Here is a 57,671-nt window from a genome sequence, read left to right as displayed (position 1 = left end):
GATTACGAACATCAGGGAGAAAAACTGGAAAAAAGAACAGGCTATGGAGGAACTGGAAAAGCAGGTTTATCTTTACCGTGCCGCCGAGCGGGGAGGCGTCTTTACCGTTCGCGTTGATTCCGGCTTCACGCTGGTCTACGGAAATGATATTTTTTATCAGATTATAGAAGAGACAAAAGAAAACATAAACCGTATCGCACACAATAAAATGTCATTCTATGTACATCCGGAAGATTTCAATGTACCGGAAAACACGGTGAATGCAAGCCTGAAGGCGGGAGATATGAGGACAGAATGGCAGATGAGGCTCGTGACAGGCAAACGAAATGTCAGATATGTGCTTATCACGGGAATCTTTGCAGAGAGGGACGGAGAGTTGCAGCTGGATGGATTTGTTCTCGATATTACCAGAAACAGGGCCAGAGAGAAGCAGATCGAGGAGGTAAACCGAAAACTGAAATATTCTCTGCACCATGATCCGCTCACTGCAATTTATAATCAGGAAGGATTCTATCAGAAGGTCAGGCAGCGATTATCGAAATTGCCGGACAGAAGGTACATGATTGCCAGATGGAATGTGGAAAAATTCAAAGCGATCAATGAACTTCTGGGAAGACAGGAGGGGGATCATATTCTGAAGTTTATTGCAGAATATCTGGAAACTCATATGGGATCAGAGGGAATCTGCGCAAGGTTGTCAGGTGATAACTTTGCTGTATTCTATGAGGAAGACGCATGGGACTTGGAACAGGCACTGCTGGATATCCAAAAGCTGATCGCAAGGAAACACCCGCAGTATAAATTTGCAATCTACGCGGGGGTATATATAATAACTGACATAACGGTGCCTATCGATCAAATGTGTGACCGCGCCTTTCTTGCACTTCAGACTGTCAAAGGTAATTATCTGCAGCATGTTGCATATTATGATGAACATCTGCGGGTGCAGATGCTTGGAGAACAGCAGCTTTTAAACGGTATGGACAGGGCACTTGCTGCCGGAGAATTTGAAATCTATATTCAGCCTGTAATAGAAGCGTTTTCAGAGAGATGTATTGGCGGCGAGGTACTGGTGCGGTGGAACCATCCGGCTTTAGGGCTGCTGTCACCGGACCGCTTTATCTCTCTGTTTGAGAAAAATGGATTTATTGTCAGGATGGATGCATATATCTGGGACAGAGCCTGCCGCTGTTTAAAAGAATGGAAGGAGCAAGGCTGGAGGATCGTTCCATTGAGTGTCAACATGTCGCGACTTAACTTTTATCAGCCGGATATCGCTTCAGTGGTTTTAGAGATCGTGGATAAATATGGGCTGGATACGGAATTGCTGAAGCTTGAAATCACAGAAAGCGCCTACACTGAAAATCCCAGAGAACTGATTCAGAGTGTGGAAAGATTTAAAGCTTATGGTTTTGAGATTATGATGGATGATTTCGGAAGCGGTTATTCATCCCTGAATTTTCTTCAGGAAGTACCGATTGATATCCTGAAAATAGATAAAAGCTTTGTTCATCACTCTATGGATTCCGTGATGGCGCGGCATGTATTAACCAGCGTCGTGAACATGGTCAGAGATATGGACATGCGGGTAGTCGCGGAGGGTGTAGAGACAAAGGAGCAGCTTACTTTTCTAAAAGATATGCAGTGTGATTACATGCAGGGGTACTATTTCTCCAAACCGATACCGGCTGAATCGTTTAAACAGGGGTATCTGGTACACGAGAACTAAAGGAGCGTGTAGTTACTGACGGTAAGCTGATAACTGTCTTGCCAGCAGGCTGGTTTTCTTACATTTATTTTTGTTTCGAGACATTCAGTATGCCGCTGACTGTCTCGAAACTGATTTGACTGATTGTTTTACCAATATAATTAAAAACTACGAAAGCTGCGGCTAAGGTTGCGTGTCCGCAAAGATTGATCTCAAAGGCTGGCGTAAACCATCTGACGTTCCAATATGCAAACTCCCGCTGGGTTTCCGCCAAAAGCGATATGATATCCTCAGCCTCTCGTTGTGGTTTTTCTAAACAATTCGATACCCGGCAGTCTTCAGCACATTCAAGGCTTTTTCAAAATCCACTGTCTTTGTCAGGATATAATCAGTATTGAAGGTGGATACGGCAAAAATACCGATATGGTTATCGGCAAGCAGTGTCGTGATGCGGGACAGTATTCCGACAAGTGAAAAATCGAGAACTCCCTGGATTCTGAAAGCTTTCCAACCGTCCTCTCTCTTTAACACATGTTCTGGAACATCAGATGTGATGCAAACCAGAGATATTTCCTCATCTGTTTTACCGATAAAACAGAATTCCTTCGTTAAATCGATTGTGGACGTATCGCTGAGCCGGCAGACTGAAAAGTCCCATTTTATTTTCTTAAGTTCCATAATGATCATCCCCAGGTTATTTATTTGATTAGTATTATTATATAACAAAAAAACACCGTGTAAATATGAAAATCACGGATAAAAATTCTTATCTCTGATTTTCCGGTATGTACTTCGGTAATGTGTGATCAGCAGGATGAGCATCAGCAACAGGCTGACATTATAACTTTGATAGATTACACGCATATCCCACCAGATTGAAAGAAGAGACTGACACCAGATAATCCTGAACAGACAGTAGCAGATCAGAGAACAGATCATCGGGTAGCCGGTTTTCCCAAGCCCTTTCAGTCCTCCGATACAGACCTGGACAACTGCGTACAGGAAATACCAGGGAAGGATATAAAAGATCGCTTCACTGCCATAAAACAGGATATCAGGGTCAGAGGTAAAGCACAGCAGCAGATGTCCGGAGCCGGCGGTCAAAAGAAGGCTTGCCGGAATTGTGAAACCTGCTGCGATCAGCACACTTTTTTTCATGGCTTCCTGAATGCGGTCCAGACGCCCTGCTCCCAGGTTTTGCCCGATAAAGCCGGTGAGTGCCATCCCATAGGCAAATGCCGGATAATAAAGAAAACCTTCCACTCTGGCGTATAGTACCATACCTGCCACGGCGGCAGAACCAAACTGGTTGATGAAGGTCTGTAAAACCAGGGAAGAGAGACTCATGAACACCGCCTGCATGCCGGAAGGGAATCCGGCGGAGCAGATTTTTTTGCAGTCTGAAAATGTGGTAAGTTTCCATTCCGGTTCCACGCAGTATGCGGCATTCAAATGCAGCAGTTTCCATACGATCAGCCCGGCAAGGAGCCACTGGGAAATAACCGTTGCAGCGGCGGCTCCGCAGAGCCCTGCTGAGGCGCCGGCCACCAGTGCGATATCCAGCACCAGATTGAGAAAAGAAGAAATGAGCAGATATACCAGCGGTTCTTTGGTGTTTCCAAGCGAACGGAGTACTGCATTTCCGGTATTATATAACAGCTGTGGGACAATGCCCAGAAAGCATATCTTAAGATACTGTTTTGCGGGCAACAGCACATCTGCCGGGCAATTGAGCCAGAGAAGAAAAGTTTCCGTTCCGAGAATCCCTGAAATAGTCAGCAAAGTCCCCATCATGCTTCCCAGGAGCAGTGAGGTGCTGATCAGGCGTTTCAGTGCCTTATATTGATATGAACCAAAGAGATGAGCGGTAATGGTGCTGATTCCTGTTGAAAACCCAATAAAAAAATTGATGACAACAGAAAGCACCAGTGCAGCCTCGCCGACGGCAGCCAGTCCGTGGTCTCCAGCGAAATGCCCGATGACCATACTGTCTGCCATACTGTAAAACTGCTGAAAAATCTGTGAAAGTAGGAGGGGAAGTGTAAATATGATCAGTGTCCTTCCAACGGGACCGTGTTCCATATGAACTTCCCCACTTTTACAGAGATCTGCAGACATGATAATTCCTCCTTGAATAACTGTTGTTGCATTCAAGTAAATGATATCATCTGCAAATTTATCTGAATATATCCAGAATTTTATCTCTGTCTATAAGGTTTTCTTATATCATGAATTATCTGCATCTATTTGGATCGCATGGATAAGAAAGTCAATAAATTGTTCTGCTTCACTGTCCGGGGCACTGCCAGAATGCTTCAGGTAACCGAAGGAGATCTTCTGCTCAAAATTCTTAATCGGTATCCGGCCGAAATCATATTGCCGGTACATATCGCGAAGCCAGTAGCTTCCTATATTGCAGAGGTCTGTATGCTGCAGCATCTGGATCATCATATGATTGCTGTTTGTTCGGACAGTCTGGTGAAGCGTATCTTTAAGCGTATGGAACTGCGGTAGCTTTTTCAGGATATCCTCAACTGAGAAAAAGTCATCGTCCAGCTGAATAAACTGAAGTTCTGTCAACTGCTGCGGGGTTATAAATTCTGCATTGTACAGAGGATGATTTTTTCCCGCGTATAGCACGAGATCGGTAGTTAAAAGAGGGGTAAACTTCAGATGTCTCCGCTCCAGCATATATGACAATGCTGAGTTCCTGTCTTCGGGGACCATTAAAAAACCGATATCACTGGTACCCTGTGAGACCAGCGTGATCATTTCCTCGATCCCACATTCAGTATACTGTAACAGAAGGTTTTGCTCCTTTTTTAGCTGATAATAATGAGTCAGAAGAACGGCCATATGGCTGCTTGGGTTGGAGGCGACCCGAAGTAACGGATATATTTTTTCTTGGCTGATTGCTGTGATCAGTTCCGTGTTCTTAATCGCATTTGCAGCATAAGAGTAAATGCGTTCCCCCTCACTGGTCAGTTCCACACCTTTAGATTTACGAAAAAAAAGACTGACGCCAAGCTCTTTCTCCAGTGATTTAATAACCATACTGACATGCGGCTGTGTCGTATACAGCTCCTCTGCCGCCAGGGTAAGAGAACCCCGACGCGCACATGCCAGGAAATATTTTAACTGTCTGACATCCATAGTCTGCTCCATTTCTCTGTAATATAAAACGACGGTACGATCTGTTCTGGGGTGATTGTATCATATTGAACAACAAAAACCAATAAATTAAGAGCTGATCTTATTTAAAAAATTACATACTATCACAGATGTCGGAAAAGATAGTATATAACGTTATTTTCTGGAGGAATTTATATGCAACGTATAACAAATCACGAGTTAACTGAGTTTAAAAAATGTCTGAAGCAGGAGGAAAAAAGTCAGGCTACTCTTGAAAAGTATCTGCGGGATATCCGACATTTTCTCGCATTTTTAGGAGATCGTACGATAAGCAAAGAAGAAACCATTGCCTACAAAGAACATCTGGCTGAAAAATACGCCCCTGCCAGTGTGAATTCCATGCTGGTAGCATTGAACGGATTTCTCAGATTCTCTGGTCTGCAGAAATGCTGCGTCAGGCTTATGAAAGTTCAGCGGCAGATCTTTTGCCAGGAGGAAAAGGAACTGACCAGACAGGAATATATGCGATTGGTAGATGCAGCATCCAAAACCCAGATTTCTTATGTACTGCAGGCAATCTGTGGTACGGGGATACGTGTCTCAGAGCTGCAATACATTACGGTAGAAGCAGTGCACAATGGAAAAGCGGTGGTAAACTGCAAAAATAAGACGCGGGTAATTTTTATCCCTGTGCCGCTGCAAAGACTGTTAAAGGAATATATAAAAACATCCAGTCTCCAGGGCGGACCGGTGTTTCTGGGAAAAAATAAAAAACCCCTGGACAGGAGTTATATCTGGAGGAAGATGAAAGAATTGTGCAGAACAGCAGAAGTTCCACCGGAAAAAGTGTTCCCACATAATCTCAGACACTTATTTGCAAGAACTTTCTATAAGACTGAAAAAGATATCGTTCGACTGGCTGATTTACTCGGGCACAGCAGTATCAATACGACGAGAATCTATACCATGGAAACTGGTGATCAGCATATCAGCTGCATGGAACGGGTACAGAAGATGCTGATCGTCACATAATATTTATTATGTGATATTTTTTCCGGCCTGTACATAAAAATCACGGCATATATTTAATATACCTATCAAATCATAACACTGATCGCCCTTTTTCTCAAGAAAAAATAAACAATTATGAGAGTTTTTTAAAAAAAGATATAAAAAATAAGCCGGTAATGAAGCCTGCTTCTCCCGGCTTTGTTTTTCTGTTTTTTTATTTATTCTGACATGAATAATAAAAGTATTCAGGGCCTTCAATGTTTCAGAGAACACTTTTCTGATCACATAATAAATATTATGTGGTTTCTTTTAGCACCGGCCGTTGATCGTATACTGAAATTGAATGGTTTTGTGGTATCAGACATGGGAAAAAGAACATATCGAACGCAAACATGGGAGGAGTGGTATCAAAATGCCCGGGCTTATTCAGACACTTTTGGAAATCTGCTGGTTCCGCATGATTATGTGACAGCAGAGGGCTATCGTCTGGGCCGCTGGATTGAACGTCAGCGTGCCATGTATAATGGGATCCTGCCATCTTCCCTGGATTCAGAACGCTGTCTTCTGCTTGAGAAAATTGGTATGGTCTGGAAGTTGGAAGACCGCTTTAAATGGGAAGAATGGCTTTCAAGGGTTCAGGAATATCGTCAGGAGTATGGAAATCTGGATGTTCCGACGGACTATACAACAAAGAGCGGATGTCAGTTGGGATTTTGGATAAAAGAACAGAGAAAAAAGTACAAGACGGGTCATTTGACAATGAAACAGGTACAGGAGTTAGAGCACTATGGTATGATATGGAGATTCTATGAACGGAAAGACTGGGGATATTGGTTCCAGCTTGCACAGGCGTATTATAAAAAAAACGGCAACTTATTAGTCCCTGCCGACTATAGAACGGCATCCGGAGAAAAATTAGGGAGCTGGATTTTTGTCCAGCGTGAACGGTACTGTAAAAAACACGGCCGTAAGCCGCTCTCCGGGGAGCAAATAGAAGCGCTTGACAGACTTTCCATGGTATGGACGCTTGATGTGGTACGGGATGAGAAGTGGCATGAAATGCTTCACTGGATAGAAGCTTATAAAAATCATTACGGCCGGCTGCCGCTGAAACCTGCGATCAAGGCGCCTGACGGACGCAGCATGGGAAACTGGATTTCTGTTCAGAGGACGGCTCTAAGCAAAGGAAAAGTATCAGAAGACAGAACGAAGCGTTTAGAGAGTCTGGGGATTTTTCCATAACCTGATAGGCGTTGCGGCAGTGTTTTAATTAAAAAATTGATGTGGTCTGTTTTTCTGTGTTATAATATCCAAAACCTGAATTATATGAAAACACGGAGGATAAGGCGTGTCAGATTCTTTAGCATCACTCTTAATGATTTATGTGCTGGACTCATTGACATCCTTTACCGTTCTGGCAGTATACATTTTTGCGGTATTGGATGAGAAAATCAAATGGAAAAGCATGGGGAAGTTTATGCTCATGGCAGCCGTGCCGTCAACAGTTTTTTACAATACGCTATTGCTGGCCAGCAACTTTAGCCCGCTTGCGATATACGCAGCCAGTTCTGTGTTCACATTGATACTGGCCACACTTTCGATGGCATATCTGTGGAAGCGGGATGTGTGGTGGTCTTTCTGCGTGGTGGGGGTTGCAGCGGTCATGCAGGTGTCCACCGGGGCAGTTATCGGCTCTGTACTCCAGAATATAACGTTAAAAGAGGTGTCGGATTTTCTGCTTTTTGTACAGCAGATCTTTTTGCTGTATCCGCTGACAGCCATCGGTATTTCCATACTGCTGAAAAAAATACATTTTGGGCGGCCAATCTGCCATCTGCTGGAACAAAGCCGGAATATCCGCATAACGGCACTGGAGATACTGGGCATGGAAGTATTGGTTGAAATATTCTTTACGATGCGTCTGGGAATGCAGAAGGAATCTCTGATCACATACAATGCGGCTGTGATCGTGCTGACGCTTCTGCTGATTGGTATCCTTATGTACCTGGCAAACAAAGAGGCGAGCGACCGAAAAATACGGCTGCAGGAGTCGATGATACTGCAGCAGCGGATGTACGTGGAAAATCTGGAGGATTTACAGCGGGATATGCGGGCGTTTCGGCACGATTACAAAAATATGCTGGCCTGCATGTACCTTTCGGTCAGTGAGGGGGAAGTGGAAAAGATCAGGCATACCCTGAAGTCTTTCGAGATTGAATTCGATCAGAAACTTGGAGAGCGGATTCGGATGACCACGCAGATTGGAAATATACGGATCACAGAAGTAAAAAGCCTGGTGCTTTCAAAACTGATGGAGATGAACGTGAAGAAAATCAAATGCAGGATGGAGATTATGTATCCGGTAACGGAAACAGGGATCGACATCTGGGATTTTAACCGATGCCTTGGGATACTCTTGGATAACGCGATAGAGGCATCAGCAGATATTCAGAATCCGGCAATTGAGTTTATACTCATCAGCCACGACGGGTTTCTCACAGTGCGGGTGGCAAATTCATGGAAAGGTGATACTGATATTGGAAAAATATGGAACGAGGGATATTCCACAAAAGGTGAACACAGGGGTATAGGACTTGCCAGCTACCAGAGAATACTTGAAAAATATCCGCAGGCAATACCGGTCACCAGCTGGACAGAAGATCTGTTTGTGCAGGAATTGACGATAGGGGTATAAGTGATGATAGACATATATCTGTGTGATGACGATGACATGATCAGACAGCAGATCAGAGATGCCATTGAGAAAAAGATAATGATTGAATCCTATGATATGAAAGTGGTGTCCAGCACGGGGAATCCGGGAGAATGTCTGGATATACTGCAAAAGGCTGTGAACAAACGGAATATTTATTTTCTTGATGTAGAGCTGAAAGACCCGGAGTTCGACGGTTTTCTGCTGGGAAAAGAAATTCGCCGCCTGGACCCTAACGGAACTCTGATCTATATTACAAGTTATCGGGAGCTGGCGTTCCGCACGTTTCAGTATCATCTGGAGGCATTTGATTATATTGTTAAAGATCCCGGTAAACAGAAGGACTCCATAGACCGGTGCCTTGAATCTTTACATCTGCGGCTTCAGGATGAAACAAAGAAGGATATCACCAGCGTATTTACCGCAAAGATCGGAGATACGCTGCGGCATATCCCGGTTCATGAGATCCTGTTTTTTGAGACGGCAGCCAAACCGCACCATGTGATCCTGCATGCACAGAATGGAAGAATGGAATTTTCAGGTAATCTCAATGAGATTGAGAAACAGATGGGAGAGACCTTTATCAGAACGCACCGTTCTTATCTTGCGGCGGTGGGGAAAATTACTGAAGTCAATCTGAAACATGGCAGAATAAAGGTAGGAAATCTGGAATGCATGGTATCCAGAAAGATGAAATCCATTCTGCTGGAGAGAATAGTTGAAAAGTGAGGCAGGAAGTGCGATGCACTTCCTGTTTTCCATTCAGGAAGAAAAACAGCCGTTTAGGAAGGCCGGACCATATCTTTTGAAGATTCTGTTAGAATCATCGTGGAAGGGAGCTGATAGAATGAATACCGAATATATTCGTCTGGACCATATCACAAAAAAATTTGACAGGGATCCGGTTTTAAAAGATTTGAACGCGGTACTGAAAAAGGGTGAAATCCTGGGATTTCTGGGCCCCAGCGGGGCTGGCAAGACTACTACCATCAAAATTTTGACGGGGCAGCTGAAACCCACATCGGGGGATGCCTATGTCCTTGGGATACATGTGAAACATATTGACGAGACCATCTATGAGCAGATCGGTATTGTCACAGACCAGTCAGGAATCTATGAACGAATGACAGTGTATGAAAACCTGAAGTACTTTGCAAAAATATTGAAGGTGGATTTGAAAAGAGTCGATGAACTGCTTAACCAGGTGGGACTGGCGGAGCACAGGAAAAAGCCGGCCGGGAAATTATCCAAAGGCCAGACGCAGCGGCTGGTGCTTGCACGTGCAGTTCTTCACAAACCCAGGGTGCTTTTTCTGGATGAGCCGACAAGCGGTCTTGATCCCTCGACAGCACTGGACATCCACAGTCTTTTAAAGCAGCTGAGGGATGAAGGGATGTCCATTTTCCTCACCACGCACAATATGGAGGAAGCCACAAAACTCTGTGACCACGTGGCTTTGCTGAATGACGGGCAGATCGTAGAATATGGAACGCCCAAAGAGCTATGCCTGCGCTACAACAGCGAGAAAAAATACCGGGTGCTCCTCGAAACGGGAGAAGAGCTTCAACTGGACCAGAACGAAGAGAATATAAACCGCATCGCGGAATGGATGAAAGGTAATCAGGTGGAGGCCATTCATTCCTGTGAGCCGACGCTGGAGACCGTATTCTTAACAGTAACAGGGAGGGCACTGCAGTGAAAACAATACATGGAAATAAACTGGCAGCTATCATGGAGATGAAGGCGAAGGCGCTGTTTTCAAAAAACTTTATTATCATGCCGGTATTTGCAGTTGGATTTACATTCATTATGAAACTTATCTACGGATCGATAGCGGGCAGCGGAGGTATGAATGATCAGCTGAAGGGCATGGCTCTGTCCTATGGCGCGCTGATGAACATCACAATGACGGGAATCTACTGCGTCAGCGCTGCGCTGGCTGAGGAGAAAGAAAAGCACACGCTGCGTGCGCTGATGACATCGTCGGTAAATGGTCTGGAATTCTTTCTGGGGAGTCTGATACCGGTCATTGTAATGGTGACTGTGGTGAACGCGGTACTGGTTCCGGTGGTTGGATTTGGGATGGACGGTGTCCAATGGGCTGTTTATCTTGGCATTTCCCTTCTGTCAGCGGTCGCCAGCGGAGTGATCGGCATGATTTTCGGAATTTTCGCAAAGAATCAGATCACTGCCGGAACAATTACGACGCCGGCACTGCTGGTTCTGATGATGATCCCCATGTTTTCCGGGTTTAATGCGGCACTCGGGAAAATATCGGATTTTCTTTTTACCGGGGTCATGGTGCAGATCGTGGAGAATATGGCGAGTGGCAATGAAATTCTCGTGAGCGCTTCCAGCATCGTTGTGATAGCGGCGGAGATTATTATTGCTGTTGTATGCTTTCTGATGATTTACCGGAGAAATGGTTATGATTCGGAATAGAAATGCCGGATGCTGAGATGCCAGTTTTACGGCATCTCAGCCCAGATAGAAATGGAAAATAAAGAACTGAGAAAATGAGTCATTGTACATGTTGGAGAAATGTAACATGACTATGGGAAAAGAAGAAAACATAATTGATTGCTGTTTTCTTTTTTACATACAAAATAATAGGAAACTGTTGCACAATCATCTGTAATAGGAATCGCTGTATGGGCGGGACTGTTTCCGATACGCTGCAGAGAAATGTCGGTAGCGAAAGAAGGAAAAGCGCCAGTCCCTGTAATCTGTATCAAATCATTGAATTCGTCGACCTTCATAAAACTTGAATCCGGCAATTTTTCACGGACGAGATCATACCAGATTCCAATATGTGTGTGTAAAAGCAGATTCTGTTTGCCGATTTCATCGAAGGTTATAGAACTACGTTTTGCAAGAGGATGTGCATCCGGGACATTCAGATAAAGCTGCTCATCCATATAATGCTTACAAAAAAGAGTCTCATCATTTGGTATATGGTGAAGAATTACAAACAGGTATTTTTGATTTTCTAATCCAATGAGTAATTCTTCATCTGCTTTTATTTCAGAAGAAATATTTTTTTTCGGATAAGCCTCTCTGGCAAAATTGAGAAAATCACTTTCCGGAACAGGAGCACAGCTACCAAAAGTAATGGTGTGTGTATTTCTATCATATAGACGAATCTGATCTATCATGTTCTGCTCTAAAGCTAAAATTTCTTTGGCATATTCTGTGGCTTTGATCCCGGTATCATTTAATGTAAGTTTATTTTTCTGATGATGAAAAAGAGGTACATTCACAAGTGACTCTAATTTTTGCATAGAACGACTAAGGGCAGGCTGGGAGACATGGAGCTTTTCCGCAGCCGCAGACAATGTGCCATATTCATAAAATGCTACGAGATGTTCAAGGATATATAGATCAATCATAGGTGAACCTCCTTTGGAATCATGTTGTTTTCACTATACGTTCTAATCATAGCACAATCCATAATCGGCATTGTACTTATTTTGAAAAAAAGGTTATGATTTTTTTAACAAAACAAACACAAGAAAATGGAGGAGCAGACAAATGGAATTTGTAACATTGAATAATGGAGTAAAAATGCCAGCAGAAGGATTTGGAGTGTTTCAGGTTCCTGACCCGGGACAATGCGAACAGGCAGTTTTGGATGCCATTGATGAAGGGTATCGGCTGATTGATACGGCAGCAGCTTATATGAATGAGACAGCAGTTGGGAATGCACTTATAAAAGCAATTGCAGGCGGAGTCGCAAGAGAAGAGCTTTTCATTACAACAAAATTATGGGTACAGGATGCCAGCTATAAAGGAGCTAAGACAGCGATTGAAACATCCCTTGCAAATTTACAGTTGGAATATCTTGATCTTTATCTGATTCATCAGCCAATGGGCGATTATTATGGGGCATACCGTGCTATGGAAGAGGCATATAAAGCTGGAAAAATAAAGGCGATCGGTGTATGTAACTTCTATCCGCATGTACTAGCAGATTTTTGTGAGACTGTGGGAATCATTCCGGCAGTCAATCAGGTGGAACTGCATCCATTCTTTCAGCAGGCAGATGCCGTTGCATTGATGAAAGAATATAAGATTGTACCAGAAGCATGGGCACCATTTGCAGAAGGAAAATATGAAATCTTTACAAGACCAGAGCTTGTTTCCATTGGAGAAAAGTATGGAAAAACCCCGGCACAGGTTGCGCTTCGATGGAACGTGCAGCGTGGTGTGGTCGTGATCCCCAAATCAGTACATAAGGAGCGAATGAAACAGAATATGAATATATGGGACTTTGCGTTGACACAGGAGGATATGGAGGCGATTGCAAAATTAGATATGGGACATAGTGAGATCGTAGACCACAGTGATCCTGCATTTGTGAAATTCCTGCATGGAATGAAAATTCATGACGAATGAATAAAACGGTATCCTGTCTGATAAAGCAGGATACCGTTTTAAGAATATTATTCTGAAGGCTGTGTGGAAATTAGGTTACTATGGTATTTTGTTTTTCCAGAAAGAACATCATCATAGAATCCTTGCTTCCAATGAATATAATCAATACTTTGCTGTATTCTTTTCAATTGGAGACATAAATCTTTGCGCTTCTTTTCTAAAATAATTTTTCGAGAGGGGATTGTCGATTCACCTTCCAGGCAGAGGGCAAGGTATTCTTTCATTTTTCGAATGCTCATACCACAGTTTTTCAGACCACTAAGATTCTTTTGCAGTCAAATTGGTGTCAAGCCTAAGAAAAATAACAATTTTAAGAGTGAAAAATGCTTGCAAACCATTGATTTTACATGGTTTGCAAAAAAATAAATAAAAATTAGCACTCACCTCTTGACAGTGCTGATAATAAGTGATATATTACATGTAGAACAAATAAAACAAACCAAACACATGTTATGAAATGGAGGAATAGATTATGTTGATGCCTAGTATTTTTGGAGAAAGTTTATTTGATGAGATGTTTCGGTTTCCGTATGGAATGCGTTATATGTCCAAACCATCTGCTTCCACAGAGAAATCTGCAGGAATTCCTGCATTTATGAAAACCGATGTAAAGGAAGCAGAAAATGGATACGAGGTGGCGATCGATCTGCCGGGCTACAGCAAAGACGATGTAAAGGCTGAATTGAAAGATGGCTATCTTACCATAACAGCGTTTAAGAACTCCGGGCATGAAGAAAAAGATGACAAAACAAAGTATATTCGCAAAGAACGTTATACAGGTCAGTGCTCCAGAACGTTCTACGTGGGAGAGGGGGTAATGCAGGATGATATAAAAGCATCTTTCAGAGATGGGATTCTGTATCTCGGCATTCCCAAGAAAGACAAAAAGGCTGTGGAAGAGCCGAAATATATCCCCATTGAGGGTTAATTATAGATGCTGCCGGTCAGGTTTTACTGACCGGCTTTTTTTTTCGGTGGAATGTGTTATACTGAAGAAGATTGAAATTGATTTGCAGTAGAAAGGGGTAAACATATGAGATATGAAATTAAAGGAGACACACTTCCTGTTGTTATCTGCCAGCTTGAGGAAGGCGAGACGATGATCACTGAAGGCGGAGGAATGGCCTGGATGTCTCCGAATATGGCTATGGAGACGTCTACAAACGGGGGAATCGGAAAGGCTTTTGGAAGGATGTTCTCGGGAGACACCTTTTTTCAGAATCGGTATACGGCAAAAGGCGGACCGGGTATGATCTCTTTTGCATCCTGCTTCCCCGGATCCATCAAAGCTTTTGATATTACACCCGGTCAGGAGATGATCGTTCAGAAATCCGCATTTTTGGCATCAGAACATACTGTGGAGCTTTCTCTTCATTTTCAGAAAAAGATCAGTTCCGGATTGTTTGGAGGGGAAGGATTTATCCTTCAGAAGCTCAGCGGAACCGGAACCGTATTTACCGAATTTGACGGACATGTGGTTGAATATGAACTAAAAGAAGAGCAGCAGATCGTGATCGATACCGGCCATCTTGCAGCGATGTCTGCAAGCTGCCAGATGGAAATCCGCACAGTACCTGGAGTAAAAAATATGCTGTTCGGAGGAGAAGGCCTGTTTAATACGGTGGTAACAGGACCCGGGCATGTATGGCTTCAGACAATGCCGATCAGTAATGTTGCGGGTGTACTGCGTCCGTATATGCCGACAGGTAATTAGACAGCTGGTAGAAAGAGTGAAATGAGTGAAACAGTATAAAGGGATTATCTATATAATTATTTCAGCGTTTTGCTTTGCACTGATGAATGTATTTGTGCGTTTGTCCGGAGAGCTTCCGTCTGTACAGAAGAGCTTTTTCAGGAACTTTGTCGCATTTTTATTTGCAGCCGCTATTATGATACGGCGGCAGATCCCTGTCAGATGCAGAGCCGGAAACTTCAGGTTTCTGCTGCTGCGGTCAGTATTCGGTACGCTCGGCATACTTTGCAATTTTTATGCAGTGGATCATCTGGTACTTGCGGATGCGTCCATGCTGAATAAAATGTCGCCGTTTTTTGCAATTGTATTCAGCTATATTATCCTGAAAGAAAAAGTAACTCCGATGCAGGCGCTGGCAGTAGCGGGAGCATTTATCGGCAGTCTGTTTATCATCAAGCCAACCCTGCTCAATATGGATCTGATTCCCTCACTGATTGGACTGCTGGGGGGGATCGGGGCTGGAGCTGCCTATACAATGGTGCGTCTGCTGGGAGAGCGCGGTGAAGAGGGACCAAGGATCGTCTGTGTGTTTTCTGGATTTTCATGTCTTGTCACGCTGCCCTTTCTGATCTTTGATTACCATCCAATGACATGGCAGCAGCTTGGTATCCTGCTTCTTGCAGGGGGAAGTGCAGCAGGGGGGCAGTTCTCCATCACAGCAGCCTACTGTTATGCTCCGGCAAAAGAGATTTCAATCTATGACTACTCACAGATTATTTTTTCAGCTGTTCTGGGGTTTGTGATCTTTGGGCAGCTTCCGGATATGCTCAGCTGGCTGGGGTATGTGATGATCTGTGGCATGGCGGTTATGATGTTTTTTTATAACAGGCGCGGTTACAGAAAAGTAGCAGAAACGCATACGCGGTGAACCATGTGCTATAGTGAAAAGGGGAGGAAAAGCTTATGAAAGTTACAGCTCTTACGGAAAATCGATCATCCGGCGATCTCTTAGGAGAACATGGACTGTCCGTCTACATTGAATATCAGGGAAAAAAATACCTGCTTGATACTGGCAGCACCGGTTTGTTTCTGGAAAATGCGAAAAAACTGGGGATTGAGATCGCCGAAGTTGATACTGCTTTTTTGTCACATGTTCATTATGATCATTCCGGGGGGTTCGGAGCATTTTTTGAAGTGAATAAGAAAGCCAGTGTATATCTGCAAACGGATGCCGGGCGCGGCAGATATTATAAGATTACAGATTCCGGTGAAAAATATATAGGGATACCCGAAGGACTTTTGGATACATACAGAGAAAGATTCGTCTTTGTAGACGGCAACCTGAGCTGCGGGGAAGGCATTCATCTCCTTGCGCATCATACACCGGGAATCTGTGCGAGAGCTGAGAAGGCACATATGTACCATAAGGTGGCCGGAACGGTTAAAGTGGATGATCTGAAGCACGAACAAAGCCTTATATTTGAGACGCGAAAAGGGCTGGTTATACTGAACAGCTGCTGTCATGCAGGTGTGGATGTTGTGGTGGAGGAAGCACAGCACGCATTCCCTGAGAAGCCGATCCAGGCAGTTATCGGGGGATTTCATCTGATGGGAAGTGATGGAGCTGATACGATGGCGGGGACCAGAGAAGATATTGTTGCGCTGGCGGAACGGCTGACACAGCTTGGGGATTTTTTGATTTATACGGGACACTGTACAGGAATGCCGGCCTTTGAAATTCTGCAGCAGGAGCTGGGGAAGAGAATCGCTTATTTTTCAACGGGGACACGGGTGATACTTTGAGAAACGGAGGAGACCATGGGAGGCAGTACATTTGCGAAGATATATGAAATTGTAAAACAGATTCCTTACGGGCATGTTGCGACATATGGACAGGTAGCGATGCTTGCGGGCAACAGGAGATGGGCACGCGTTGTCGGTTACGCGCTTCACGCAAATCCTGATCCGGATCATATTCCCTGCTATCGCGTTGTTGACAGAGAAGGAAGAGTATCTTCGTCTTTTGTATTCGGAGGAGTGAACCGGCAGATTGAACTGCTGGAAGCCGAGGGAGTCGAATTTACTGACGGCAAAGTACAGATGGATAAATACGGCTGGAAAAAAACAGTATTTTAATCATTTGACTTTATCGTCTCAGTCTGTTATGATAAAGGATAGTAACTTTGTAGGTGCTCTTTGCCTGTCAGTCAGGCAAAGAGTATTTTTGATTGACCGGAGATTGTGTCAGAGCGCAGTCTTTTAATAAAGGAAAGTATGAGGAAGTAAATTTTTGAACAACACATTAAAATTTGAGGAGATGGATTTATCTCCTGCAATTGTTAAAGCAGTAAAAAACATGGGATTTCACGAGGCTTCTCCTATTCAGGAAAAAGCGATTCCGGAGATTATGAAAAACAGTGATATAGTAGGTCAGGCACAGACGGGTACTGGCAAGACAGCAGCCTATGGTATTCCGATGCTTGAAAAAATCGATATAAACGTCAGAAAAACACAGGGTATTATTCTTTGCCCAACAAGAGAACTGGCGATCCAGGTAACAGGAGAGCTGAGAAATCTTGCAAAATATATGAGCGGAATCAAAATTGTCCCGATATTCGGCGGACAGGAAATCATAAAACAAATCCGTGCGTTAAAAGGAGGAGCTCAGATTGTTGTGGGGACTCCGGGACGGGTAATGGACCATATGCGCAGAAGGACTCTGAAATTGGAAACGATACGTATGGCGGTTCTGGACGAAGCAGACGAAATGTTAAATATGGGATTTCGCGAGGATATTGAGACAATCCTTGGCGGGGCGCCGGAGGAACGGCAGACTGTTCTGTTCTCTGCGACCATGCCGGGACCGATCCTGGATATCACGAAGAAATTCCAGCATGATGCCAAAATTATTAAGGTAGTCAGAAAAGAGCTGACAGTAGCGAACATTGAGCAGCTTTACTATGAGGTGAAACCAAAGAGAAGAGAAGAAGCGCTCACAAGGCTTCTGGATTTCTATACACCGAAGCTGTCAATCGTATTCTGCAATACGAAGCGTCAGGTTGATACACTTACTGATTCGCTCAGAAAACAGGGGTATGAAGCGCAGGGACTGCACGGCGACATGAAGCAGGCGCAGCGAAACCGGGTAATGAAAGGATTCAGAACAGGCAAGGCGGATATACTCGTGGCAACCGATGTTGCTGCACGCGGAATCGATGTTGATAAAGTGGAAGCCGTGTTTAACTATGATCTTCCGCAGGATGATGAGTATTATGTGCACCGCATAGGGCGAACCGGGAGAGCCGGCCGTGTGGGACGATCATTTTCCTTTGTATCAGGAAGGGATATGTATAAATTAAAGGAAATACAGCGCTACTGCAAAACAAAGATCCGGGCCGGTAAGCTTCCGGTTGGACATCAGGAAACAGCGTGAGATTAGAATACGGGAGAAGGCATATGCCTTCTCCCGTTATTTCTTGATCATACGCTGAATCAGCTTGATGATTTCTATGATCGGAATTATGGAAAAAGCCAGCAGCATTGCGATTCCGTATTCCATCAGTGAAATGTGTTCGAATCCAAAAGCATCGGACAGGAACGGGATATAGATTACAGCTGTCGTACATAAAAATGACAGTATCATAGCGCCCCAGATAAATATATTCTGCCGTTTCAAACGGAGGACAGATTCCCGGCGGGAACGCATATTGAAAGAGTGAAAAATCTCTGCCATGGAAAGGCTTAAAAATGCCATTGTTATGCCGTCTGCACTTGTCGTGATTTCAAAACGACCGGATTCTACATAGTGCCCGATGAAATATGCCGTCAGGGTGATGATCGTGATGATGATTCCCTGAGCGATGACATCAAAACCCATTCCCCCTGCAAAGATTCCCTCTTTGGCATTTCTCGGGGGGCGTTTCATGATATTGCTCTCTTCTTTTTCCATGCCCAGAGCCAATGCAGGGAAACAGTCGGTGATCAGATTTACCCATAGCAGGTGTACCGGTTTTAAAACAGTGAAGCCAAGAAGCGTCGCGACGAAAATCGAAATAACTTCCGACAGGTTGGCGGACAGTAAAAACTGGATGGATTTACGGATATTGTCGTAGATTCTCCGCCCTTCCGCGACTGCATTGACAATTGTTGCGAAGTTGTCATCTGCGAGCACCATATCGGCCACATTCTTTGTCACATCTGTGCCTGTGATTCCCATGCCGACGCCTATGTCAGCATTTTTAATGGAAGGCGCATCATTGACTCCGTCTCCGGTCATTGCTGTAATGAAGCCCAGCTCTCTCCAGGTATTTACGATGCGGACCTTGTGTTCCGGCTGTACACGTGCATATACGGAGTATTCTTTGATCTTTTCTCTGAAATTTTCATCTGTTATATCGTTGAGTTCGGCACCGGTAACGGCTTCACGGGATTCTTTTATGATGCCGAGCTGTTTCGCAATGGCGACAGCGGTGTCTTTGTGGTCGCCGGTGATCATGATCGGACGGATACCTGCACTGCGGCACTTGGCGATCGCGTCTTTCACCTCTGGCCGGATCGGATCGATCATGCCGGTAAGTCCGATATAACAAAGATCCTGCTCCAGCTGTGTGCTGTCATAAGCGGCCGGAGGTGTGCTCCAGATTCTCATCGCAGCGCATAGAACACGGAGAGCCCTGTCGGCCATATCTTTATTTTGCTGCAGGATATGCTCACGTTCAGGATCTGTCAGCGGTATTATCTCACCGTTTTTCCATAGGTGAGTACAGCGTTTGAGCACTTCATCCGGTGCCCCCTTTGTGAACTGGATAACAGAACCACGGGTATCTTTGTGAATCGTACTCATCATTTTGCGCTGGGAATCAAATGGAGCTTCTCCGATACGCGGCATCTGGGCATTCAGCTCATTTTTGCTGAGAGAGACGCTGTATGCATAATTGACAAGTGCACACTCGGTGGGTTCTCCGATGGCTTCATTCTTCTCATCCAGCTGAGCATCACTGCACAGTGCCATGGCCCTGGCGAGAAGTGCTTCATCATCGCCCCGATGCTCCACGACTGTCATTTTATTCTGTGTGAGAGTACCGGTTTTATCCGAACAGATAATCTGCGTACAACCCAGCGTTTCTACAGCAGTCAGACGCCGTATAACGGCATTCTGCCGTGACATCTTTGTGACACCCATGGAAAGGACAATGGTGACAACAGTGGCAAGGCCTTCCGGTATCGCAGCCACAGCAAGGCTGACGGCGACCATGAAGGTATCAATCATAGTGTTAAACGTGATATCCGGATAACTCCGGATGATATCCAGGGCAAAGATAAATGCACAGATGCCGATAACGACGAAACTTAAGATTCTGCTGAGCTGGTTCAGTTTGATCTGTAGCGGAGTTTCTCCATCCTGAGCCTTATCAAGGGCATCTGCGATCTTTCCCATTTCCGTATTCATGCCGGTTCCGGTCACGACGGCGCGACCGCGTCCGTAAACAATGGTACTGCCCATATAAGCCATATTTTTTCTGTCGCCCAGAGGAATGTCTTTTTGCTCACTGCATGTCAGCGGATCGGCAGTTTTATTGACGGGGACAGATTCACCGGTAAGTGCAGCTTCCTCTGCTTTCATACTGGCGCATTCCAGCAAGCGGGCATCTGCAGGCACAGAATCGCCAGCCTCCAGGATTATAACGTCACCGGGTACCAGTTCTTCACTGCGTACTGTATGCTGCTGACCGTCACGAAGTACTTTGGATGTGGCAGCGGCGATTTCCTGCAGTGCTGCGATCGCCTGTTCGGCTTTGTTCTCCTGAACAACACCGAGAACAGCGTTGATCAGCACGACGGCAACGATTATGATAACATCTGCAAAAGATTCTCCGGAGTAGGCTGCTGTAATGGCTGAGACAACAGCAGCCGCGATCAGAATAATGATCATCGGATCGACCAGTTGTTTAAGAAAACGCTGCAGCAGGTTTTTATGTTTTCCCTCTTTCAGCCTGTTTTTTCCGAACTGTCCCAGACGGCGGGCGGCCTCCTGTGAGCTGATACCGTTAAAATCTGAGTCCTGCTCCTCCAGAACTGAGTCATACGTTTCCAGATATGCCTTCATGATATTCCCTCCTGATCCTGTAAATTTAAAAAACTCATATACAGCATGTGGACTGTATATGAGTCTCATTCAGATACAAAGAAAAAATTCAGATTAATCCTTGTATTCAGATAAACCAGGCAGATAATCTGCCATGCCTGTTGATTTACCTCGTATCATGATACACGGAATTACTCCCTCAATATTACATAGTCTGAGCCTATCACGAAAGGCAAATTTTGTCAAGAAGGTGAAAGGATCCTGATGAGCAGATGAGGAGGGAGCAGACAACAAAGTTCTTGCCATAGAAAGAAATATATGCTATTATAACAGACAAATGAATATCAGATCTTCAGGGCGGGGCGCAATTCCCCACCGGCGGTAAAGCCCGCGAGCCGTAAGGCATGATTCGGTGAGATTCCGAAGCCGACAGTATAGTCTGGATGGAAGAAGAGAATGTTTTATTTTTCGTGCTCTGGAATGTATATCACATTTCAGATTTTTTTATGGGAAATAATATGGAAAAGTGGTGCCTTGTATGAATCATTGTGTTCAATACAGGGCATTTTCTAATTTATATGGTAAAGGAAGTGAAAAATTGCAGGATACGGATTATATGAGAAGAGCAATAGAGCTGGCTGTAAAAGGCAGGGGGTGGACCAGTCCGAATCCTATGGTCGGGGCAGTAATTGTGAAAGACGGGCATATTATAGGGGCGGGATACCATGAACAGTATGGGCAGCTTCATGCAGAGCGAAATGCCCTGGCCGCATGTACGCAGCTGCCTGAAGGGGCGGTCGTTTATGTAACGCTGGAACCGTGCTGCCATTATGGAAAGACTCCTCCGTGCACCGAGGCTCTGATTGAGGCGAAGGTATCAAGAGTGGTGATCGGGTCCAGGGACCCGAATCCCAGAGTTTCAGGGAAAGGGGCTGCTATCCTGCGGGAGGCGGGAATCGAAGTGACGGAGGATTTTCTGAAAAGGGAGTGTGATGAGATAAACCCGGTATTTTTTCATTACATTACGACCAGACAGCCATATGTGGCATTGAAATATGCGATGACGGCAGATGGAAAGATTGCCGCATATACTGGGAAGTCGCAGTGGATCACAGGGGAAGAAGCCAGAAGCCACGTACACAGGCTTCGCCACTATTACAGCGGTATAATGGTCGGGACCGGGACAGTGCTGGAAGATGATCCTATGTTAAACTGCCGCCTGAAAAATGGAAAATCGCCGACGCGGATTGTGTGTGACAGTAAGCTTCGTATACCGGAGAACAGCAGATTATGTCAGACAGCCCGTGATATTCCCCTGATTGTGGCGTGTGCACATGCCGATCCGGAGAAAAAGAAACGTCTGCAGGCGCTGGGAGCAGAGATCGCTGAAGTTCCAGGTGCAGACGGACGGGTGGATATAAAAAGACTGATGGAAATCCTCGGGGAAAAGGGGATCGACAGCTTGCTGGTCGAAGGCGGAGCTTCACTGAACTACAGCGTGATGAAAGCCGGCATTGCGAAAAAGTGTTATGTATATATCGGGTCAAAAATATTCGGCGGGGAAGGAGCAAAGAGTCCTGTGGGCGGACAGGGATGTGATTCCCCGGAAAATGCAGTGCTGCTTGGCAGGCCCAAAGTCCATACATTTGGAGAAGACCTTATGTTGGAATATGAAGTGAGGAAAGGAGTGGTGCCATGTTCACCGGAATCATAGAAGAGCGGGGACGCGTTAAAAAAGTAGTATCCGGTGCTGAATGGGGCCAGATTGTGATCGAGGCATCTACAGTGCTGGAAGGCAGCAGAATCGGGGACAGTATTGCGGTAAACGGAGTGTGTCTGACGGTGACAAAAATGAACAGTAATTCCTTTGCAGCAGATGTTATGGCAGAGACGATGCGCCGTACAAATCTGGGGAGACTGAGTCTGGGAGACGGAGTGAATCTGGAACGTGCCATGAGTGCTGACGGCCGCTTTGGCGGACACATTGTGAGCGGCCATATCGACGGTACGGGAGTTATTGAGGATATGAAGCGGGAAGGAAATGCAGTATGGGTTACTGTGGAGGCGCCAAATGATATATTGCGCCTGATCATTGAAAAGGGATCGATCACGATTGACGGCATCAGCCTTACGGTTGCGGCGGTGGACCGAACATCTTTTAAGGTTTCCGTCATTCCTCACACGGGAGAGGAGACAACGCTGCTCTACAAAAAGACAGGAGATATGGTAAATCTGGAAAATGATGTTGTTGGCAAATATATAGAAAAATTAATGAATGAGTCAAAAGAGGAAACGGACGGCGGCGGACTTACGCTGGAATTTCTGAAAGAAAATGGTTTTTAAAAGGAGGATTCCGATATGAAATATCAATACAATACAATTGAAGAGGCGCTGGAAGCGCTTCGTGCCGGGAAAATGGTTCTGGCAACCGATGACCCAAACCGTGAGAACGAGGGCGATTTAATCTGTGCAGGTCAGTTTGCAACACAGGAAAATGTAAATTTTATGGCAACTTATGCAAAGGGACTGATCTGTATGCCTATGAGTGCGGAACATGCGGGTAAACTGGGACTGCCCCAGATGGTGGAAGAGAATTCAGATAATCACGGTACTGCGTTTACCGTGTCCATCGATCATGTGGATACAACGACGGGTATCTCGGCAGCAGAGCGTTCTGTCACGGCTGTGAAATGTACGGAAGATGATGCAGGACCGCAGGATTTCAGAAGGCCCGGCCATATGTTTCCGCTTGTCGCGAGAAGAGGCGGAGTTCTGGTGAGAAATGGCCATACGGAAGCGACTGTGGACCTGATGAGGCTTGCGGGTCTGAAAGAGTGCGGACTGTGTTGTGAGATCATGGCGGATGACGGAACGATGATGCGTACACCGCAGCTGTGGAAGATGGCGGAGAAGTTTGGACTGGTATTTATCACGATCAAAGATCTCCAGGATTACTGCAGACTGCACGAGAAACATGTGGAACAGCAGGCGTGTGCGAAGCTTCCGACAAAATACGGGGATTTCCAGATATGCGGGTATGTCAATGATATAACGGGTGAACATCACGTGGCACTTGTAAAGGGAGATATCGGGGATGGAGAGGACGTATTATGCCGGGTACATTCTGAGTGTCTGACGGGTGATGTGTTTGGGTCTGCACGGTGTGACTGTGGACAGCAGCTGGATGCGGCGATGAAACAGATTCAGGCAGAGGGTCGTGGGATTCTTCTGTACATGCGGCAGGAAGGCCGTGGGATTGGACTGATCAACAAACTGAAGGCGTATGAACTTCAGGAACAGGGCAGGGATACGGTGCAGGCAAATATTGAACTCGGTTTCGCCGCGGATCTGAGGGAGTACTGGGTAGGAGCGCAGATCCTGCGTGACATGGGAGTGAAATCCCTCAGGTTGCTGACTAATAATCCAAGCAAGGTATACGGTCTGAACGGATTTGGACTGGAGATCAGTGAGAGGGTGCCGATTGAAATTGAACCGCAGAAATATGATGAATTTTATCTGAAAACAAAGCAGGATAAAATGGGACATGTGTTTACAAAAATCAAATTTTAATAAACGGAGGAATATAAAATGGGAATTCATGTGATTGAAGGAAAAGTTGTAGGTCAGGAGATGAAAGTGGGAATCGTGGCAGCGCGGTTCAATGAATTCATTGTGAGTAAGCTGCTCTCAGGCGCAGTGGACGGACTGGTGCGTCACGGTGTTGAGGAAGATGCGATTACAGCGGTTTGGGTTCCGGGAGCTTTTGAGATACCGCTGATGGCTGAAAAAATGGCGCAGTCTGGAAACTATGATGCGGTTATCTGCGTAGGTGCAGTCATCCGGGGGTCAACAAGTCACTATGATTATGTATGCAGCGAAGTTTCCAAAGGTATCGCATCGGTCAGTCTGAAGACGGGGATACCGGTATTGTTTGGTGTTGTGACAACAGAGAATATCGAGCAGGCGATCGAACGTGCGGGGACAAAAGCAGGCAATAAAGGATATGACTGTGCATTGTCTGCGATTGAAATGGTCAACCTGATGAGGCAGCTGTAATATGCAGGATTATATCATTCTGGATTATGACGGGACTCTGCACGATACCATGCATATCTATAAGAAAGCATTTCTGGAAGCGTATGCATGGCTTGTGCAGGAAGGTCGGGCAAAAGAGCGGGAGTTTGCGGATGCGCAGATTTCCTGCTGGCTCGGTTATAACAGCAGAGTCATGTGGGATGCTTTTATGCCGGAACTGGAGGAGTCCTTTAAGCTTCAGGCGAGCTCGATGATAGGTGAGAGCATGGTGCGGCAGATCGCGGACGGGAGAGCAGTGCTGTATCCTGGAGCCCGGGAAGCGATGGATGGTCTGCGGGAACAGGGCTTCCGTCTTATTTTTTTGAGCAACTGTAAAGAGGCATATATGAAAGCACATCGCGCCTGTTTCGGGCTGGACACTTATTTTGATGCGTTCTACTGCTGTGAGACATATCAGTTTATTCCAAAGAGTGAAATCATACCGAAGATTATAAAAGATAATCCGGGAAGGTATCTGGCGGCGGGAGACCGTGCCACCGATTACGAGGCGGCAAGTCAGAATCAGATACCATTTATCGGCTGCACGTATGGGTTTGGGACAACCGAAGAATTGATTTGTGCTCAGCGTCTGGCGAATGACGTATCCGACCTCCCAAAGTGTGCAGAAAAACTATTGCATTTATCAATATAACCAAAATCACTGCATAAATTATGGTAATTTTGCGGAAAAAAATATGTTGAGAATATGATAATTCTGTGCTATTATGGATTCATACAAAATGCGTACACGAGCACGCAACCTATCAATTTTGTTTTTATCGAAAAAGGAGAGGAAATTATGACGTCAAAAGAGAGAGTAAAAGCAGCGTTTGCCCACACACAGCCGGACAAGGTCCCGGTGGATTTCGGAGGAATGTGCTGCTCCATGATCAATGCAACTGTAGTAAAGGATCTGAGGGACTACTACGGACTTGAGAAACGCCTGCCGAAGATCAATGATATGTCGACAATGACAGCATTCGTTGAGCCGGACCTGGCAGACTGCATGGGATGTGATGTTCAGCAGCTGTACAATTACGGTGATACATACGGACATATCAATACTGACTGGAAGGAATGGTCATACCGCGGAGAGACTGTCCTGATCCCGGGGAATGCAACTGTTAAAGAAGACGGTAACGGCGGTTACTATGTATACCCGGAAGGGGATGACAGCTGTGTTCCGAGCGGACATATGCCGGCAAACGGATTTTACTTTGATAACCTGACCCGTACACCGGAGTTTGATGAAGACGAAGCAAACTCGGATGATAACGTAGAAGATTATACACGCGTTTCCGATGCACAGATCGAATATCATAAAAAAGTTCTGGAAGAAGTAAAAGGATTTAACCGCGCGATTCAGGTTGGACCTGGTTATTTCGGACTTGGCGATGCCAACAACATTCCGGGACCAAACCTGAAGAACCCGAAAGGAATCCGTGACATTTCCGAATGGTACATGGCTCCGCTTCTGTATCCGGAATATGTAGAGGAAGTATTTGACAAGGGAACAGATATTGCAATCGAAAGTTTTAAGAAATACTGGGATGCGTTCGGTTCTGATATTGATGTATTCTTCCTGTGCGGAACAGACTTTGGAACACAGAGAGGTCCTTTCATTGATCCTGAAGTATTCAAAGAGTTCTATCTGCCATTCTACAAAAAGATGAATGACTGGATCCATGAGAATACAACATGGAAGACACTGAAACACACCTGCGGAGGTATTTTCCCGATCCTTCCATATCTCATTGAGAGCGGATTCGACGGAGTGAACCCGGTACAGTGTTCTGCTGAAGGTATGGATCCTCAGAAACTGAAAGATACATACGGAAAAGACATCGTATTCTGGGGCGGCGGCGTAGATACTCAGAAGGTACTGCCATTCGGAACTCCGGACGAAGTGCGCGAGCAGGTCTTGGAAAGACTGGATATCTTCTCAAAAGACGGCGGATATGTGTGCAATACGATCCACAATATCCAGGCAAACACACCGATCCCGAACATCGTGGCCATGGTTGATGCCATCAAAGAATTTAACGGCGACAAATAGAATCGATAGATAAGTAAACCGGTGCGGCAGAAGCTGCACCGGTTTTTCATTGCATGGGAAAGTGCTTCTTATGCAATGAAAAACGCTCCGCGGGGATCACACACTGGCGGAAAGGAGAATCTTGCTTTGCAGGGTTCTTTTTGATATTTATGAATCTTCAGGAAGTCTGAAATAATTTCCGGAATTTCCCCGGCGGCATGCCAACACGCCCGTTAAACGATGTGATAAAACTGCTCTCCGTTGTATAGCCTGCCTGATAAGCGATCTGGCTGACAGAATCAGAGGTTGTGCGCAGCAGGTATTTTGCATTGTCGATTCTGGACAGGATGATATATTCATGCGGAGATGAACCGGTGGCACGTTTGAACAGTCTGGCAAAATGGTATGTGCTCAGTCCGACATGGGATGCAATATCATTCAGTGACAACTGTTCAGAAAGATGCGTATGAATGTAATCCAGTGCGCCCTCGATGATCTGAGCTTTTTCACCTGACAGGGATTCATTCTGTGGTGCAACGATAATGTCACTGAGCAGGGAGTAGATGATCTGAGAAAATGAGATCTCAGAGACCATTTTGCTGTTGCGGCTGTTGCTTAACAGCAACCGCATATAATGCGGTAGTGTACTTCGCTCATCGACCGGGAAGACATTTCCCTGGTTTGAAATGATGTGGTCGTAGAGGGCCTGGGTGTTGGAACCGTCAAAATGTACGTATGAAAATTCACAGAATACAGGTGTTTCATAAGCATGCCAGCGGTGGCAGTTGATCAGCGCTGCATTGCCCTGGGGGACAAGCGTGTCGGTTTCCGGAGTCTGGATGTGCAGCGCCCCATTCATAACATACAGGAGAAGAAAATTCCCAAAGGTTTCACGGTTTACTCTGTAATTGTGATCGGAATAAAAATGTCCGCAGATTTCCACGTGGAAGAGCAATGACCTGGCGAGCGATGTCGGTGTATGAAAAAAGTATTCGGACTGTTCCAGCAGTCCTGTTTCAAGACTTTGCATAGAGGCCTCCTCAAAATGAGCAAAAAATCAAAGGTTTTCAGCAAAAAAATGCAGTTTGGGCGGGTGAATACCGCTGCGGGTATAAGAAATAGCTATGTTTTTATTATAGATAAGAAAAACCCCCGTGTCAATGTAACAAAAGTATCATGTGAGCAAGAAATCAAAGCTTTCAAGCAAGTGAACGTATTTTATTTTTGAATTCTGGCTGTATAATAGAGCTTGCAGACAGAGAAAAACGAAATAAACAATTAACACAAGGAGTGAAAGCTACGATGAAAAAAACAGTACTTGGCATCATCGGCGGAGGCAACGTGGGACGTATCCATGCAAAAGATATCGTGACTTCTGTGACGGAAGCTGAACTGCGATATGTCGCGGATGCCTATCCGGATGCTTACAATGAGTGGGCAAAAACAAACGGCTGCCCTGAAGCGGTTACAGATTACAAGACTATTTTAAATGATCCTGAGGTTGATGCGGTTTTGATCTGCGCTCCTGCAGCGCTGCACGGACAGCTGATCGAAGAATGTGCAAGAGCTGGAAAACATGTGTTCTGTGAAAAGCCGATCGATTACAGCATTGAGGCGATCAAAGAAGCTATCCGGATTTCCGAAGAGTGCAGGATCAAGCTCCAGCTCGGGTACAACCGCAGATTTGACCATAATCACGCAACTGCCCATCGGATGGTTGCAGAGGGAAAAATAGGTGAAGTGCGTCAGATTAAAATTACATCCCGGGACCCGCTGCCTCCGCCACCGGAATATTTCGCAGCAGTCGGAGGATCTGCAGGTGGTATGTTCCTGGATACTTCCATCCATGATTTTGACATGGCGCGTTTTATGGCCTGCGGGGCTGAGGTAACTGAGGTGTATGCCACAGGATCAGCAATGATCAATAAAGATCAGGAGACGACTGGCGGTGTCGATACGACCTCTGTGATCCTGAAATTTGATTCCGGCGCCATGGCAATAATTGATAACTGCTGGCAGTGTGCATACGGCTATGACCAGAGAATCGAAGTGTTTGGTTCAAAGGGTGCAGTCAACGTTGCAAATGATACTGCAAGCACGGTGGTACTGGCGAACGAAGAGGGCCAGACAGCTGAGAAACCCCTGTTTTTTTATGTGAACCGGTATATTGCCTCTTACACAGATGAGATTCATGAATTTATCGATGCCATTGTCAATGACAGGCCGGTTCCGGTAAATGCAAAGGACGGTTATTATTCCGTATTGATCGCCAAAGCCTGCGATATCTCACTGCAAGAGAAACGTGTCGTAACAATGTCTGAAATGCTGGCGTTATAAATTGGGAGGAAATTCATTATGAGCATTAAAGTAGGGATTGCTCCGGATTCCTGGGGCGTATGGTTTCCGGAACATGAAAAACAGACTCCATGGAACCGCTGTATGGATGAGATGAGGGAAGCCGGTTATGATGGTGTTGAGCTTGGACCCTGGGGATATTTTCCGAACAGAAATCCTGCGTTGGAGCAGGAGCTTAACAAGCGCAAACTGGCCCTGGTTGCAGGAACAGCAGGCGGAGATTTTCTGGATGATACATCCATAGACGAAATGTGCGGAACTATTGATGATATTGCAAATCTGCTGGGCGACTTTCCGGAAGCTGAATATATTGTGCTTCTTCCGGCGATGTATACGGACCTGGAGACCGGCGAACTGGTCATGAATCCGAATCTGACGGATGCGCAGTGGGCCAAATATGCCCGAAATGTACAGCGGGCAGCAGATCATGTTGAAAAACACGGTCTGACAGGAACATTCCATCCGCATGTAGACTGCCATGTACAGACAGAAGAACAGATTGAACGTCTGCTGGAAGACACGGATGTCATGCTTTGCCTTGACACCGGACATCATGTGTACGGTGGTGGAGAACCGATCTCATTTTATCGGAAACATGCGGACCGCATCCCCTATCTTCATATCAAGGACTGTGACCTGGCAGTGAAGGCTGAGATGAACGATAAGAAATGGTCCTTTGCCAAAGCGGTGACTGAAGATATCATGGTGGAACCCGGAAGAGGAAGCATTGATTTTGAGAAACTGCACGATGTGCTGATCGAGAAGAATTACGATGGCTGGGTTGTTGTCGAGCAGGATCTATTCCCGGTCAAATCTTTTGAGGTCCCGCTTCCGATCGCAAAACGCGGACGTGAGAATCTGCGAAAAGCCGGATTTTAATGAGATAAGAACACAGGAGAAAACGTCTGTTCATATACTGTACAGGCGTTTTTTATTTTAAAAATCAAACGCTGCATTGAAAAACAGCAAGGAGTATATTTGCGGCTGCAGACAGAACGGTGTTTATATACATCGTAATTTTTTGTATAGATTATTCGTATCTATAGTATAGACATCGACAGATTGGTGTTTTGGCCAGTCTGAAATATGAAAATTTACTGACAATTCCTAAAAAGCTGATCGTTTTTATGGAATATCACACCTCCGAAAAGCGGATCCGTAGTCTATACAGTGCAGGCGGTATCAGTGTGTGGCGGCTGTGCCTGCCTTCTTTCAATCAATTATCATAATAGCCGATCTCCAATAAGTCGATGTCTATTCCTGCATGAAACTGTCTTTCACCACATCTCTGCTGAAGCGTGAAATCTCCGTATGAATGGACGTCTTCAGCGCTTCTGTTTTCACCTGATTCCCGGTATTCAAAATTAATATCTGAAAATTGCATCTGCATCTATATTACCTGTGTATCTTCTGCCTGAAATGCGGCAGGGCGGGATATAAAATAGCGCATCGTGTACCTTTGTACATCGTTTCCGTTTTGCAATGAGAGTTATAAAATAACATAGGGTGATGTGTATGCGTAAATCGCAGGATATTTATGATTTTAAGGCGTTGGGACAGGCAATTAAAAGAGAGCGGGAGGCCAGAGGCTGGACACGTGAGCAGCTGAGTGAAAAGATTGATCTGGCTCCGCGGTATATTATGTCCATTGAGAATGAAGGGCAGCATCCGAGCCTGCAGAAGTTCTATGAATTTGTGACGCTGTTTCAGCTCTCAGTGGATGAGTTCTTTTTTCCGTGCGCCGATGTGAAAAGAGGGACAAGGAGGCTGCAGCTGGAGGCTCTGCTGGACGAGATGAGCGAGCCTGAGCTGATTGTCATCAGCGCCGCGGCCAGAGGCGTGATGGAAGCTTCCCGTACTGTGGATGAGAAAAAAGTAAGATCCGAAATGGCAGAAACAGTCATTGAACTGCTGCAGGAAGCAGGCATTGTGGGGGAGGAAATATGCCGCAGGATCAGATCTGAGAATAACATGTCTGTATTAAAATACTGGCTTCGAAATGCTGCCAGGGCGAACAGTGTTGAAGAATTTGTTGAAACTTCTGGAATTCTAAAACAGCATGGGATATAATGTTCGGAGAGTATGTGAGAATTTTGAAATTTTACGACTTAGAAGGGAGTTGGCAGATAATGGCAACGATAAAGGATGTGGCAAAGCTGGCAGGTGTATCAATCGCTACGGTATCCAACGTACTCAACGGTAAAGTATCCGCAGAAAGTGAAAAATACAGACTGGTGCAGGAGGCAGTGCGGGAACTGAATTACCGGCCGAATTACAATGCGCAGAATCTGAAGAAAGGGAAAACAAAACTGATTGGCGTTTTGCTTCCGGAGCTGGAGTCTCCGTATCAGGATATTTATTTTGGAATGTGCAAGATTTTTGAGGGAAAACAGTATTATCCGATACTGAAGCTGACAGGAAATGATTATCTGCTGGAGCAGGATATGCTGCAGTCATACCTGGATATGGGAGTCTCAGGAATTATTGCAGTTCCGGCAAGGCCGCAGGCGAGCAGCGTATATAAAGAGATTGAAAAAAGAAAAATACCGCTCGTGGTGGTTGAGCGGAGACTGGAAGGAATAGACTGCAACTATGTCGTCTTTGACAATGCAACGCTGATCCGCCATCAGGTGCAGGAGTTTCAGGGAAAATGGAAACCGGGGGAGATACTTCTGCTGCACAGAAAGGGATATTACACTTCAGACGAGGACTTCCGGCGCGGTTTTTTACAGTCAGGACAGGGCATGGAGGAAAATATCATTGCAGTCAGCAGTGAATGTGACGAATCCTTTAAGAAAGTTTATGAACAGTTCGTTGCGAGAAAAGATGGAATCCGGTGTGTTCTGACGTCGACGCTGGGGCTTGCCAGGGTCACTTATGAGGTGGCCGAGATGCTGAAGCAGGAGGTTCAGATCTATGCGCTGGCGGACGACGGCTGGAATATGCACAATGTATATAAAAACATTCATACGATCAAACGTGACATGATCATGGCCGGCATGAAGGCGGGACAGATGATTGCGGAACAGGAGGAACACCAGGGGGATATCCAGACGTTTTACCTGAAGCGCAAGCCACCTGAGAAGAAGACCGAGGTTTATGTATCAGACTCTAAAAAGGAACTGAAGGTTCTGGCACTGGACAGCGAAGCGACTGACGTTCTGGAAAAATTATCGGTTGCTGTCGACGCGGGGAGTAATCTGCACGTGACATATGACAAAAAATCATATGCAGAATTGAAGGAAGCGCTCGACCGGGAGATGGCAAGTCCGGTGTGCAACTATGATATTGTGATGATCGATAAGCCGTGGCTTCCGCATTATACCAGCCAGGAGTTTCTGTATGAGCTGAGGAGGGATCTTGGACAGGATATGCTTAAGCAGTACCCGGAGGTGATCCGCAAGAGCTTTTCGCCCTATGATAAACGACGCTGTGTGCTGCCGGTGATATCAAGCATACAGGCAATCTACTATCGAAAAGACTGGTTCGAGGATCTGGACACGAAAGCTGCATTTCAGGGACAGTACGGGGTGCCGCTGGCGCTTCCCAGAAGCTGGAAAGAATACAACATGATCTGTGAGTTTTTTACCAGGGAGTTCAACCCGGATTCACCGTTTGAATATGGAACGACGATCAACAGCGCGGATAAGCTCAGCCTGGTGTCGGAATTCTACCCGAGGCAATGGGCTTTTAACGGGACCGTGGTAGACCGGTGGGGCGACGTCGTGCTGAGCCAGGATGGAAATGTCCGCGCGCTTAATAACCTCAGGGAGACTTACCGATTCTGCAAGCGGGAGACACAGTATGAGACGATGGATGATGAAATGTTCTCAGCGATACTGCACGGGGAAGTGGCTATGGTCATGGGATATGCTTCGCATTACAATCCGCAGAAATATAAAGAACAGACATGTGCCCATCTTCTCGGCGTAACACGGGTCCCCAAGGGGAAGTCTATGCTGGGGGGTTACTGTATGGGGATCAACAACAAATCCCACAATATCAGGGAGGCGTGTGAATATCTGCGCTGGATGATCAGCGATGAGATGAGTATCGCCAATATGCGCATGAATGGATGTATTCCGACATATGCAGTCTACAATCATACGGGGCTGCGGCTGAAATATCCATGGATGGATCTGGTCAGTCAATCGTTTGCAAACGGCGGTTCCAGAGACAAGGTGATAGCGGCGGACGGCAAACAGATCCTGCCGGAAGCAGTGGATAATGTGCTGGGAGAGATGCTGATAGAGGCTTTGAAATCGAACCGTGAAACAGAAGAATTGCTGTCTGAGGCAGAAGAAAAAGTATTAAAAATGATTGAAAACAGTTTTGAAACGTTTTAATAAAACAATTCGCTGTTTATGGCGGGTGAAAATATTGTGACAGCTTAAGGGGCTTGTTATGATTGTTGCAGAAACAATGATAACAGGCTCTTTATGTTTCAAAAATATATAAGGAGGCAGATAATGAGTAAAGTTCGTTGGGGTCTGGTGGGGCCGGGATGGGTAGCAGAAAGATTTGCAGAGGGTCTGACGTATACGGATGCTGCAGTTCTGGAAGCGGTCGCATCGAAGACTTCACTGGAAGAGGCACGGGAGTTTGCAAAAAGGCACGGTATCAAAAAGGCTTACGGAAGCTATGAAGAGTTTCTGGCAGATGAGGAAATTGATATTGTGTATGTTTCAATCCTGAATCCGGCACATAAGCAGATGGTACTGGACTGCTTCAAGGCAGGAAAACCGGTTGTATGTGAAAAACCTTTTGCACTGAATGCAAAGGAAACAGAAGAAATGATTCAGGCGGCCCGGGAAGCAGATCTGTTCCTTATGGAAGCCATGTGGAGCAGATTCCTTCCGGTAGTGAAGACAATCAGACAGTGGCTGAGAGAAGGCCGCGTTGGAAAAGTAAAATACGTGAGAGCAGATCACGGATTTCTGTTTGAGGATCACACGACACGGCAGTTTGACCGCAAAGCCGGCGGCGGAGCAATGATGGAGCTGGGTGTATATGCCATTTCCTTTGCGTCTATGGTATTGGGATATGAGCCTGCCCAGATCAAGAGTCTGGCAGCAATCGGAGATACAGAGGTGGATGAACAGTCGGTAATTACGATGCGCTATCCTGGAAATGAGATCGCAGTCTTAAGCTGTACGATGCTGGCAGAGACGCCGCAGGAAGCATGGATCGTGGGAGACGAAGGTGTGATCCGCCTGAAAAAAGCTTTCATGAATGCTGACACAGTAACACTGGAGGCAGAATCCAAGCTGACCGATGATCCGACGATCGTGGAAGAAATCAACATTCCGATTGACGGACCCGGATACCGGTATGAGGCGGAAGAAGCAATGCGCTGCCTGCAGCAGGGAAAGAAGGAAAGTGATATCCTTCCGCTTGCCGAGACACTCGGTGTTATGAAAATCATGGATACTGTGAGGGAACAGTGGGGGCTGAAATACCCGCAGGAAGTATAAAAAAAGGAGAATACTTACCATGAAAAAACAAAAATACTTTGATATCACTGAGATTTATGCAGATATTGAAGCGAAAGACAAATTTGATATGGGTGACATCCTCACAAAATATGAGGACTATGGATTCAGCCACAGATGGATTCAGCCGCCGGTAGCATGCTACTTTGTTAATACGCTGGATGCTCACGGAAATGTAAACGTTGCACCGATCAGCATGGGAACTGCTATGTGGGGCGAGCCATCCGATTGCGCGTGGTACTACTGCTTTGATGTACATAACAGACGCCAGACAAGAAGAAATCTGGATATCAACCAGGAGTGTGTCATCAGCTACTACCCATTCGAACTGATGGAGGAAAGCTGGATCACAGGTATGCCGATTCCTCACGGTATCAGTGAACTGGATGTTGCAAAACTGACACCATTTGAATCTAAGAAAGTAGCACCGCCGTGTATCATGGAATGTGTGTCCAACCTGGAAGTTAAGATCCTTGACAGATATCCGCTGAGCAACAACACACTGTATATCGGTAAGGTTGTGGGATGCCACGTTCAGAAAGACCTTCTGGAACGTGACATGAAGATCGAAGACGAGCCGGGATTGGCTGGAGCTGACCTTGTGTATGAGTGCTCCATCACAGGTGATACTCCCCGTCTGAACTACGGCCGTCTGAAAATGAAAAAGAGACATCGTACAGATGACAGCCTGGGTGATAAGAAACGCTGGATCGGTAACTTCTCCACATGGATGGAAAGTGAAGAAGAGAGAGGCCGTATCTCAAAGAAAGAGCATGAAAAACTTCTGGAGCTTAACAAACTGTGGCTGATGAATCCGGATCCTGTGAAAAATAAAGCAGTGAAAGATGAACTGACAGATATGCTAAGAGACGTATGCTGGAGAAAAGTTGACTAACTGCCCGGGACTTTTAGGGAAAGGATACATGAAATCATGGGAAGAAAGAAACCAACGGTTACCGATATCAGGGCATTAAAAAATACGGATGGTTTCTTGACATAAACCTAATACTCTTCTCACCGGAGAGTCCTCCTGCGGGGTTCTCCGGACAGTAAAAAAATGGTTATCTCCCCGCGGTATTTGGGGGATGAGAAAGGAAGATTTGGATGGAGGGAAAAGAAAACACGACGCCTGCACTTGAACTGCGGCACATATCAAAATCATTTCCTGGTGTCAAGGCTTTGAGCGATGTGAGTTTCGCTGTGGAAAAGGGAAAAGTTCATGTTTTGGTAGGGGAAAACGGAGCAGGTAAATCGACACTGATTAAAATCATCAATGGAATTTACAGCGCCGATGAAGGTGAAATATTCATGTTTGGTGAAAAGATCACGCATGCTTCACCGAAACTGATGAGAGAAAAGGGCATAGCGACGATCCACCAGGAATTGAGTCCGGTAAGAGATCTGACGATAGCAGAAAATATTTTCCTCGGGCGTGAACCTCAGAAAAAAAGTAGATTTATTGACTGGAAAAAACTGTACTCAGATGCACAGCAGCTGATCGATGAATTTGGATTTGGCTACAAAGCCAGGACAAAGATGCGTGAGCTGACAGTGTCTGATATGCAGATCATCGAGATTATCAAGGCGGTATCGATGAATGCAAAAGTCGTGATCATGGATGAGCCGACTTCGTCAATCACGGAAGGTGAGGTGCGAACCCTGTTTCAACAGGTGAACCGTCTCAGGGATTCCGGAATCAGCATCATCTATATCACGCATAAGATGGATGAAATTATGGAAATCGGGGATGACGCGTCTATTTTGCGGGACGGTCAGCTGATTTCCACACATAAAGTCCAGGATTTGACAAAGGATCAGATTATTACGAAAATGGTTGGACGCCAGATGAAAGACGTCTATCCGGTTAAAACGGCAGTTCCAGGTGAGATTGTGCTGGAACTCAAAAATCTGAATAAAAAAGGTTCCTTTGAAAACATTAATCTTTCGCTGCGCAAAGGTGAGATACTGGGAATGGCCGGACTGGTTGGTGCCGGACGGACAGAGGTATTCAGGACTGTCTTCGGACTGGACCAGTTGGACAGCGGTGAGATTTTGTATGAGGGAAAACCGCTTAACGTCACAAAGACCCGGGATGCGATCCACGCTGGCATCATGATGGTATCGGAAGACCGGAAAGGGGAAGGCCTGGTGCTGTGCCGCTCTGTCGGTGAAAATATTGCTCTGCCGAACCTGAATAGTTATGCGAAAGCAGAGTTTATCAATAAGAAGAAGGAAAAAGCGGATTCCACGGAAATGAAAGAGACCCTGAATATCAAGACACCGACGCTGGATACACCGGCGGGATCCTTAAGCGGCGGTAATCAGCAAAAGATCGTCATTGCGAAATGGCTGCTGCATAAGCCAAAAGTGCTGATCATGGATGAGCCGACACGGGGCATTGACGTAGGCGCGAGGTATGAGATTTATAAGATCATGTGTGACCTCGCAGAGCAGGGAGTTGGAATCGTGATGATATCTTCTGATCTTCCGGAAATTATCGGAATCTGTGACCGGGCGATCATAATGAGCGAAGGGCATATTACCGGTGAAGTGCCGAGAAATGAGTTTTCTCAGGAGTATATCATGTCGTTTGCAGTAGGAGGGAATAACTAATGAATACAAAATCAAAACAATTTAATCTCGCAAATTTTTACAGTAAATACGGGATTTTTCTTCTGTTTGTTCTGATGTTCCTGCTGATGTCGGTCACGAACAAAAACTTTTTATCGGTGGTCAACATCACGAACGTCTCCAGACAGATTGTGGTCATCACGATTCTGGCATGCGGCGAGCAGCTGATGATCATTGCCGGACTGATCGACCTTTCCGTTGGTTCTGTACTGGCACTGGCAGGATGTGTTTCTGCATCTGTGGTTGTAAACACAGGAAACGCTCCGCTGGCAATTCTTGTGGGTCTGGTGGTAGGGCTTCTCTGCGGAGCTGTCAACGGTGGAATTCTCGTATTATTTGATATTCCGCCTTTTATCACAACACTTGCCACGATGATGATGGCGCGTGGAGCTGTCTTTGTGTTTACGGATGGTGTACCGATCTCTCAGCTGGGAGAAAAGTATACATGGATCGGACAGGGGAATATCGGTCCGGTTCCGGTTTCGGTGCTCGTCATGGTAGTTGCTCTGATTATCACATGGACGATCTTAAACCAGACGAAGACGGGACGCTACATATATGCAGTGGGAGGCAATCAGGATGCTGCAAATGCCTCGGGTATCAGTACACGCATGATCAAGTTTTTTGCCTGCGCATTTTCCGGACTGATGGCGGGTCTTGCGGGTGTACTCCTGACGGCTCGTATGAATTCCGGACAGCCGATCGCAGGTGAGACCTATGAGATGGATGCCATCACGGCTGTTATCGTCGGCGGTACTTCGATGTCAGGCGGCATCGGAAATATACCGGGAACACTGATCGGTTCCTGTATCATCGGTATCATTAAGAACTTTATGAATCTGCAGAACATTTCATCATACTGGCAGAAAATCGTTCAGGGTATCATCGTATGTATTGCCGTTATTATCGATGTAAGAGTTCGTAAATCAAAAGCGAAAGCTTAGATTTTATACAGGGGTTGAAAACAAAAAACAAAAAGTAAAAACAGGAGGTATTTTAGGATGAAAAAGATGTTAGCATTACTTATGGCGATGAGTTTGATTGGTGCAAGCCTGATCGGATGTGGTTCCGGTAAAGGTGGAGAAGATGCGGCGGCAGCTAACAGTGATACGCAGGCAGCCGAAAACACGGATGCACAGGATGAAGAAGGTGGATCAGAGGAAGACGGGGCGTATACATTTGGCTTTATCACGCTGGCAGACAGTGATGTATGGTGTAAATCAGTATGTACCGCATTTCAGGATTATGTAGCACAGACGTATCCGGATTGCAAGGTGGTGACAGCGGATGGAAACTCCGATGCCAACCTGCAGATTCAGGCTGTTGAGAACTTTATCGCACAGCAGGTAGACGTGATCGTTCTGCAGCCGGCAGACGCAGATGCGGCAGGACCGGCGGTAGAGGCGGCAAATGCAGCGGGAATTCCGGTAATCTGCAGTGCGATCAAGGCAAACAGCGGTGAATATACCTATGTTGGTCCGGAGAATCTGGAAGCGGGTAAAATGCATGCAGAGTATGTAATGGAAAACTGTGAACCGGGTGCGAAGATCCTGTATCTGCAGGGAACAGCCGGACTGAACCACTCCACAGACCGTTACAACGGCTTTATCGATACGCTGGACGACGCAGGCTTTGATTATGAGCTTTTGGCGGCTCAGGACGGTGACTATCTGAGGACAGAGGGACTTCGTATCATGGAGGACTGGATCCAGAAGTTCCCGGAATTTGATGCAGTAGTTTCTTCCAATGACCAGATGGCACTCGGTGCGATTGAGGCACTGAAAGGCGCCGGCATTGAAGGTACCATCGTGCTGGGTCTTGACGCCACAGATGATGCAAGAGCAGAGATCAAGGCAGGTACAATGGCGGGCTCCCTGAAACAGGATGCCGTTGCGATCGGAAAGGCTTCTGCAGATTGCAGTTACCGCGCGGCCAGCGGAGAAAAGATTGAAGACGAGTATGTACCATTCGTAATGATCACAAAAGATAATGTTGATACGGAATAAAACAGACGGAAAGAGAGAATGAAGTAACATGAGCGTTGTAGACATTATGAAGGAAAGAATGAGTTTCTCATTCGAAGTATTTCCTCCCAAGCCGGAGCAGCCGATGGAACCGCTTCTGGATACACTGTCTCACCTGTATGAATTTCAGCCTGATTTTATCAGCTGTACTTATGGAGCAGGCGGTACAAACGTAGGGCGGAATGTTGAAGTGTGCAAAGCGATTCAGGATTCTGGAAAATCCATTGCGGTAACACATTTCACATGCATCGGAAATACCAGAGAAGGTGTGAAGGAACAGCTGGATCACTATCTGGAGCTGGGGGTAAACCATATCCTGGCACTGCGCGGCGATTTGCCGGCGGGCTGGGAAGGCACACGGGGCGACTTTCATTATGCCAGTGACCTTGTGTCTTATATCCGGGAAGAATTCGGAGATAAATTCACGATTGCGATGGCAGGAGATCCCGAAAAACATATTCAGTGTCCGACTGAGGAAGAAGATATTGCACATCTGAAGATCAAACAGGATGCCGGGGCTGACTATATTATGACTCAGCTGTGCTTCGACGTAAAAGCGTTCGAGGTGTGGAGAGATAAGATTCAAAAAGCCGGCGTACATCTTCCGATTGATATTGGATTGATGCCGGTGCTGAACAAAGATGCGACGATCCGGATGGCACTGTCCATGAACGGATGCTCGATCCCGAAAGAGCTTGCGCGTATCATCAGCAAATATTATGATGATCCCGAGGGATTCCGTAAAGCGGGCATGGAATATACCGTGAATCAGATCTTTGAATATATGAATGCCGGAATTGACGGACTTCATATCTATGCACTGAACAAATGGGAAGCTGTGACGGACATTATCAATATGGCAGGAATCCGGACGCAGCACAAGAATTAATACGTTCACCAATAATAATTATAGATACGCTTCTTTTTGAAGGAGGCGCCAATATCCACTGCGGAATTGGCACCTTTTTCGCTGTGCAAAAAAATTGAAATGCATGTTGACAATCAGAGCGGTTTGGTGTATAATTGTATTAAGAACTTAGTACAACAGTACAATAATACAGGAGGTGAAAGAATGGCATGGAAACTGGATTCCGGACGGCCGATTTACGCACAGCTGGTGGAGCGTGTAGAACTCGCTATTATCGCTGGCTGTTATAAAGCGGGTGATAAACTACCGTCTGTGAGGGAAATGGCAGTTGAAGCGGGAGTTAATCCTAACACGATGCAAAAGGCAATGTCAGAACTGGAGAGAAGCGGTCTTGTTCATTCAGAACGGACCAGCGGGAGATTCATAACAGAGGATGGGCATATGATAGAAAAGATGAGGGAAGATCTGGCGGCAGCACAGATCAAAGAGTTTATGGAAAAGATGAATCAGATGGGGTTTAAGAAAGAAGAGATCCTTAAATTAATTCAGAAGACCCTGGAGGAGGGAAAAAAATGAGTACAATTTTAGAATGCCGGGGGCTGTCAAAACGGTATGGCCAGAAGCTGGCGCTGGATCATGTAGAACTCACCCTGGAATCCGGAAGAATTATCGGTCTGCTCGGTCCGAATGGAAGCGGAAAGACGACTTTGATTAAACTGATCAATGACCTGCTGGCGCCGTCGGAAGGTACACTGCAGATTGATGGAAATGTTCCGGGAGTGGAGACAAAAAAGATCGTTTCCTATCTTCCGGAAAGGACATATCTGGATGAAAATCAGAGGGTTTCGGATGCCATTGATTTTTTCGTGGACTTCTACGAGGACTTTGACAGAAGCCGTGCGATGGGAATGTTGGAACGTTTATCCATCGACCCTTCTGCCAGGATTAAGACGCTTTCAAAAGGCACCAGAGAAAAGGTGCAGCTGATACTGGTCATGAGCAGAAGAGCGAAACTCTATTGCCTGGATGAACCGATCGCAGGTGTCGATCCGGCGGCAAGAGACTATATTCTGGATACAATCATCAATAACTACGATGAAAATGCGACGATTTTAATATCTACACACCTGATCTCTGACGTGGAAAACATTCTGGACGAAGTGATCTTCATTCAGGAGGGACATATCCGTATGCAGACGGCTGTCGATGATATTCGGATAAAACAGGGAAAATCAGTAGACGAGTTATTCAGGGAGGTGTTCAGATGTTAGGAAAATTATTGAAACACGAGTGGAAATCCGCATCCAGAACCCTGCTGGTTGTTCATGGCATAGTGCTTTTATTCGCAGTTCTCACCAGAATCTCTCTGGCAGTGAGCGGAGGACTGGAAAGTGACTCCCTGCTGGCAGGGCTGATGATCATGCTCAGTGTTATGGTGATTTTTACCGCAGTGATCTTTACTATGATTTTTGTGGGATTCCGGTTCTATAAGAGTGTGTTTACGGATCAGGGTTATCTGACGAACACACTTCCCGTAACGCCGCAGCAGATTATGGTTTCCAAAGGACTGGTGGGAGTCATCTGGGAAGTACTTGATTTCATGATTGTAATTGCAGCAGTCCTGATTCTGGTAGCAAACGGGGAAGTATTCCGTGATATGGGGACGATCATTCATGAAGCGTTCAGATTTCTGTTCAGCGGAGATGCTTCATTAGGCGTATGGCTCACTCTGATTTCTCTGATACTGGCGCCATTTGCGATCGTTATCGAGATGTATGTGTCAGTTGCAGTGGGAAACCTGCTTTCCGGACATAAAGTGCTCGGTGCCGTGGGCGCGTTTGTTGCGATCAGTACGGTTCAGCAGATCATCGCAACGATTACAATGGGACTTACCAGCTACAAGGCATTTGCAGTTAAGAGCGAGGTTGAAGCCAATTCCGTTTCGCTTCATGCAAATGCACTGGAGGTAATGGATACGACCATGTTGGTCAGTCTGATCATCATCATCGTATTTATGGTAGCAGGATATCTCGTCACAAAATACATTATGACGAAGAAATTGAATCTTCAATAGCGGGTGTAACTGGTATTGGAAAAATTTTGACGGAATTCGAAAAGCAGATACTTTTCGAATTCTGTTTTTTGATACAGATCTCATCTTAAAAATTTGTGATTGCAAAAATACAAGTTGCATGATACACTGTTTTTATCTTTAATGGCAGATGTCCTGCCAGATCTATTTATGGCCATTCGGTCAGAACAATCCCATTAATTTTTAGCTTGCTATAGAACAGTCTGTAACCAGTATGCACAATATAAAATTGCTTATGCATTCTTTTAACGTGCTTTACATATGTCCGCAGGCGCTCTATAATGAAAGGATAAGATGCACATGAAACCAAAAAAATCACTGGCAGAGCTGACGCTGCTGGATCGTTTTCTTTTTACGGAGGTTATGGACGATCCGGAAAACCTGCAGACACTGCTGGAAATTATTCTAGGGCGGGAAATTGTCTTGAAATTCCTGCCGCAGACGGAAAAAGAGCAGCGCAGATCACCGCTGCTCAGGAATATCCGGTTGGATGTCTGGTCACAGGATGTGGAAGGGAGCGTATACGATACTGAGGTTCAAAAAACGGACACGGAAAACATACCGAGGCGCAGCAGGCTGTATCAGGCGCTGATTGACAGCAAACTGCTGGAAGCAGGGACAGTTGACTTTAATGAGCTGAATGATGTTTATATTATTATTATAGCGCCGTTCGACCTGTTTGGACGCGGCCGGTATCTGTATACCTTTCGTATGATGTGTGAGGAGGATCCCAAGATTTGTCTGGAGGACGGATCCATTCGAATCTTTCTTAACACTCACGGGAGGAATAAACAGGAGGTCACCGGGGAACTGGTAGAACTGCTTCGTTATATGGAGCATACGGATCAGGAGAGTGACCGGGAGTATACCAGCGAACGTGTCAAAAAGTTGAAGGAACGTGTGCAGATGCTCAAGGCCAGTGAGGAAATGGGGGTAAGGTATATGCAGGCGTGGGAAGAACGTGAACTGGACAGGCGAGAGGGAAGAGCCGTTGGAAAAGCGGAGGCAGTATTAGAGTTATTAGATGATCTTGGTAAGATATCAGAAGCGCAAAGAAATATAATTTTAGAACAGAAGGATCTTAATGTGTTGAAAGGCTGGTTGAAATTGGCGGCAAGGGCCAGAACGGTTGAGGAGTTTGAGTGCGAGGCGTTTCCAGAGGGAATGAGAGGAGAGAATTAAAAGTTAATTGACAGAATTCGAAAAGCAGATACTTTTCGGATTCTGTTTTTTTAGACTTGACATCTTAATAGTGTATTGATATAATTTCCATAAAGAAGTGGTAATACCACCGAACCATCGAACCATCGGATGGCAGGGTGAGCAGAAAGGAGAATCAATTTGTGAGCGAAAAAGACGATATGCTGATACTGGAACGCACCGGGGAGGATGAAAAATCATATTTGAATGCTGTAACACCCCCCATTTTTATGAATTCTCTGCACGTGTTTGATACCTTTGAGGAGTATCATGAGGTGGATGTGTTCGAAAAAAATCAATTTTATTATGGACGGGCATCCAATCCTACGACCAGTATTGCGGAAGAAAAGATTGCCAGACTTGAGCATGGATCAAGAGCCGTGATGTTTTCGAGCGGCATGGCGGCTGCCTCCACGGCGATTCTCGCAGTGTGTGAGGCCGAAAGCCATATTATCTGTATGAAAGATGTTTACCAGCCCGTAAAGCGCTTTTTAGATTCATACTGTATTCCGAGGCTGCATATGGAAGTTACTTATTTAACGGGAACAGATTTAGAGGAAATGGAGGCTGCGATCAGGGAAAACACGGCTTTGATTATTCTTGAGAGTCCTGCGACATTTGTGTTTACCGTTGTGGATCTAAAGGCAATTGCAGAATTAGCCGGGCGTCATCATGTGAAGACTTATATTGACAATACATACTGTACGCCACTATTCCAAAAGCCGCTTGACTACGGAATTGATATCGTTATGCATACGCTGACGAAGTATCTGGGAGGGCACAGTGATCTGATGGGCGGGGTTTTAGTTTCAAAAGATGAGGAGCTTATGCGCAGAATCATGAATCAGCTCCGTGAGTGGCTTGGGGGAGTCATCGGACCTATGGAATCCTGGCTTGTGATCAGAGGTATGCGCACGCTGGATCTCAGGATGAGAAGACATCAGGAGACGGCACAGGCAGTGGCAGAATATCTGGAGGGGCATCCGAAAGTAAAGAGAGTTTATTATCCCGGTTTAAAATCTCATCCTCAGTATGAGCTGATACAGAGGCAGCAGAGCGGGAGTTCAGGATTGATGAGCCTGGAACTGGATGCACCGGCGCATGATTCACTAAAATTTGTAGATGCTCTGAAACTGTTTAGAAAAGGGTGTTCATGGGGAGGATTTGAAAGTCTGGCCATGGTACCGTTATACTATTTGGAACAGGAGGAACTGGATTTTCTTGATATCGAAAGGGGGTTGATTCGCATGCATTGCGGGCTGGAAGGAACAGAGAATCTTCTGGAGGATTTACAGCAGGCGTTAGAGGTCATTGGAAACTAAAAGGAGGCAGAATATGAAAGAAGGTATGAAAAAAACGGCAGCATGGGTATTGGCAGGATGTGTAGGTATCAGTCTGTTGGCAGGATGCGGAAAAGACGGTGGTCAGAGCGAAAGTTCGGGCAAAGAGGGGGGAAGTGAAACGGTGTCACTGCGTTTCCTGGATACTTCACCGAGTGATGTGCGGCAGGCATATTTTGAAGATGTATTTTCAAGAGTAAAAGAAGACATGGGAATTGAAATTACATATGAAAGCACTCCTCTTGAGGATGCGGCGAACAAGATCATGGTCATGGCAACGTCCAATTCTCTGCCGGATATTGTGACGGCCCAGGACAACTGGCTTGGACAGTTTACGTCTTCAGAATGGATCCTTCCGCTGGATGAATATCTGAGCGGGCAGGAGGATAAGTTTGCAGATACCGTAACAAAGATTGTCTGGGCGAATCAGAAAGAGATGTATGGCAACATCTATACCGTGCCGGACGGTATGATGGTAAAAGGAATTTATATCAGAAAAGACTGGTGTGAGGAAGCAGGAATCGATATCGAAGATCTGAGAGACTGGACATATGATGATTATTTTGAAGTAATCAGGAAGCTGACAAATGCGGACAGGAAACAGTATGGGATGACATACCGCGGGACGAGAGGAGCTTTTGATGTCATTATGACTTATCTGCAGGGGTTTACGGGGGGACGTACCTATGACGAGGAAGGAAATTGTCTCCTGAATTCGGATGAATGCCTGAAAGCCTTTGAAAAATTTACGAGTATGTATAAAGAAGGATATGCCCCGGAAGAGTCCATTAACTGGGGATTTGTGGAAATGGTTGATAATTTCTGCGGAGGCCTTACGGGGACTTTGAATAATGATTCCGAAGTGGTTGTGTCTTGCCAGAACAGTATGGATGACAGCAAGTGGACGGTACTTCCGATACCATCCAGCACAAAAGATGGTAAAATTTATAATACAGTCAATGCTCCGTATTCTTATACCATCTCAAAAGACTGCAGGAACCAGGAAGCAGCCTGGAGCGTGATTGAATATTTGTCACAGCCGGAGAACAATATTGAGTACTGCAGGCAGGTGGGCATGATTCCGGTAATGAAAGAAGTTGGGGATGACCCATTATATGGAGAAGACGGCGTATATGATGCATTTGTAGAACAGCTGAACAACCCGGATATGGTGGTTCCGACTGGATATGGTCCATTCGACAGTACAGATTTACAGCAGGGACCTCTTTACGAGGAGATTCAAAAATATCTGCTGGGTGAGCAGGACGCCGGGGATGCGCTTGATTCAATCTGCGGACTGCTGGAGGAACGGATGAAAACGTACCTGGATGAAAATGATGGCGCGGTTGTAGATACTCCAAAGACAATGCAGTAGAGATACAATTGGATTTTGATTTTACAGCTTCCTGTAGCGGGAAGCTGTATTCGTAAAAGGAGGTATTCAAATGGCGCAAAAAGGCATCCGGAAAATAACGGCTCATAAAAAAGGGTGGAATCAAACTAAAAGAATGATGGAACCATATACTCTTTTAATGCCTGTTTTAATTCTGCTGCTCATTGTTTTTGCGGTCCCGCTCGTGAACAGTTTTATTATGGCATTTCAGCAGTATAAGCTGGGATCTGCAGATATTCATTTTAATGGTCTTGATAATTTTAAAAAACTGCTTGCGGATGAGAATCTGTGGCTGATACTGAAAAATACGGTGATCTATGTGTTTTGCTCGGTCGCGGGGCAGTTTCTTCTCGGAATGACGCTGGCTCTGGCGCTCTGGAAAAAATTCAGAGGACGCGGGATCTATCAGTCCATAGTCTTCCTGCCGTGGGCATTCTCGGCTTTTGTTGTCGGCTTAATGTTTCGGTGGTCATTCAACGGAGAGTATGGGGTAGTCAATGATCTTTTGATGAAGCTTGGAATTATAGATAAGAATATAGCCTGGCTGGGAACACCGGGGTATTCCCTGTTTGTTGTCGTACTTGCCATGATCTGGATCGGTGTTCCTTTTTTTGCAATTATGATTCTGGCAGCACTGCAGTCGATTCCGTCAGATGTTTTCGAGGCTGCGAGTATCGACGGCGCGGGTGCGGTAAAAAAATTCTTTCGGATCACAGTACCCTATATTAAACCTACGATTATCATGACGCTGCTGCTTAGAACAATCTGGATTTTGAACTCTTTTGATTTAATTGTTGTGATAACGAACGGGGGTCCGGCTAATTATTCCATGACATTGCCGGCATATATGTACACCAGGGCCTTCTCAGGTTACGATTTTGGGTTCGCATCGGCGATCGGGGTACTGCTGATGACGGCCCTGATGCTCTACACGCTGGTATTTCTGAAAGTGACAAATTATGAGGAGGGAATGTAGATGAGCAGTAGACAAAAGAGATGTGCGGCAGTTGTTTTAAGGGTATTTATCCTGAGTTTTTTTCTTCTGTTTGTTATGCTGCCGATTTACTGGATGGCGATTACGTCTTTTAAACCACATGAGGAGATCATCAATACACAGCTGGTCACTTATTTTCCGCATACGTTTACTCTGGATAATTACCGGGATTTATTTAAGATCTTCAGCTATGGAAATTTTCTCAGAAACAGCATCATACTGTCCGTATCTACAGCTGTCGCGGTGACAATTCTTTCGATCTTTGGGGGATATGGACTGGCACGTTATAAGTTTCGCGGGAAGACCCCGATGCTGTTGTTTTTTCTGATCACCCAGATGGTGCCTGGAATACTGGTGATTATTCCGCTGTATACCGTCTATGCAAAACTGGGGATTATTGCAAATGTTCCGCATCTTGGACTGTGGATTTTTTATGTAATCACGAATCTGCCATTCTGTGTGATAACAATGAGAAGCTTTTTCGAGGGAATCCCTTATTCTCTGGAGGAAGCTGCGATGGTAGACGGGTGTTCCAGGATGAGAAGCCTGTGGAGGGTGATCTTACCGGTTATGTTTCCGGGGATCGTCGCGGTGTTTGTATTTGCGTTTATCGGGGCGTGGAATGAACTGATCGCCGGTATCATTTTTACAAGTGAACCGACGGCATGGACGATACCGGTAGGACTTAAGAGCCTGATAGGCAAAAATAATGTAAAGTGGGGAGCCATGATGGCAGGCGGAATGCTTGCACTAATCCCCACGGCGGTCATGTTTATGATCGTTCAGAAATACGTGGTGGAAGGGCTGACAGCAGGTTCTGTAAAAGAGTGAAGTACGAAAATGTGAAATGGAGGAACGGTATGGCAAAAGTTTCATTACATAATATTAAGAAAGTATATGGAAAGGATGTTGTAGCAGTCCATGACTTTAATCTGGAAATAGAAGATAAAGAATTTATAGTTTTGGTAGGACCGTCTGGATGTGGAAAATCTACGACACTTCGTATGGTTGCAGGGCTGGAAGAGATAAGCAGCGGCGAGCTGTATATAGGGGATTGTATGGTCAATGAGCTTGCGCCTAAGGACCGGGACATAGCGATGGTATTTCAGAACTATGCATTATACCCGCATATGTCGGTCTACGAAAATATGGCGTTTGCACTGAAACTGAGGAAAGAGAAGAAGTCAGATATCGACAGAAAGGTTCGTGAGGCAGCTGAAATACTGGGGATCACCGATTTTCTGAAGCGTAAACCAAAAGAACTCTCCGGGGGGCAGCGGCAGCGGGTAGCGATCGGACGTGCGATCGTAAGAGAACCGCGGGTTTTTCTAATGGACGAGCCGCTCTCAAATCTTGATGCAAAGCTAAGAAATCAGATGAGGGCGGAGATCATGAAACTGCGGCAGAAGATCAATACAACTTTCTTGTATGTCACACATGATCAGACGGAAGCGATGACATTGGGGGATCGCATTGTGATTATGAAGGATGGGTTTATTCAGCAGATCGGCACGCCGCAGGAAGTGTTTAATCACCCCGAAAACCTTTTTGTGGCGGGATTTATCGGGAGCCCGCAGATGAATTTTTTTGATGGAAACCTGATAAGAAACAAGGATCGATATTCTGTTGAAATACTGAATACAAAGATTACTCTGCCGGAAGGGACTGCCAGACTGCTGAAAACCGGAAATACAGAATCGCGGAAGATTGTGTTAGGGATACGGCCGGAACATATAAAGCTGGCAGATAAAGAAGAAGAAGAGAGGATTGCCGGAAAATCAGACGTGTGGGAGATGATGGGGAGTGAAGTGCATATTCATTTGACGGCAGCTGAAAAAGAGTTTATCATAAAAGTACCTGTAACCGAGTTGCCGGAAGAGTACCGGGACAGCATGAAGTATGGAGAGGTACTGCACTTCAGGATGAACAAACAACTGCTGCATCTATTTGATGCGGACACGGGCAAAAATCTTTTGTGATCTATGTAATTCTTGTCTAATATACCATATATTGGTATAATGGTATCAGTCTATTATTTGCTTGTTTACAAAATTGTCCTGATGTGTCATGACAGGAACAGAGGGAGTTGAAAGGGAGAAAGATGAAAAAAAATACTGTTCAGATTGGCCCGGTGTCAAAAGATCTGCTTTATATAAAGGTTGCAGACGCGATTTTTGACTATGCAAAAGCGAATCAGCTGCAGGCCGGAGACAAATTACCGTCAGAACGAGAGCTGGCGAAAATGTTTCAGACAGGACGGAATTCTGTTCGGGAAGCCATGCGTGTGCTTGAAAACCGTGGGATGATTGAAGTAAAGACCGGACTGGGCACATTTTTAAAGGAACCCCCGGAGGAAATTTCTTCTGTTCAATTGAAATTAATGAAAGAAAATCTCTATGAATTCCAGGAATTGAAAGTCACGTTAGAGCACATGGCTGTCAGAAAAGCAATTCAGTCAGCAAACCTGGAAGGAAAGCAGGAATTACTGAAACTGGCGGAGGAGATGATGGAGCTGTATGATCAGGACCGGTATGATGATGACCTGGATCATGAGTTTCATATGAAATTAATGGAACTGGCAGAGAATCAGACGATCGCACAGATTGTTAATTCACTGCGGATCGGAATCTTTCAGGACTACTGGAATGAACTTGAGTATGATCCGTATCACTGGGTAAAAACGGTGCCTGATCATCTGGTACTGGCAAATGCGATTATTGATAAAGATGAGGAAAGAGCGATCACGGCGATTGATGCCATTGACGGGGCGTCCACAGCTGTGATGAAACAGGCAGGTATGCGCAGAAGATCTGAGACTGAAGAGCAATAGATTTGAGTGCGCAGCATTTCCTTGAGAAATGAACGGGGAGGGGTTATGAACCCCTCCTGTTTTCTGATATGATTAATCCCGCTAAAGTTAATGCGGCCCCGACACCGGCGATTACGGTCAGTTTTTCATGCAGCACAATCACGGCAGTTACGATTGTGATCACGGGAACGAGGTATATGTAGATGCTCGTCTTCACAGCACCCAGACAGCGCACGGCGTAATTCCATGTGACAAAGCACAGGGCAGAGGCTCCGAGACCCAGATATATCAGGTTCAGCACACATACGGGATCCCTGAAGGATGAAAGCGATGGCTTGAATCCAAACAGGAAAAGGGCTGGTACCATGAATAGCAGGCCGTAAAAAAAGATTCGTCTTGTTGCCTGTATGGTGTTATAGCCGTAACCGCTGATTTTTTTTGACAGAAGAGAGTATACGGCCCAAATAATGGCGGCACACAGCGCAAGCAGATCTCCTTCTGGATTAAACTTAAAGGCGCCTGATTCATTGACGTTAATCAGCACGATACCGATGACGGCAACAGCAAATCCCAGAAAGAAGCGTTTCTTCAGATGTTCCCCGTCTGAAAACAGATGGGCAAGGATTGCGACAAAAAATGGCGACACGGAAACAATGATTCCGACGTTGGAAGCCAGCGTATATGTCAGTGCAATGTTTTCCAACAGGTAATACAGGCAGACACCGCACAGGCCGGCGCATGCAAATGTGATCTCCTGGCGTGGATGATTCAGCCGCAGCCGGTGTGGGCTGACGATGCACAGGGCAGCAGTACCGAGGAGAAAGCGGCAGAACAGAATCTCAACGGGTGTGAAATCCGTCAGCAGAACTTTTGTTGATATGAATGTTGTCCCCCATATTAAGATTGTGACGAATGCACACAGATGTCCTGCAGCTGTTTTATTCTGTTTCATGCGATACCTCCGCTGTGAAAATTCTCTGGTATTGTTTCGGTGTCAGACCGATAAAATTCCGAAAGAAATTAGTAAAGTGACTTTGGTCTGAAAAACCTGTTTTTGCAGCGGTATCGATCACCGGAGTGCCGGCCTCCAGGAGTTTTTTTGCCTGGTTAATGCGCACGGTCTGCAGATAGCGGTAAGGTGAGATTCCCATCTGCTGGGTAAAAGAACGCAGCAGATAGGATTTGCTGAGGCCTGCATATTCTGAGAGATCATTCAGGCTGATTTCCTGTTCATAAGAGTCCTCCATAAACCTGCAGATTTGTACGATCCAGGAATCGGGGCTGGAGATATCAGCGTTCTCATAGGTTTCGGAGTATTCTTTTATAATGTGTTCCAGTAAAAAGAAAAAGGCCTCTTCTTTTTCAAAAGATGTCTGATGGTTTGTCACGGCAGTATAGAGGCTGTTGACAGACTGGGCTGCATCACTCTGTCTGATGACAGTACTGGTGAAATACGGTGTATAGGCCGTTCCAGTGATATCCCGCGCAGCTTTGATCATGACATCTGCGGGTATATTAATTGCCCGGTAGTCGAGATTTTCTCCGTTTACGGGTTCGCAAAAGTGTTTGTCCAGAGGGTTAAACAACACCAGATCGCCTTTTTCGAGGGAATACTCGTGCTGATTGCATTTCAGGTGCCGGCTTCCCCGCTCTACGTAGCCGATCACGTAACACTCGTGAAAATGATTGGGGAATTTTTGAACGATCCCTTTTAGTTGATATGCCTCAATCTGAAGTGTATGGTCATAACAGATCTGACGTTTTTCATGCGGCTGCTTCATAATAATTTGCTCCTTTGTTTTGTCTATCATAATATAACCGGAGGGAGGATTTCTTGCAAGATATTATCCTCCGTGAACGAAGATCCCTGGCTGGAAATATCTGTAATCAAAAAAGAGATCCCATGCGGCGGATGGAAACCTCTTTTCAATCAGGTGTTGATGACACGTGTGCAGAATTTTGACAGGTTTTCTTCACTGCTGGAGATGAGCAGAATGGAAATGTCAAGTTCCTGCAGATACTCGAGCAGCCTTCCAAAATGATATTCAGACAGATTGTCATAAACAGTGTAAGGATCGCTGAAAATAAAAACTCTGGGGTAAAGACATAGCCATTTGGCGATCTCAACCATGAACTGGTCATGGACATTCATACCTTTCAGGTTTCGCCTGGAGCCATATTCCCTGACGAGATAATCGGCATGGATAGACTCAAGAGCAGTAAAAACCATATGATTGCGTATTCGTTTATTTAAGAAACCTCCGACATTATACATTGGTTTATTCAGAAGAAGAGCGACGTTGTCGTACAGATTCATCTGCGGAAAAACCCGTTGATGCCCAATAGAGGAGGATATAAAGGCAATCTGATTTTTCGTATGAAAATTTGGATGATAATTCATGTTATCCAGCACCAGAGTTCCTGTTTTTGGTAATTTCCCGTCAGACAGTGTATTCATAAAAGATGACAAAATGTGGTCGCTGTCACAGATTCCCAGGATTTCCCCCTGATACAGTGAAAAGTTGAAGCGTTTCGTGGGATACTCAGAACTTGAAACATCGTTGCACTGCAATACTTTTTTTCGGTTATCCGCATTGAGCGTCAGGCGTTTCAGCTGGGTATTCATAAAATCACCATCTGCGATCACTGGAGGAATAGTGGTCAATTTGGAAAGCTGTGTGACGACTCCGTTTTTTATAACGGCAAAACGGTCAAAATTTTGAAAAACAGGGTTCCATTTATTGGAAAACCACAACAGTGATACGCCTTTTTCTTTCAGAATGCTTACGATACGCTGAAGTTTTTTTGTCTCTTTCGGCTGATAAAAAATAAAAGAAGGTGTATTGAGCACAATAACTTTGGCGCCGCTGGTATAAGCGTGCAAAATGGAAAGAATATAAATATCAGGAAAGGGCAGTGTGTCAACGACTGCCGTAGGTTTGATATGACCCAGTGAAAAACGGTCTAACAGGTCTTCTGCGGCGGCATGTATGGCATGAGTGTCCAGAAATTTTAACTTGTTATAGAAGGAAGAAGCGGTCATATAAAGATTATGAGCTACGCTCATGGACCCCACCAGTTGCTTCTCGTCAACCACATAGATTCCTGCATTGCGTGCCTGTTCCAGACTGTAGAGAGTTTTTGGGGCGTCATTGATATAAAGATATCCCTGATCTGACGATATACCGCCCTGCAGGAAGTCGAGAAGAAAGTTTTTGGTCTCAATATCTTCCGTCAGAATGCACAGTGCTTCTCTGGCATAAAGCGTAAATGAAATATCATTGATAATCTGGTTGTCGACAGCCCGACCAATATGGGTCAGACGCAAAACTTCATGCTGCATGGCGATCCTTACTCCTGATTTTGATAATAGGGAAGAGATATCTGAAATTCAGATCCTTTTCCAAGTGTACTGTAGGCGACAACACCGAATGAATCCCCGTACAAAAGTTTGATCCGTGAATTAACATTTGTAAGTGCAATTCCGCTTCCGGTTTTTTTGTCTTTGACGGTGTGCACCGAATCCGTTTCATTTCCGGCCAGTTTTTGATTCAGTGTTCGTAGCTGTTCGGGTGTCATACCACTGCCGTTATCAGAAATGCTGATGACAAGGCGGGACTGCGTATTGTGGATATTCAATGTGATGACAAAATCCTTAGAGAGCCCCTTAATCCCGTGTTTGATTGCATTTTCAATAAAGGGCTGAATGATCAGTTTCGGAATACGATAATTCATGATCTGCAGATCCGGTGCGATATTCTGCATAAACACGATATGCTGATTGATCCGGTATTCCTGTATTTTAATATAATCATGCAGGGTACTCAACTCCTGCCGCAGAGTCACAAGTTCGTTTTTCTGGCTGATCATGTAGCGGAACAGGCGGGAGAGAACTTCAACCATATCTGAAGTTAGCGGTGCGTCCTCCATCACGGCATATCCCCGGATCGTATCCAGAGTATTATATAAAAAGTGCGGATTGATCTGACTTTGCATGGCATCCAGTTCGGCCTGTTTTTGAAGCAGGCGGTTGGAATACTCCTTTTCCAGCGAAGAGTCAATCAGATCCAGAATAATATTAAGCGATGACACGTAATTTGTCATTTTTTCAGCATCAATTAATGAATACTTTTTTTTGATGTTTTCAATTTTAAGTGCTGCTGTGATGACGGTATGGTAATAGCGGATCCAGTAGGTGACTGTAAATACAGCAAAGACCAACAGACCGATCAGCAGCCACAGTATGATCATCGTATGCTGCCTTAAAGACCCGGCAGGAGCTTTTATCAGCAGAAAGGCAGAGATCAGAAAAAAGATCCATAAGAAGACCGTAAGACCGATGTTTTTTAAAAAATCATTATAATACTGTGTGTTACAGAACATCTGAATATTCTTTTTGCTTTTGATAAATTGCTCACGCATAGTCATATACCTCAGTTTGCGTAAATTTTGCGGTACTCTTTCGGAGTAACGCCGACCTGTTCTTTGAATAGTTTACTGAAATAGCGCTTGTCCTGGTAACCTACTTCATTTGCAATTTCTGCAATATTGTAACGCACATCGTGCAGCAGTTCTTTTGCTTTCTCGATTCGGACAGAGGTCAGATAAGAGCTGAAGGATTCCCCTACCTCTTTTTTAAAGAGGACACCGAAGTAAGTAGGAGCCAGATAGATCTGTTCCGCCACATCTTCCAGTTTTATATTCTCACTGAAATGCTCCTGAATGAAGGCCTTTGCTGTTTGAATCTGCCGATTCTCCTGAGAGTTCGTTTCATTATCGAGGGGAAGCAACTCCCGGATGAAAGATACCGTAAATAAGATAAGCTCTTTTAAAGTGAAATACTGTTCGATCTCATCGCAGTACTGCAGATAGGTGTCTGCCAGGTTCACGGAAATTATTTTATGCTGATGGAAATCTGACAGTATACCGGATAAAGCATCACAAAAGGCATCCAGCAGTAAATGAGGGCAGGAGCGGCAGCTGGAAGCCACATCTTTAAAAAGTGTTTTCAGCAGATTTTCAAATTTTTTTGTATCACGAATCTCAATGCAGGACCGAATCGAGCTAAAATCTGAACTGGACAATATAAAGCCGGGCTTCGCATTATTCAGAAGCAGTTCCTTTGCAAAAAGAACGTGCTGTGGTCCCTGGATGATCCGTGCATTTAAAGCTTTCTGAGCAGTGCTGAGTGAATAGGGGAGATTTTGGATCCGGGGAGCCATAACCCCGCAGCTGATCGTGAGCTGCAGTCCTTCATATGCGGCCAGATAAGAAGCCAGGTCCTCTCTGATTGCGGCAATAGAACCAAGAATCCTGCTTTCCTGGTCAGGTTCGTAATTCAGCAAAAAGATAAACTGATTATTTTTATTATAGACTTCCATATCAATGCAGAGGTCTTTCATTTCTGTCTGGAAATTACGCATCAGCTGTTCAATGATTACGTTCTGGGTGGCGAGATTAAGTGCCAGGATACCGTCGATTAAAGCAATCCCCATCAGAAAAGGAGCATCGGATAAGAAAGAAAAACCATACTCCTCATTTATCTGAACTTCATTCAATTCTACAGGATGTTCCTTATCATACAGGATATCCATAATAAAAGAACGGCGTAATTTCTGTGTCTGAAGGTGTGTATCGATACCCAGTTTTTGAATCTGAAAATCAATCTGCAGCGCGGATGCGATCTTCAGGATCGTTTTTTCCAGCACATCATTTAATTCTGTTTGGTTGATTGGTTTTAATAAATAATCTTCAACGCCCATTTTGATGGCGGAAAGTGCATAATTAAAGTAGGTGAGGCCGCTGATGATAATGAAATGCACAGGCAGTTTTTCCTTCTGCGATTTTTCAATCAGCTCTAATCCATTCATAACAGGCATGGAAATATCTGTAATGACAATGTCCGGTTTCTCAGACAAAATCATCTCGTAAGCAATCTGACCATTTAGAGCAAATCCAATAAACTCCAGGTTTAAACGTTCAAAGTCAATTAGATTTTTAATCAGGTTTGCAATAGCGATCTCGTCTTCAGCAATCATGACTCGAATGGGGTTCATACGTTTTTCCTCTCATGCCGCATTTGCTGCGGCTCTAATCGGGGATGGGTGAAAGATTTCTTTCAGCCGTCCTCTTCTGGTACTTTAAGATTCCGTCAATGTGCATGGAAATACATGAAAAAGTGGTGTGTTTCTATACAGGTGTGACAAATCTATGATTTGGTGTGACAAATAAAAGGTAATAGGCGAAAAGTATTTCGTCATTTTTCAGTATATGATATTGTTCACTTGTAAGCAAGAAGTAATTTAAATTATTGGTGAAAGGGAGGAGACAATGAAGAGATTGTATACAAGGAGGTGTAACCGTGAATGAAAGAAATGAATACATCCTGGAATTAAAAAGTGTTTCAAAAGAATTCCCAGGTGTAAAAGCTTTGGATCGGGTTAACTTAAAATTAAAGCCTGGAAGTGTGCATGCTCTGTGCGGTGAGAATGGTGCAGGTAAGTCTACACTGATGAAAATCATTAACGGTATATATAAGATGGATGAAGGTGAGATTTGGTATAAAGGGGAACGAATCGTTCCTAAAAATCCAAAAGAAATGCTGGAAATGGGAATTGCAACCATCCATCAGGAACTCAGTCCGCTTCCCAATATGACAATTGCTGAAAATATCTTTCTGGGACGTGAACCTCTCGATTCATTGAAGATGGTGGACTGGAAGAGATTATGGTCGGATACTCAGAAACTGCTCGATGAATTCGGATTTCATTATGATCCCAAAGGGTATATGAGAGACCTGACGGTTTCAGACATTGCACTGATAGAAATTGTCAAGGCAATTTCACGTGATGCATCGGTTGTCATCATGGATGAGCCGACTTCATCCATTACCGATTCTGAAGTACATATTCTGTTTGAAAATATCGAACGTCTGAAAAACAGTGGTGTTGGTATTATCTATATTTCTCACAAACTGGATGAAATTTTTGAGATCTGTGATGAGGTTACGATTTTCAGGGATGGACAGTGGGTACACAGCTGTGAGATCGGTGACATCGATAAAAACGGAATCATCAAGCAGATGGTAGGACGCGAGATTACGGAACAGTTTCCAAAAACTCCGGCACCGATCAAAGAGACGGTACTGGAGCTTAAAAACCTCAACGGTGGGCGTTTCAAAAATGTCAATTTCAAAGTCCATGCCGGTGAGATCGTCGGTTTTGCCGGACTGGTAGGGGCCGGACGAAGTGAATTATTCCGTGCTGTTTTTGGACTTGACCCGATAGAATCCGGAGAAGTATTGCTGGAAGGCAAAAAGGTAGATTTCAAAAATTCACAGCAGGCGATCGATGCCGGAGTGCTGATGGCAAGTGAAGACAGAAAGAAGGAAGGTGTTGTGCTTTGCCGTTCCATCCGTGAAAATATAACACTTGCCAGCCTTAAGGATATTGAAAAATCAGGATTTCTCAGCATGAAGAAAGAAAAGCAGAATGTTGATGAAATGGTTAAAACGTTATCTATTAAACTGGCAACACCGGAAGCTCCTGTCTCTTCTTTATCAGGCGGAAATCAGCAGAAAGTAGTTTTG

At 45.2% G+C, this 57,671-nt stretch carries 53 protein-coding genes, 1 pseudogene and 1 riboswitch (2 of these 55 only partly in view); of the genes and pseudogenes, 42 read left to right on the top strand and 12 right to left on the bottom strand.

Translation table 11 applies throughout. The features are described from left to right. A protein-coding gene (locus MCG98_RS16030; RefSeq protein WP_240302888.1) for an EAL domain-containing protein crosses the window boundary here: on the top strand, positions 1 to 1,729 show its 3' portion. 1,280 nt of this gene lie to the left of the window's left edge; the window shows 1,729 of its 3,009 coding nt (coding positions 1,281–3,009); its start codon lies beyond the left edge, outside the window; it ends in the stop codon at positions 1,727 to 1,729. Positions 1,730 to 1,793: 64 nt separating this feature from the next. Here the strand turns inward: MCG98_RS16030 and MCG98_RS16025 are convergent, their stop codons facing one another. From MCG98_RS16025 to MCG98_RS16010, 4 genes are all read right to left on the bottom strand, one after another. After that, entirely contained in the window at positions 1,794 to 1,982 is a 189-nt protein-coding gene (locus MCG98_RS16025; RefSeq protein WP_240302887.1) for a PhzF family phenazine biosynthesis protein, read from the bottom strand. 38 nt (positions 1,983 to 2,020) lie between these two features. Continuing rightward, complete coding sequence (locus tag MCG98_RS16020; RefSeq protein WP_240302886.1) at positions 2,021 to 2,386, bottom strand: ACT domain-containing protein; 366 nt, start codon at positions 2,384 to 2,386, stop codon at positions 2,021 to 2,023. Between the two features lie 72 nt (positions 2,387 to 2,458). Continuing rightward, positions 2,459 to 3,826, bottom strand: a complete 1,368-nt coding sequence (locus MCG98_RS16015; protein WP_240302885.1) for an MATE family efflux transporter — start codon at positions 3,824 to 3,826, stop codon at positions 2,459 to 2,461. A gap of 108 nt (positions 3,827 to 3,934) precedes the next feature. After that, a complete protein-coding gene (locus MCG98_RS16010) occupies positions 3,935 to 4,861 on the bottom strand; it encodes a LysR family transcriptional regulator (protein WP_240302884.1) in 927 nt (308 codons plus the stop codon). Positions 4,862 to 5,035: 174 nt separating this feature from the next. Between MCG98_RS16010 and MCG98_RS16005 the strand changes: the two genes are divergently transcribed. The 6 genes from MCG98_RS16005 (at position 5,036) to MCG98_RS15980 (ending at position 11,006) form a co-directional block, all read left to right on the top strand. Beyond that, complete coding sequence (locus MCG98_RS16005; protein ID WP_240302883.1) at positions 5,036 to 5,872, top strand: tyrosine-type recombinase/integrase; 837 nt, start codon at positions 5,036 to 5,038, stop codon at positions 5,870 to 5,872. A gap of 342 nt (positions 5,873 to 6,214) precedes the next feature. Next, positions 6,215 to 7,093 carry a helicase associated domain-containing protein gene (locus MCG98_RS16000; RefSeq protein ID WP_240302882.1) on the top strand — a complete coding sequence of 293 codons (879 nt, stop codon included), beginning with the start codon at positions 6,215 to 6,217 and terminating at the stop codon, positions 7,091 to 7,093. A gap of 106 nt (positions 7,094 to 7,199) precedes the next feature. Further along, positions 7,200 to 8,546, top strand: a complete 1,347-nt coding sequence (locus tag MCG98_RS18990; RefSeq protein ID WP_240302881.1) for a GHKL domain-containing protein — start codon at positions 7,200 to 7,202, stop codon at positions 8,544 to 8,546. 3 nt (positions 8,547 to 8,549) lie between these two features. Next, positions 8,550 to 9,293 carry a LytTR family DNA-binding domain-containing protein gene (locus tag MCG98_RS15990; RefSeq protein WP_240302880.1) on the top strand — a complete coding sequence of 248 codons (744 nt, stop codon included), beginning with the start codon at positions 8,550 to 8,552 and terminating at the stop codon, positions 9,291 to 9,293. Positions 9,294 to 9,411: 118 nt separating this feature from the next. Beyond that, entirely contained in the window at positions 9,412 to 10,263 is an 852-nt protein-coding gene (locus tag MCG98_RS15985; protein WP_240302879.1) for an ABC transporter ATP-binding protein, read from the top strand. Beyond that, the gene (locus tag MCG98_RS15980) at positions 10,260 to 11,006 is read left to right on the top strand and encodes an ABC transporter permease (RefSeq protein WP_240302878.1); all 747 of its coding nucleotides are present in this window, start codon (positions 10,260 to 10,262) and stop codon (positions 11,004 to 11,006) included. Before MCG98_RS15985 ends, MCG98_RS15980 begins: the two co-directional genes overlap by 4 nt. A gap of 110 nt (positions 11,007 to 11,116) precedes the next feature. On the opposite strand, the gene MCG98_RS15975 is transcribed toward MCG98_RS15980, so the two are convergent. Beyond that, the gene (locus MCG98_RS15975) at positions 11,117 to 11,953 is read right to left on the bottom strand and encodes a LysR family transcriptional regulator (protein ID WP_240302877.1); all 837 of its coding nucleotides are present in this window, start codon (positions 11,951 to 11,953) and stop codon (positions 11,117 to 11,119) included. Between the two features lie 142 nt (positions 11,954 to 12,095). Between MCG98_RS15975 and MCG98_RS15970 the strand changes: the two genes are divergently transcribed. The 7 genes and pseudogenes from MCG98_RS15970 to MCG98_RS15940 form a co-directional block, all read left to right on the top strand. After that, a complete protein-coding gene (locus tag MCG98_RS15970) occupies positions 12,096 to 12,959 on the top strand; it encodes an aldo/keto reductase (RefSeq protein WP_240302876.1) in 864 nt (287 codons plus the stop codon). Between the two features lie 511 nt (positions 12,960 to 13,470). After that, on the top strand, positions 13,471 to 13,926 hold the full coding sequence (locus MCG98_RS15965; protein ID WP_240302875.1) for an Hsp20/alpha crystallin family protein: 456 nt from the start codon (positions 13,471 to 13,473) through the stop codon (positions 13,924 to 13,926). A 105-nt stretch (positions 13,927 to 14,031) separates the two neighbouring features. Further along, complete coding sequence (locus MCG98_RS15960; protein WP_240302874.1) at positions 14,032 to 14,712, top strand: TIGR00266 family protein; 681 nt, start codon at positions 14,032 to 14,034, stop codon at positions 14,710 to 14,712. Between the two features lie 25 nt (positions 14,713 to 14,737). Beyond that, positions 14,738 to 15,619 carry a DMT family transporter gene (locus tag MCG98_RS15955; RefSeq protein WP_345891684.1) on the top strand — a complete coding sequence of 294 codons (882 nt, stop codon included), beginning with the start codon at positions 14,738 to 14,740 and terminating at the stop codon, positions 15,617 to 15,619. Positions 15,620 to 15,654: 35 nt separating this feature from the next. Beyond that, complete coding sequence (locus MCG98_RS15950; protein WP_240302873.1) at positions 15,655 to 16,494, top strand: MBL fold metallo-hydrolase; 840 nt, start codon at positions 15,655 to 15,657, stop codon at positions 16,492 to 16,494. Positions 16,495 to 16,509: 15 nt separating this feature from the next. Further along, positions 16,510 to 16,827, top strand: coding sequence for an MGMT family protein (locus MCG98_RS15945; protein WP_240302872.1), 318 nt, complete (start codon positions 16,510 to 16,512; stop codon positions 16,825 to 16,827). A 181-nt stretch (positions 16,828 to 17,008) separates the two neighbouring features. Then, positions 17,009 to 18,082, top strand: a pseudogene (locus MCG98_RS15940) (DEAD/DEAH box helicase); the annotation flags it as partial. A gap of 78 nt (positions 18,083 to 18,160) precedes the next feature. On the opposite strand, the gene MCG98_RS15935 reads toward MCG98_RS15940, so the two are convergent. Beyond that, complete coding sequence (locus MCG98_RS15935; RefSeq protein ID WP_240302871.1) at positions 18,161 to 20,797, bottom strand: calcium-translocating P-type ATPase, PMCA-type; 2,637 nt, start codon at positions 20,795 to 20,797, stop codon at positions 18,161 to 18,163. A 323-nt stretch (positions 20,798 to 21,120) separates the two neighbouring features. Further along, a riboswitch (FMN riboswitch) is annotated at positions 21,121 to 21,235 on the top strand. Positions 21,236 to 21,374: 139 nt separating this feature from the next. Here MCG98_RS15935 and ribD point away from each other — a divergent pair. The 6 genes from ribD to MCG98_RS15905 all read left to right on the top strand — a co-directional run bounded on the left by ribD (position 21,375) and on the right by MCG98_RS15905 (position 26,906). Further along, on the top strand, positions 21,375 to 22,490 hold the full coding sequence (gene ribD / locus MCG98_RS15930; protein WP_240302870.1) for a bifunctional diaminohydroxyphosphoribosylaminopyrimidine deaminase/5-amino-6-(5-phosphoribosylamino)uracil reductase RibD: 1,116 nt from the start codon (positions 21,375 to 21,377) through the stop codon (positions 22,488 to 22,490). Next, a complete protein-coding gene (locus MCG98_RS15925) occupies positions 22,472 to 23,119 on the top strand; it encodes a riboflavin synthase (protein ID WP_240302869.1) in 648 nt (215 codons plus the stop codon). The genes ribD and MCG98_RS15925 overlap by 19 nt, the downstream gene beginning before the upstream one ends. A 15-nt stretch (positions 23,120 to 23,134) precedes the next feature. Continuing rightward, positions 23,135 to 24,346, top strand: a complete 1,212-nt coding sequence (locus MCG98_RS15920; protein ID WP_240302868.1) for a bifunctional 3,4-dihydroxy-2-butanone-4-phosphate synthase/GTP cyclohydrolase II — start codon at positions 23,135 to 23,137, stop codon at positions 24,344 to 24,346. Positions 24,347 to 24,364: 18 nt separating this feature from the next. Further along, positions 24,365 to 24,832: a 6,7-dimethyl-8-ribityllumazine synthase gene (gene ribE / locus MCG98_RS15915; RefSeq protein WP_240302867.1), complete on the top strand. Its 468-nt coding sequence runs from the start codon at positions 24,365 to 24,367 to the stop codon at positions 24,830 to 24,832. Position 24,833: 1 nt separating this feature from the next. Further along, positions 24,834 to 25,502, top strand: coding sequence for an HAD hydrolase-like protein (locus tag MCG98_RS15910; protein WP_240302866.1), 669 nt, complete (start codon positions 24,834 to 24,836; stop codon positions 25,500 to 25,502). 147 nt (positions 25,503 to 25,649) lie between these two features. Then, positions 25,650 to 26,906, top strand: coding sequence for a uroporphyrinogen decarboxylase family protein (locus MCG98_RS15905; RefSeq protein ID WP_240302865.1), 1,257 nt, complete (start codon positions 25,650 to 25,652; stop codon positions 26,904 to 26,906). A 157-nt stretch (positions 26,907 to 27,063) separates the two neighbouring features. Here MCG98_RS15905 and MCG98_RS15900 read toward each other — a convergent pair whose 3' ends face one another. After that, the gene (locus tag MCG98_RS15900; protein ID WP_240302864.1) at positions 27,064 to 27,915 is read right to left on the bottom strand and encodes an AraC family transcriptional regulator; all 852 of its coding nucleotides are present in this window, start codon (positions 27,913 to 27,915) and stop codon (positions 27,064 to 27,066) included. Between the two features lie 15 nt (positions 27,916 to 27,930). On the opposite strand from MCG98_RS15900, the gene MCG98_RS15895 reads away from it, so the two are divergent. The 21 genes from MCG98_RS15895 to MCG98_RS15795 all read left to right on the top strand — a co-directional run bounded on the left by MCG98_RS15895 (position 27,931) and on the right by MCG98_RS15795 (position 50,104). After that, positions 27,931 to 28,113: a hypothetical protein gene (locus tag MCG98_RS15895; RefSeq protein ID WP_240302863.1), complete on the top strand. Its 183-nt coding sequence runs from the start codon at positions 27,931 to 27,933 to the stop codon at positions 28,111 to 28,113. Between the two features lie 74 nt (positions 28,114 to 28,187). After that, positions 28,188 to 29,222 (top strand): inositol 2-dehydrogenase, encoded by a 1,035-nt coding sequence (gene iolG / locus MCG98_RS15890; protein WP_240302862.1) that lies wholly within the window; start codon positions 28,188 to 28,190, stop codon positions 29,220 to 29,222. Between the two features lie 18 nt (positions 29,223 to 29,240). Continuing rightward, the gene (locus MCG98_RS15885) at positions 29,241 to 30,119 is read left to right on the top strand and encodes a sugar phosphate isomerase/epimerase (RefSeq protein ID WP_240302861.1); all 879 of its coding nucleotides are present in this window, start codon (positions 29,241 to 29,243) and stop codon (positions 30,117 to 30,119) included. A 636-nt stretch (positions 30,120 to 30,755) separates the two neighbouring features. Next, positions 30,756 to 31,310 carry a helix-turn-helix transcriptional regulator gene (locus MCG98_RS18985; protein WP_345891683.1) on the top strand — a complete coding sequence of 185 codons (555 nt, stop codon included), beginning with the start codon at positions 30,756 to 30,758 and terminating at the stop codon, positions 31,308 to 31,310. Between the two features lie 59 nt (positions 31,311 to 31,369). Further along, positions 31,370 to 33,586 (top strand): extracellular solute-binding protein, encoded by a 2,217-nt coding sequence (locus tag MCG98_RS15875; RefSeq protein WP_240302860.1) that lies wholly within the window; start codon positions 31,370 to 31,372, stop codon positions 33,584 to 33,586. Between the two features lie 123 nt (positions 33,587 to 33,709). Then, positions 33,710 to 34,714, top strand: coding sequence for a Gfo/Idh/MocA family oxidoreductase (locus MCG98_RS15870; protein ID WP_240302859.1), 1,005 nt, complete (start codon positions 33,710 to 33,712; stop codon positions 34,712 to 34,714). 19 nt (positions 34,715 to 34,733) lie between these two features. Then, the gene (locus MCG98_RS15865) at positions 34,734 to 35,627 is read left to right on the top strand and encodes a flavin reductase (RefSeq protein WP_240302858.1); all 894 of its coding nucleotides are present in this window, start codon (positions 34,734 to 34,736) and stop codon (positions 35,625 to 35,627) included. Between the two features lie 209 nt (positions 35,628 to 35,836). Further along, positions 35,837 to 37,345, top strand: a complete 1,509-nt coding sequence (locus MCG98_RS15860) for a sugar ABC transporter ATP-binding protein (protein ID WP_240302857.1) — start codon at positions 35,837 to 35,839, stop codon at positions 37,343 to 37,345. After that, positions 37,345 to 38,307: an ABC transporter permease gene (locus tag MCG98_RS15855; RefSeq protein ID WP_028530014.1), complete on the top strand. Its 963-nt coding sequence runs from the start codon at positions 37,345 to 37,347 to the stop codon at positions 38,305 to 38,307. Before MCG98_RS15860 ends, MCG98_RS15855 begins: the two co-directional genes overlap by 1 nt. A 57-nt stretch (positions 38,308 to 38,364) precedes the next feature. Continuing rightward, entirely contained in the window at positions 38,365 to 39,369 is a 1,005-nt protein-coding gene (locus MCG98_RS15850) for a sugar ABC transporter substrate-binding protein (RefSeq protein ID WP_240302856.1), read from the top strand. Positions 39,370 to 39,397: 28 nt separating this feature from the next. Beyond that, positions 39,398 to 40,276 (top strand): methylenetetrahydrofolate reductase, encoded by an 879-nt coding sequence (locus MCG98_RS15845; protein WP_240302855.1) that lies wholly within the window; start codon positions 39,398 to 39,400, stop codon positions 40,274 to 40,276. 183 nt (positions 40,277 to 40,459) lie between these two features. Then, complete coding sequence (locus tag MCG98_RS15840; RefSeq protein ID WP_028529480.1) at positions 40,460 to 40,831, top strand: GntR family transcriptional regulator; 372 nt, start codon at positions 40,460 to 40,462, stop codon at positions 40,829 to 40,831. Further along, complete coding sequence (locus MCG98_RS15835) at positions 40,828 to 41,526, top strand: ABC transporter ATP-binding protein (RefSeq protein ID WP_240302854.1); 699 nt, start codon at positions 40,828 to 40,830, stop codon at positions 41,524 to 41,526. The genes MCG98_RS15840 and MCG98_RS15835 overlap by 4 nt, the downstream gene beginning before the upstream one ends. After that, positions 41,520 to 42,329, top strand: coding sequence for a hypothetical protein (locus MCG98_RS15830; RefSeq protein WP_240302853.1), 810 nt, complete (start codon positions 41,520 to 41,522; stop codon positions 42,327 to 42,329). The genes MCG98_RS15835 and MCG98_RS15830 overlap by 7 nt, the downstream gene beginning before the upstream one ends. Before the next feature lie 318 nt (positions 42,330 to 42,647). Beyond that, the gene (locus tag MCG98_RS15825; RefSeq protein ID WP_240302852.1) at positions 42,648 to 43,529 is read left to right on the top strand and encodes an Rpn family recombination-promoting nuclease/putative transposase; all 882 of its coding nucleotides are present in this window, start codon (positions 42,648 to 42,650) and stop codon (positions 43,527 to 43,529) included. A 161-nt stretch (positions 43,530 to 43,690) separates the two neighbouring features. Next, positions 43,691 to 44,869 carry a PLP-dependent aspartate aminotransferase family protein gene (locus tag MCG98_RS15820; protein ID WP_345891682.1) on the top strand — a complete coding sequence of 393 codons (1,179 nt, stop codon included), beginning with the start codon at positions 43,691 to 43,693 and terminating at the stop codon, positions 44,867 to 44,869. 13 nt (positions 44,870 to 44,882) lie between these two features. Continuing rightward, positions 44,883 to 46,262, top strand: coding sequence for a sugar ABC transporter substrate-binding protein (locus MCG98_RS15815; RefSeq protein WP_240302851.1), 1,380 nt, complete (start codon positions 44,883 to 44,885; stop codon positions 46,260 to 46,262). 70 nt (positions 46,263 to 46,332) lie between these two features. Then, on the top strand, positions 46,333 to 47,256 hold the full coding sequence (locus MCG98_RS15810; protein ID WP_240302850.1) for a sugar ABC transporter permease: 924 nt from the start codon (positions 46,333 to 46,335) through the stop codon (positions 47,254 to 47,256). Continuing rightward, a complete protein-coding gene (locus MCG98_RS15805; RefSeq protein ID WP_240302849.1) occupies positions 47,257 to 48,105 on the top strand; it encodes a carbohydrate ABC transporter permease in 849 nt (282 codons plus the stop codon). It abuts the gene before it with no gap. A 29-nt stretch (positions 48,106 to 48,134) separates the two neighbouring features. Beyond that, complete coding sequence (ugpC, locus tag MCG98_RS15800; RefSeq protein WP_240302848.1) at positions 48,135 to 49,253, top strand: sn-glycerol-3-phosphate ABC transporter ATP-binding protein UgpC; 1,119 nt, start codon at positions 48,135 to 48,137, stop codon at positions 49,251 to 49,253. Positions 49,254 to 49,375: 122 nt separating this feature from the next. After that, positions 49,376 to 50,104, top strand: coding sequence for an FCD domain-containing protein (locus tag MCG98_RS15795; protein ID WP_240302847.1), 729 nt, complete (start codon positions 49,376 to 49,378; stop codon positions 50,102 to 50,104). 43 nt (positions 50,105 to 50,147) lie between these two features. Here the strand turns inward: MCG98_RS15795 and MCG98_RS15790 are convergent, their stop codons facing one another. From MCG98_RS15790 to MCG98_RS15770, 5 genes are all read right to left on the bottom strand, one after another. Then, positions 50,148 to 51,035: a DMT family transporter gene (locus tag MCG98_RS15790; RefSeq protein ID WP_240302846.1), complete on the bottom strand. Its 888-nt coding sequence runs from the start codon at positions 51,033 to 51,035 to the stop codon at positions 50,148 to 50,150. Then, the gene (locus MCG98_RS15785; RefSeq protein WP_240302845.1) at positions 51,022 to 51,864 is read right to left on the bottom strand and encodes an AraC family transcriptional regulator; all 843 of its coding nucleotides are present in this window, start codon (positions 51,862 to 51,864) and stop codon (positions 51,022 to 51,024) included. Before MCG98_RS15785 ends, MCG98_RS15790 begins: the two co-directional genes overlap by 14 nt. Before the next feature lie 149 nt (positions 51,865 to 52,013). Next, positions 52,014 to 53,426 carry a hypothetical protein gene (locus MCG98_RS15780; protein ID WP_240302844.1) on the bottom strand — a complete coding sequence of 471 codons (1,413 nt, stop codon included), beginning with the start codon at positions 53,424 to 53,426 and terminating at the stop codon, positions 52,014 to 52,016. 8 nt (positions 53,427 to 53,434) lie between these two features. Continuing rightward, positions 53,435 to 54,505 (bottom strand): histidine kinase, encoded by a 1,071-nt coding sequence (locus MCG98_RS15775; protein ID WP_240302843.1) that lies wholly within the window; start codon positions 54,503 to 54,505, stop codon positions 53,435 to 53,437. Positions 54,506 to 54,516: 11 nt separating this feature from the next. Continuing rightward, positions 54,517 to 56,139: an AraC family transcriptional regulator gene (locus tag MCG98_RS15770; RefSeq protein ID WP_240302842.1), complete on the bottom strand. Its 1,623-nt coding sequence runs from the start codon at positions 56,137 to 56,139 to the stop codon at positions 54,517 to 54,519. A 305-nt stretch (positions 56,140 to 56,444) separates the two neighbouring features. Here MCG98_RS15770 and MCG98_RS15765 point away from each other — a divergent pair, with 305 nt between their 5' ends. Next, positions 56,445 to 57,671, top strand: the 5' portion of a protein-coding gene (locus MCG98_RS15765) for a sugar ABC transporter ATP-binding protein (RefSeq protein WP_240302841.1). It continues 276 nt past the right edge of the window; only the first 1,227 of its 1,503 coding nucleotides appear in the window; it begins with the start codon at positions 56,445 to 56,447; its stop codon lies beyond the right edge, outside the window.

This window comes from Ruminococcus sp. OA3 (genome assembly GCF_022440845.1).
GTDB lineage: Bacteria > Bacillota > Clostridia > Lachnospirales > Lachnospiraceae > Ruminococcus_G.
The sequence above is the reverse complement of the archived record's forward strand: the minus strand, read 5'-3'. Positions and strand labels throughout refer to the sequence as shown.

Excerpts from the sequence above, each read along its gene's own strand:
- MCG98_RS16020 (WP_240302886.1), bottom strand. The coding sequence starts at position 2,386 with ATGGAACTTAAGAAAATAAAATGGGACTTTTCAGTCTGCCGGCTCAGC.
- MCG98_RS16015 (WP_240302885.1), bottom strand. The coding sequence starts at position 3,826 with ATGTCTGCAGATCTCTGTAAAAGTGGGGAAGTTCATATGGAACACGGT.
- MCG98_RS16010 (WP_240302884.1), bottom strand. The coding sequence starts at position 4,861 with ATGGATGTCAGACAGTTAAAATATTTCCTGGCATGTGCGCGTCGGGGT.
- MCG98_RS16005 (WP_240302883.1), top strand. The coding sequence starts at position 5,036 with ATGCAACGTATAACAAATCACGAGTTAACTGAGTTTAAAAAATGTCTG.
- MCG98_RS16000 (WP_240302882.1), top strand. The coding sequence starts at position 6,215 with ATGGGAAAAAGAACATATCGAACGCAAACATGGGAGGAGTGGTATCAA.
- MCG98_RS15990 (WP_240302880.1), top strand. The coding sequence starts at position 8,550 with ATGATAGACATATATCTGTGTGATGACGATGACATGATCAGACAGCAG.
- MCG98_RS15985 (WP_240302879.1), top strand. The coding sequence starts at position 9,412 with ATGAATACCGAATATATTCGTCTGGACCATATCACAAAAAAATTTGAC.
- MCG98_RS15975 (WP_240302877.1), bottom strand. The coding sequence starts at position 11,953 with ATGATTGATCTATATATCCTTGAACATCTCGTAGCATTTTATGAATAT.
- MCG98_RS15970 (WP_240302876.1), top strand. The coding sequence starts at position 12,096 with ATGGAATTTGTAACATTGAATAATGGAGTAAAAATGCCAGCAGAAGGA.
- MCG98_RS15965 (WP_240302875.1), top strand. The coding sequence starts at position 13,471 with ATGTTGATGCCTAGTATTTTTGGAGAAAGTTTATTTGATGAGATGTTT.
- MCG98_RS15960 (WP_240302874.1), top strand. The coding sequence starts at position 14,032 with ATGAGATATGAAATTAAAGGAGACACACTTCCTGTTGTTATCTGCCAG.
- MCG98_RS15950 (WP_240302873.1), top strand. The coding sequence starts at position 15,655 with ATGAAAGTTACAGCTCTTACGGAAAATCGATCATCCGGCGATCTCTTA.
- MCG98_RS15945 (WP_240302872.1), top strand. The coding sequence starts at position 16,510 with ATGGGAGGCAGTACATTTGCGAAGATATATGAAATTGTAAAACAGATT.
- MCG98_RS15935 (WP_240302871.1), bottom strand. The coding sequence starts at position 20,797 with ATGAAGGCATATCTGGAAACGTATGACTCAGTTCTGGAGGAGCAGGAC.
- MCG98_RS15925 (WP_240302869.1), top strand. The coding sequence starts at position 22,472 with ATGTTCACCGGAATCATAGAAGAGCGGGGACGCGTTAAAAAAGTAGTA.
- MCG98_RS15920 (WP_240302868.1), top strand. The coding sequence starts at position 23,135 with ATGAAATATCAATACAATACAATTGAAGAGGCGCTGGAAGCGCTTCGT.
- ribE (WP_240302867.1), top strand. The coding sequence starts at position 24,365 with ATGGGAATTCATGTGATTGAAGGAAAAGTTGTAGGTCAGGAGATGAAA.
- MCG98_RS15910 (WP_240302866.1), top strand. The coding sequence starts at position 24,834 with ATGCAGGATTATATCATTCTGGATTATGACGGGACTCTGCACGATACC.
- MCG98_RS15905 (WP_240302865.1), top strand. The coding sequence starts at position 25,650 with ATGACGTCAAAAGAGAGAGTAAAAGCAGCGTTTGCCCACACACAGCCG.
- MCG98_RS15900 (WP_240302864.1), bottom strand. The coding sequence starts at position 27,915 with ATGCAAAGTCTTGAAACAGGACTGCTGGAACAGTCCGAATACTTTTTT.
- MCG98_RS15895 (WP_240302863.1), top strand. The coding sequence starts at position 27,931 with ATGAGCAAAAAATCAAAGGTTTTCAGCAAAAAAATGCAGTTTGGGCGG.
- iolG (WP_240302862.1), top strand. The coding sequence starts at position 28,188 with ATGAAAAAAACAGTACTTGGCATCATCGGCGGAGGCAACGTGGGACGT.
- MCG98_RS15885 (WP_240302861.1), top strand. The coding sequence starts at position 29,241 with ATGAGCATTAAAGTAGGGATTGCTCCGGATTCCTGGGGCGTATGGTTT.
- MCG98_RS18985 (WP_345891683.1), top strand. The coding sequence starts at position 30,756 with ATGCGTAAATCGCAGGATATTTATGATTTTAAGGCGTTGGGACAGGCA.
- MCG98_RS15875 (WP_240302860.1), top strand. The coding sequence starts at position 31,370 with ATGGCAACGATAAAGGATGTGGCAAAGCTGGCAGGTGTATCAATCGCT.
- MCG98_RS15870 (WP_240302859.1), top strand. The coding sequence starts at position 33,710 with ATGAGTAAAGTTCGTTGGGGTCTGGTGGGGCCGGGATGGGTAGCAGAA.
- MCG98_RS15865 (WP_240302858.1), top strand. The coding sequence starts at position 34,734 with ATGAAAAAACAAAAATACTTTGATATCACTGAGATTTATGCAGATATT.
- MCG98_RS15860 (WP_240302857.1), top strand. The coding sequence starts at position 35,837 with ATGGAGGGAAAAGAAAACACGACGCCTGCACTTGAACTGCGGCACATA.
- MCG98_RS15855 (WP_028530014.1), top strand. The coding sequence starts at position 37,345 with ATGAATACAAAATCAAAACAATTTAATCTCGCAAATTTTTACAGTAAA.
- MCG98_RS15850 (WP_240302856.1), top strand. The coding sequence starts at position 38,365 with ATGAAAAAGATGTTAGCATTACTTATGGCGATGAGTTTGATTGGTGCA.
- MCG98_RS15845 (WP_240302855.1), top strand. The coding sequence starts at position 39,398 with ATGAGCGTTGTAGACATTATGAAGGAAAGAATGAGTTTCTCATTCGAA.
- MCG98_RS15840 (WP_028529480.1), top strand. The coding sequence starts at position 40,460 with ATGGCATGGAAACTGGATTCCGGACGGCCGATTTACGCACAGCTGGTG.
- MCG98_RS15835 (WP_240302854.1), top strand. The coding sequence starts at position 40,828 with ATGAGTACAATTTTAGAATGCCGGGGGCTGTCAAAACGGTATGGCCAG.
- MCG98_RS15830 (WP_240302853.1), top strand. The coding sequence starts at position 41,520 with ATGTTAGGAAAATTATTGAAACACGAGTGGAAATCCGCATCCAGAACC.
- MCG98_RS15825 (WP_240302852.1), top strand. The coding sequence starts at position 42,648 with ATGAAACCAAAAAAATCACTGGCAGAGCTGACGCTGCTGGATCGTTTT.
- MCG98_RS15815 (WP_240302851.1), top strand. The coding sequence starts at position 44,883 with ATGAAAGAAGGTATGAAAAAAACGGCAGCATGGGTATTGGCAGGATGT.
- MCG98_RS15810 (WP_240302850.1), top strand. The coding sequence starts at position 46,333 with ATGGCGCAAAAAGGCATCCGGAAAATAACGGCTCATAAAAAAGGGTGG.
- MCG98_RS15805 (WP_240302849.1), top strand. The coding sequence starts at position 47,257 with ATGAGCAGTAGACAAAAGAGATGTGCGGCAGTTGTTTTAAGGGTATTT.
- ugpC (WP_240302848.1), top strand. The coding sequence starts at position 48,135 with ATGGCAAAAGTTTCATTACATAATATTAAGAAAGTATATGGAAAGGAT.
- MCG98_RS15795 (WP_240302847.1), top strand. The coding sequence starts at position 49,376 with ATGAAAAAAAATACTGTTCAGATTGGCCCGGTGTCAAAAGATCTGCTT.
- MCG98_RS15790 (WP_240302846.1), bottom strand. The coding sequence starts at position 51,035 with ATGAAACAGAATAAAACAGCTGCAGGACATCTGTGTGCATTCGTCACA.
- MCG98_RS15785 (WP_240302845.1), bottom strand. The coding sequence starts at position 51,864 with ATGAAGCAGCCGCATGAAAAACGTCAGATCTGTTATGACCATACACTT.
- MCG98_RS15780 (WP_240302844.1), bottom strand. The coding sequence starts at position 53,426 with ATGCAGCATGAAGTTTTGCGTCTGACCCATATTGGTCGGGCTGTCGAC.
- MCG98_RS15775 (WP_240302843.1), bottom strand. The coding sequence starts at position 54,505 with ATGCGTGAGCAATTTATCAAAAGCAAAAAGAATATTCAGATGTTCTGT.
- MCG98_RS15770 (WP_240302842.1), bottom strand. The coding sequence starts at position 56,139 with ATGAACCCCATTCGAGTCATGATTGCTGAAGACGAGATCGCTATTGCA.